Annotated in this window: 52 protein-coding genes (2 of these 52 only partly in view); 26 read left to right on the top strand and 26 right to left on the bottom strand. The window is 66.5% G+C overall.

Annotated features, from left to right (window positions below; translation table 11 throughout):
• Nucleotides 1-96: the start of an HD-GYP domain-containing protein gene (locus ACREB4_RS05235; protein ID WP_431587142.1), read on the bottom strand. Its footprint begins 1,164 nt before the window's first position; 96 of the gene's 1,260 nt are visible here — the first part of the coding sequence; the start codon lies at nucleotides 94-96; the stop codon falls past the left edge of the window.
• A gap of 110 nt (nucleotides 97-206) precedes the next feature.
• On the opposite strand from ACREB4_RS05235, the gene ACREB4_RS05230 reads away from it, so the two are divergent.
• Nucleotides 207-1,763 carry a methyl-accepting chemotaxis protein gene (locus ACREB4_RS05230; RefSeq protein WP_431587141.1) on the top strand — a complete coding sequence of 519 codons (1,557 nt, stop codon included), beginning with the start codon at nucleotides 207-209 and terminating at the stop codon, nucleotides 1,761-1,763.
• A gap of 9 nt (nucleotides 1,764-1,772) precedes the next feature.
• Here ACREB4_RS05230 and metK read toward each other — a convergent pair whose 3' ends face one another.
• A complete protein-coding gene (gene metK, locus ACREB4_RS05225; RefSeq protein ID WP_431587140.1) occupies nucleotides 1,773-2,957 on the bottom strand; it encodes a methionine adenosyltransferase in 1,185 nt (394 codons plus the stop codon).
• Between the two features lie 250 nt (nucleotides 2,958-3,207).
• Here metK and ACREB4_RS05220 point away from each other — a divergent pair, with 250 nt between their 5' ends.
• The 3 genes from ACREB4_RS05220 (at nucleotide 3,208) to otsB (ending at nucleotide 7,445) form a co-directional block, all read left to right on the top strand.
• Nucleotides 3,208-4,356 (top strand): mechanosensitive ion channel family protein, encoded by a 1,149-nt coding sequence (locus ACREB4_RS05220; protein ID WP_431587139.1) that lies wholly within the window; start codon nucleotides 3,208-3,210, stop codon nucleotides 4,354-4,356.
• A 79-nt stretch (nucleotides 4,357-4,435) separates the two neighbouring features.
• On the top strand, nucleotides 4,436-6,673 hold the full coding sequence (locus ACREB4_RS05215; protein WP_431587138.1) for an alpha,alpha-trehalose-phosphate synthase (UDP-forming): 2,238 nt from the start codon (nucleotides 4,436-4,438) through the stop codon (nucleotides 6,671-6,673).
• Nucleotide 6,674: 1 nt separating this feature from the next.
• A complete protein-coding gene (gene otsB / locus ACREB4_RS05210; RefSeq protein WP_431587137.1) occupies nucleotides 6,675-7,445 on the top strand; it encodes a trehalose-phosphatase in 771 nt (256 codons plus the stop codon).
• Between the two features lie 28 nt (nucleotides 7,446-7,473).
• Here otsB and glk read toward each other — a convergent pair whose 3' ends face one another.
• Nucleotides 7,474-8,496, bottom strand: a complete 1,023-nt coding sequence (glk, locus tag ACREB4_RS05205; protein ID WP_431587136.1) for a glucokinase — start codon at nucleotides 8,494-8,496, stop codon at nucleotides 7,474-7,476.
• Between the two features lie 65 nt (nucleotides 8,497-8,561).
• Between glk and ACREB4_RS05200 the strand changes: the two genes are divergently transcribed.
• From ACREB4_RS05200 to ACREB4_RS05170, 7 genes are all read left to right on the top strand, one after another.
• On the top strand, nucleotides 8,562-9,476 hold the full coding sequence (locus ACREB4_RS05200; RefSeq protein WP_431587135.1) for a lysophospholipid acyltransferase family protein: 915 nt from the start codon (nucleotides 8,562-8,564) through the stop codon (nucleotides 9,474-9,476).
• Nucleotides 9,473-10,369, top strand: a complete 897-nt coding sequence (locus ACREB4_RS05195) for a lysophospholipid acyltransferase family protein (RefSeq protein WP_431587134.1) — start codon at nucleotides 9,473-9,475, stop codon at nucleotides 10,367-10,369. The genes ACREB4_RS05200 and ACREB4_RS05195 overlap by 4 nt, the downstream gene beginning before the upstream one ends.
• 73 nt (nucleotides 10,370-10,442) lie before the next feature.
• A complete protein-coding gene (locus ACREB4_RS05190) occupies nucleotides 10,443-12,023 on the top strand; it encodes a methyl-accepting chemotaxis protein (protein WP_431587133.1) in 1,581 nt (526 codons plus the stop codon).
• A 38-nt stretch (nucleotides 12,024-12,061) separates the two neighbouring features.
• Complete coding sequence (gene dapF, locus ACREB4_RS05185; protein WP_431587132.1) at nucleotides 12,062-12,925, top strand: diaminopimelate epimerase; 864 nt, start codon at nucleotides 12,062-12,064, stop codon at nucleotides 12,923-12,925.
• Nucleotides 12,926-12,964: 39 nt separating this feature from the next.
• Nucleotides 12,965-13,651: a DUF484 family protein gene (locus ACREB4_RS05180; RefSeq protein ID WP_431587131.1), complete on the top strand. Its 687-nt coding sequence runs from the start codon at nucleotides 12,965-12,967 to the stop codon at nucleotides 13,649-13,651.
• A 5-nt stretch (nucleotides 13,652-13,656) separates the two neighbouring features.
• Nucleotides 13,657-14,250 (top strand): hypothetical protein, encoded by a 594-nt coding sequence (locus ACREB4_RS05175; protein ID WP_431587130.1) that lies wholly within the window; start codon nucleotides 13,657-13,659, stop codon nucleotides 14,248-14,250.
• A complete protein-coding gene (locus tag ACREB4_RS05170) occupies nucleotides 14,247-14,891 on the top strand; it encodes a carbonic anhydrase (RefSeq protein ID WP_431587129.1) in 645 nt (214 codons plus the stop codon). The genes ACREB4_RS05175 and ACREB4_RS05170 overlap by 4 nt, the downstream gene beginning before the upstream one ends.
• A gap of 30 nt (nucleotides 14,892-14,921) precedes the next feature.
• Here the strand turns inward: ACREB4_RS05170 and ACREB4_RS05165 are convergent, their stop codons facing one another.
• Complete coding sequence (locus tag ACREB4_RS05165) at nucleotides 14,922-16,466, bottom strand: methyl-accepting chemotaxis protein (protein WP_431587128.1); 1,545 nt, start codon at nucleotides 16,464-16,466, stop codon at nucleotides 14,922-14,924.
• Nucleotides 16,467-16,606: 140 nt separating this feature from the next.
• On the opposite strand from ACREB4_RS05165, the gene ACREB4_RS05160 reads away from it, so the two are divergent.
• The 4 genes from ACREB4_RS05160 (at nucleotide 16,607) to ACREB4_RS05145 (ending at nucleotide 21,598) form a co-directional block, all read left to right on the top strand.
• Complete coding sequence (locus tag ACREB4_RS05160; protein WP_431587127.1) at nucleotides 16,607-17,578, top strand: tyrosine recombinase XerC; 972 nt, start codon at nucleotides 16,607-16,609, stop codon at nucleotides 17,576-17,578.
• A gap of 104 nt (nucleotides 17,579-17,682) precedes the next feature.
• On the top strand, nucleotides 17,683-18,771 hold the full coding sequence (locus tag ACREB4_RS05155) for an AraC family transcriptional regulator (RefSeq protein WP_431587126.1): 1,089 nt from the start codon (nucleotides 17,683-17,685) through the stop codon (nucleotides 18,769-18,771).
• 68 nt (nucleotides 18,772-18,839) lie between these two features.
• On the top strand, nucleotides 18,840-19,670 hold the full coding sequence (locus tag ACREB4_RS05150; RefSeq protein ID WP_431587125.1) for an HDOD domain-containing protein: 831 nt from the start codon (nucleotides 18,840-18,842) through the stop codon (nucleotides 19,668-19,670).
• A gap of 53 nt (nucleotides 19,671-19,723) precedes the next feature.
• Nucleotides 19,724-21,598, top strand: a complete 1,875-nt coding sequence (locus ACREB4_RS05145) for an ATP-binding protein (protein ID WP_431587124.1) — start codon at nucleotides 19,724-19,726, stop codon at nucleotides 21,596-21,598.
• Here ACREB4_RS05145 and ACREB4_RS05140 read toward each other — a convergent pair.
• Genes ACREB4_RS05140 through ACREB4_RS05130 form a run of 3 tightly spaced genes read right to left on the bottom strand, consistent with a single transcriptional unit; the run spans nucleotide 21,588 to nucleotide 23,341 of the window.
• Nucleotides 21,588-22,163: a YceI family protein gene (locus ACREB4_RS05140; protein ID WP_431587123.1), complete on the bottom strand. Its 576-nt coding sequence runs from the start codon at nucleotides 22,161-22,163 to the stop codon at nucleotides 21,588-21,590. The genes ACREB4_RS05145 and ACREB4_RS05140 overlap by 11 nt on opposite strands.
• A 28-nt stretch (nucleotides 22,164-22,191) precedes the next feature.
• Nucleotides 22,192-22,755 (bottom strand): YceI family protein, encoded by a 564-nt coding sequence (locus ACREB4_RS05135; RefSeq protein ID WP_431587122.1) that lies wholly within the window; start codon nucleotides 22,753-22,755, stop codon nucleotides 22,192-22,194.
• A 37-nt stretch (nucleotides 22,756-22,792) separates the two neighbouring features.
• Nucleotides 22,793-23,341, bottom strand: coding sequence for a cytochrome b (locus ACREB4_RS05130; protein WP_431587121.1), 549 nt, complete (start codon nucleotides 23,339-23,341; stop codon nucleotides 22,793-22,795).
• Nucleotides 23,342-23,520: 179 nt separating this feature from the next.
• On the opposite strand from ACREB4_RS05130, the gene ACREB4_RS05125 reads away from it, so the two are divergent.
• The 3 genes from ACREB4_RS05125 to ACREB4_RS05115 all read left to right on the top strand — a co-directional run bounded on the left by ACREB4_RS05125 (nucleotide 23,521) and on the right by ACREB4_RS05115 (nucleotide 28,060).
• Nucleotides 23,521-24,705: a GGDEF domain-containing protein gene (locus ACREB4_RS05125; RefSeq protein WP_431587120.1), complete on the top strand. Its 1,185-nt coding sequence runs from the start codon at nucleotides 23,521-23,523 to the stop codon at nucleotides 24,703-24,705.
• A gap of 10 nt (nucleotides 24,706-24,715) precedes the next feature.
• Complete coding sequence (locus tag ACREB4_RS05120; RefSeq protein ID WP_431587119.1) at nucleotides 24,716-25,870, top strand: diguanylate cyclase domain-containing protein; 1,155 nt, start codon at nucleotides 24,716-24,718, stop codon at nucleotides 25,868-25,870.
• A gap of 81 nt (nucleotides 25,871-25,951) precedes the next feature.
• Nucleotides 25,952-28,060, top strand: coding sequence for an ATP-binding protein (locus ACREB4_RS05115; protein ID WP_431587118.1), 2,109 nt, complete (start codon nucleotides 25,952-25,954; stop codon nucleotides 28,058-28,060).
• An 18-nt stretch (nucleotides 28,061-28,078) separates the two neighbouring features.
• Here ACREB4_RS05115 and ACREB4_RS05110 read toward each other — a convergent pair whose 3' ends face one another.
• From ACREB4_RS05110 to ACREB4_RS05100, 3 genes are read right to left on the bottom strand one after another with little or no spacing between them, the layout of a single operon-like run.
• Entirely contained in the window at nucleotides 28,079-28,606 is a 528-nt protein-coding gene (locus tag ACREB4_RS05110; RefSeq protein WP_431587117.1) for a flavin reductase family protein, read from the bottom strand.
• Between the two features lie 53 nt (nucleotides 28,607-28,659).
• Nucleotides 28,660-29,406, bottom strand: coding sequence for a class I SAM-dependent methyltransferase (locus ACREB4_RS05105; RefSeq protein WP_431587116.1), 747 nt, complete (start codon nucleotides 29,404-29,406; stop codon nucleotides 28,660-28,662).
• Between the two features lie 22 nt (nucleotides 29,407-29,428).
• On the bottom strand, nucleotides 29,429-30,331 hold the full coding sequence (locus tag ACREB4_RS05100; protein WP_431587115.1) for a ParB/RepB/Spo0J family partition protein: 903 nt from the start codon (nucleotides 30,329-30,331) through the stop codon (nucleotides 29,429-29,431).
• 75 nt (nucleotides 30,332-30,406) lie between these two features.
• Here ACREB4_RS05100 and ACREB4_RS05095 point away from each other — a divergent pair, with 75 nt between their 5' ends.
• Nucleotides 30,407-31,618, top strand: a complete 1,212-nt coding sequence (locus ACREB4_RS05095) for a glycosyltransferase (protein WP_431587114.1) — start codon at nucleotides 30,407-30,409, stop codon at nucleotides 31,616-31,618.
• Nucleotides 31,619-31,653: 35 nt separating this feature from the next.
• Here the strand turns inward: ACREB4_RS05095 and ACREB4_RS05090 are convergent, their stop codons facing one another.
• The 5 genes from ACREB4_RS05090 to mnmG form a co-directional block, all read right to left on the bottom strand.
• On the bottom strand, nucleotides 31,654-32,787 hold the full coding sequence (locus tag ACREB4_RS05090; protein WP_431587113.1) for a PEP-CTERM sorting domain-containing protein: 1,134 nt from the start codon (nucleotides 32,785-32,787) through the stop codon (nucleotides 31,654-31,656).
• Between the two features lie 82 nt (nucleotides 32,788-32,869).
• Nucleotides 32,870-33,448 carry an RBBP9/YdeN family alpha/beta hydrolase gene (locus ACREB4_RS05085; RefSeq protein ID WP_431587112.1) on the bottom strand — a complete coding sequence of 193 codons (579 nt, stop codon included), beginning with the start codon at nucleotides 33,446-33,448 and terminating at the stop codon, nucleotides 32,870-32,872.
• A 10-nt stretch (nucleotides 33,449-33,458) separates the two neighbouring features.
• Nucleotides 33,459-34,238 carry a ParA family protein gene (locus ACREB4_RS05080; protein ID WP_431587111.1) on the bottom strand — a complete coding sequence of 260 codons (780 nt, stop codon included), beginning with the start codon at nucleotides 34,236-34,238 and terminating at the stop codon, nucleotides 33,459-33,461.
• A gap of 77 nt (nucleotides 34,239-34,315) precedes the next feature.
• Nucleotides 34,316-34,990: a 16S rRNA (guanine(527)-N(7))-methyltransferase RsmG gene (gene rsmG, locus ACREB4_RS05075; RefSeq protein WP_431587110.1), complete on the bottom strand. Its 675-nt coding sequence runs from the start codon at nucleotides 34,988-34,990 to the stop codon at nucleotides 34,316-34,318.
• Nucleotides 34,987-37,032: a tRNA uridine-5-carboxymethylaminomethyl(34) synthesis enzyme MnmG gene (mnmG, locus tag ACREB4_RS05070; RefSeq protein WP_431587109.1), complete on the bottom strand. Its 2,046-nt coding sequence runs from the start codon at nucleotides 37,030-37,032 to the stop codon at nucleotides 34,987-34,989. Before mnmG ends, rsmG begins: the two co-directional genes overlap by 4 nt.
• Before the next feature lie 265 nt (nucleotides 37,033-37,297).
• Here mnmG and ACREB4_RS05065 point away from each other — a divergent pair, with 265 nt between their 5' ends.
• Nucleotides 37,298-37,549 (top strand): YkgJ family cysteine cluster protein, encoded by a 252-nt coding sequence (locus ACREB4_RS05065; RefSeq protein WP_431587231.1) that lies wholly within the window; start codon nucleotides 37,298-37,300, stop codon nucleotides 37,547-37,549.
• 27 nt (nucleotides 37,550-37,576) lie between these two features.
• Here ACREB4_RS05065 and ACREB4_RS05060 read toward each other — a convergent pair whose 3' ends face one another.
• Both ACREB4_RS05060 and ACREB4_RS05055 read right to left on the bottom strand, forming a co-directional pair.
• Nucleotides 37,577-38,602 carry a sterol desaturase family protein gene (locus tag ACREB4_RS05060; protein ID WP_431587108.1) on the bottom strand — a complete coding sequence of 342 codons (1,026 nt, stop codon included), beginning with the start codon at nucleotides 38,600-38,602 and terminating at the stop codon, nucleotides 37,577-37,579.
• Between the two features lie 81 nt (nucleotides 38,603-38,683).
• The gene (locus ACREB4_RS05055) at nucleotides 38,684-39,088 is read right to left on the bottom strand and encodes a YchJ family protein (protein WP_431587107.1); all 405 of its coding nucleotides are present in this window, start codon (nucleotides 39,086-39,088) and stop codon (nucleotides 38,684-38,686) included.
• Between the two features lie 29 nt (nucleotides 39,089-39,117).
• Between ACREB4_RS05055 and ACREB4_RS05050 the strand changes: the two genes are divergently transcribed.
• Complete coding sequence (locus ACREB4_RS05050) at nucleotides 39,118-39,915, top strand: SDR family oxidoreductase (RefSeq protein ID WP_431587106.1); 798 nt, start codon at nucleotides 39,118-39,120, stop codon at nucleotides 39,913-39,915.
• Here the strand turns inward: ACREB4_RS05050 and ACREB4_RS05045 are convergent.
• The gene (locus ACREB4_RS05045; RefSeq protein WP_431587105.1) at nucleotides 39,847-40,884 is read right to left on the bottom strand and encodes a hypothetical protein; all 1,038 of its coding nucleotides are present in this window, start codon (nucleotides 40,882-40,884) and stop codon (nucleotides 39,847-39,849) included. The two genes, ACREB4_RS05050 and ACREB4_RS05045, sit on opposite strands and share 69 nt — an antisense overlap.
• Before the next feature lie 230 nt (nucleotides 40,885-41,114).
• On the opposite strand from ACREB4_RS05045, the gene ACREB4_RS05040 reads away from it, so the two are divergent.
• The gene (locus tag ACREB4_RS05040) at nucleotides 41,115-41,585 is read left to right on the top strand and encodes an RNA recognition motif domain-containing protein (RefSeq protein WP_431587104.1); all 471 of its coding nucleotides are present in this window, start codon (nucleotides 41,115-41,117) and stop codon (nucleotides 41,583-41,585) included.
• A gap of 107 nt (nucleotides 41,586-41,692) precedes the next feature.
• Here ACREB4_RS05040 and ACREB4_RS05035 read toward each other — a convergent pair whose 3' ends face one another.
• Genes ACREB4_RS05035 through ACREB4_RS05020 form a run of 4 tightly spaced genes read right to left on the bottom strand, consistent with a single transcriptional unit; the run spans nucleotide 41,693 to nucleotide 44,683 of the window.
• Nucleotides 41,693-42,472 carry an SDR family oxidoreductase gene (locus tag ACREB4_RS05035; protein ID WP_431587103.1) on the bottom strand — a complete coding sequence of 260 codons (780 nt, stop codon included), beginning with the start codon at nucleotides 42,470-42,472 and terminating at the stop codon, nucleotides 41,693-41,695.
• The gene (gene lptC / locus ACREB4_RS05030) at nucleotides 42,469-43,104 is read right to left on the bottom strand and encodes an LPS export ABC transporter periplasmic protein LptC (protein ID WP_431587102.1); all 636 of its coding nucleotides are present in this window, start codon (nucleotides 43,102-43,104) and stop codon (nucleotides 42,469-42,471) included. The genes ACREB4_RS05035 and lptC overlap by 4 nt, the downstream gene beginning before the upstream one ends.
• Complete coding sequence (locus ACREB4_RS05025) at nucleotides 43,101-43,688, bottom strand: KdsC family phosphatase (protein ID WP_431587101.1); 588 nt, start codon at nucleotides 43,686-43,688, stop codon at nucleotides 43,101-43,103. Before ACREB4_RS05025 ends, lptC begins: the two co-directional genes overlap by 4 nt.
• Before the next feature lie 2 nt (nucleotides 43,689-43,690).
• Complete coding sequence (locus tag ACREB4_RS05020) at nucleotides 43,691-44,683, bottom strand: KpsF/GutQ family sugar-phosphate isomerase (protein WP_431587100.1); 993 nt, start codon at nucleotides 44,681-44,683, stop codon at nucleotides 43,691-43,693.
• Nucleotides 44,684-44,721: 38 nt separating this feature from the next.
• On the opposite strand from ACREB4_RS05020, the gene ACREB4_RS05015 reads away from it, so the two are divergent.
• Nucleotides 44,722-46,740, top strand: a complete 2,019-nt coding sequence (locus ACREB4_RS05015; RefSeq protein WP_431587099.1) for a cation:proton antiporter — start codon at nucleotides 44,722-44,724, stop codon at nucleotides 46,738-46,740.
• Nucleotides 46,741-46,858: 118 nt separating this feature from the next.
• Complete coding sequence (locus ACREB4_RS05010; protein WP_431587098.1) at nucleotides 46,859-50,899, top strand: response regulator; 4,041 nt, start codon at nucleotides 46,859-46,861, stop codon at nucleotides 50,897-50,899.
• A gap of 22 nt (nucleotides 50,900-50,921) precedes the next feature.
• Here ACREB4_RS05010 and ACREB4_RS05005 read toward each other — a convergent pair whose 3' ends face one another.
• The 3 genes from ACREB4_RS05005 to mnmE form a co-directional block, all read right to left on the bottom strand.
• Complete coding sequence (locus ACREB4_RS05005; RefSeq protein ID WP_431587097.1) at nucleotides 50,922-51,980, bottom strand: HD domain-containing phosphohydrolase; 1,059 nt, start codon at nucleotides 51,978-51,980, stop codon at nucleotides 50,922-50,924.
• 32 nt (nucleotides 51,981-52,012) lie between these two features.
• Nucleotides 52,013-52,480, bottom strand: coding sequence for a cyclic nucleotide-binding domain-containing protein (locus tag ACREB4_RS05000; RefSeq protein ID WP_230179878.1), 468 nt, complete (start codon nucleotides 52,478-52,480; stop codon nucleotides 52,013-52,015).
• A 109-nt stretch (nucleotides 52,481-52,589) separates the two neighbouring features.
• The gene (gene mnmE / locus ACREB4_RS04995) at nucleotides 52,590-54,023 is read right to left on the bottom strand and encodes a tRNA uridine-5-carboxymethylaminomethyl(34) synthesis GTPase MnmE (protein WP_431587096.1); all 1,434 of its coding nucleotides are present in this window, start codon (nucleotides 54,021-54,023) and stop codon (nucleotides 52,590-52,592) included.
• Nucleotides 54,024-54,150: 127 nt separating this feature from the next.
• Between mnmE and ACREB4_RS04990 the strand changes: the two genes are divergently transcribed.
• Entirely contained in the window at nucleotides 54,151-55,149 is a 999-nt protein-coding gene (locus ACREB4_RS04990) for a sterol desaturase family protein (protein WP_431587095.1), read from the top strand.
• A gap of 106 nt (nucleotides 55,150-55,255) precedes the next feature.
• A complete protein-coding gene (locus ACREB4_RS04985; RefSeq protein WP_431587094.1) occupies nucleotides 55,256-55,384 on the top strand; it encodes a hypothetical protein in 129 nt (42 codons plus the stop codon).
• 95 nt (nucleotides 55,385-55,479) lie between these two features.
• Here the strand turns inward: ACREB4_RS04985 and yidC are convergent, their stop codons facing one another.
• A protein-coding gene (yidC, locus tag ACREB4_RS04980; RefSeq protein ID WP_431587093.1) for a membrane protein insertase YidC crosses the window boundary here: on the bottom strand, nucleotides 55,480-55,623 show its 3' end. It continues 1,554 nt past the right edge of the window; the window shows 144 of its 1,698 coding nt (coding positions 1,555-1,698); its start codon lies off the right edge, out of view; it ends in the stop codon at nucleotides 55,480-55,482.

Below are 55,623 nucleotides of genomic sequence, written 5' to 3'. Positions count from 1 at the left end.
GGCCGACTTCCAGAAAGGATTGTCCAGCCAGGAGCCGCTCACCTCGTCGATGAACATGCCCACCCGCAATTGGCCGACCGGTATTTTTTTGCGCATGATCGCGATGCCGATGCGCCCCGTCGGGCACCTGCCCCATGCTAACGGATTCAAGCCGAGCGGTGGCCCTGCCGATAAGCCAGATTGACCAGGCATCAATGAGGATCACCATGTTCAGGAATCTAGGTATCGCGGGCAAGCTGTGGCTGGCCGTGGGCGCGTTGGTCATGGCGATGGTGAGCATCGTGGGCCTGGCCGCCTGGCGGGCGGCCAACCAGCAGCAGCGGTCGGAAAGCGCACTCAAGGTCAGCGACCGCAAACTGGAAGTCGCCCACGAATGGGCGTCCATGAGCGAAGTGGCCATGGTGCGCAGCGTGGCCACCAACATCAGCGCGGACGAAAAGGTGGCCGCCAGCTTCAAGCAGCCGATCGCCGACGCCATCGCCAGGATCACCGAGTTGCAGAAGGAAGTGCAAGCCCTGCCGCTGGACGAGCAGGACCGCGCGCAACTGGACAAGATCGCCGACAAGCGCAAGCAGGTGCTGGCGCTGAGCACCGAGATCAAGAAGCTCAAGGCCGATGGCCAGCTGGACGCCGCCCGCGCGGCGGTCGATCAGCGCTTCCTACCCGCCTCGGCCGAGTACCTCGGTGCCCTGAAAGACTTCGCCAAGCTGCAAGCCCAGGCAGGTGTGAATGTCCGCGCGGAGATCGCGGCCGGCCGCCGATCCACCGTGCTCATCGCGGGCCTGATGGTGGTCGGCGTGCTGGTGGCGGCGGTGGCGGGCGCGGCTTTCCTGATCCGCTCGATCAAGCAACCCTTGAGCGAGGCCATCCACATCGCTTCGCGCATCGCCGAGGGCGACCTCAGCGTCGCCATCCAGACCCACCGCCAGGACGAGTTCGGGCAACTGGTGCGCTCCTTGCAAACCATGTCCGCCTCACTGGCCCGGCTGGTGAGCGAAGTTCGCCACACCACCGACGGCATCTCCACGGCGTCCACCGAGATCGCCATGGGCAACCAGGATCTGTCGAGCCGCACCGAGCAAACGGCCTCCAGCCTGCAGGAAACGGCGTCGTCGATGGAGCAGCTCACCGGCACCGTCAAGCACTCGGCGCAATCGGCCATGCAAGCCAACCAGCTGGCGACCTCGGCCAGCGATGCGGCGCAACGCGGTGGCCGCGTGGTCGGTCAGGTCGTCGAGACCATGCAGGACATCGCCAATTCGTCCAAGAAGATCGCCGACATCATCGGTGTGATCGATGGCATCGCGTTCCAGACCAACATCCTGGCGTTGAACGCGGCGGTGGAAGCCGCGCGGGCGGGCGAGCAGGGACGCGGCTTCGCCGTGGTGGCCAGCGAGGTGCGCTCACTGGCGCAACGCTCGGCCAATGCTGCGAAGGAAATCAAGGGGCTGATCGTGAGCTCCACCGAACGGGTGGACTCGGGCGCGCAACTGGTGGGCGAAGCCGGCCAGGCCATGAGCGATATCGTCTCGGCGATCCAGCGCGTGACCGACATGATGCAGGACATCAGTGCCTCGGCCTCGGAGCAGAGCGATGGGATCGTGCAGGTCAACCAGGCGGTCAACCAGCTGGACCAGATGACGCAGCAAAACGCCGCGCTGGTCGAGCAATCAGCCGCCGCGGCGGAAAGCCTGCGCGAGCAGGCCAGCCGCCTGGCGGGCGCCGTGAATGTGTTCCGGGTGGAGGAGCACGCTCACGGCTGAGGCTGAGGCTTACTTCAGACCGGCAGCGGCCTTCAAGATGGCCGCCTTGTCGGTGCGTTCCCAGGTGAACTCGGGCTCTTCGCGGCCGAAGTGGCCGTAAGCGGCGGTCTTCGAGTAGATCGGGCGCAGCAGGTCCAGCATCTGGATGATGCCCTTGGGACGCAGGTCGAAGTGCTCTTGCACCAGCGCGGCGATCTGGTCGTCAGGGATGACGCCCGTGCCTTCGGTGTAGACCGTCACGTTCATGGGGCGGGCCACGCCGATGGCGTACGCCACCTGGATCTGGCACTGCTTGGCGAGGCCGGCGGCCACGATGTTCTTGGCCACGTAACGGGCAGCATAGGCGGCCGAGCGGTCGACCTTGGAAGGGTCCTTGCCCGAGAAAGCGCCACCACCGTGGGGGCAGGCACCGCCGTAGGTGTCGACGATGATCTTGCGGCCGGTCAGGCCACAGTCGCCTTGCGGGCCGCCGATGACAAAGCGGCCGGTGGGGTTGATCAGGTACTTGGTGTCCTTCAACCATTCCTTGGGCAGCACGGGCTTGATGATCTCTTCGATGATGGCTTCGGTGAACGAGGCCTTCATCGAGTGTTGCGTTTCGCTTTGATCGGGGTCGTGCTGGGTGGACAGCACCACGGTGTCGATGCTGTGCGGCTTGCCATCGACATAGCGCATGGTGACCTGGCTCTTGGCATCAGGGCGCAGGAAAGGCAGGCGGCCATCCTTGCGCAGCTGGGCCTGGCGCTCGACCAGGCGGTGGGCGTAATAGATGGGCGCGGGCATCAGCTCGGGCGTCTCGTTGCAGGCGTAGCCGAACATCAGGCCCTGGTCGCCAGCGCCGATGTTCAGGTGGTCGTCGGACGCGTGGTCCACGCCCTGGGCGATGTCGTTGGATTGCTTGTCGTAAGCCACCAGCACGGCGCAACCCTTGTAGTCGATGCCGTAGTCGGTGTTGTCGTAGCCGATGCGCTTGATGGTGTCGCGGGCGACCTGGATGTAGTCGACGTGCGCGTTGGTGGTGATTTCACCGGCCAGCACCACCAGACCGGTGTTGCACAGCGTTTCAGCGGCCACGCGCGAGCGGGGGTCTTGCTGGAAGATGGCGTCGAGGATGGCGTCCGAGATCTGGTCGGCGACCTTGTCGGGGTGGCCTTCAGAGACGGATTCGGATGTGAAGAGGAAGTCGTTCGCCACGTTAAGTGCTCCAAAAAGATAAGTTCAAGACTGGCTGCGTCGCCGGGCTTGAAGATCTTTCGAACAAGCGGCGAACGCTTTAGCGGCATTTGTGAATCGCCCCGCAAGTTGTTCCTTTAACTCGGCGATGGGTCAGTGTAATGGATCGCACCCAGGGTTTCGGTCGGATAAAACCCCGAAACCGTTGGCAAATCGGGGCATGGGAGCCGCTGATCCGAGGGCTTCGGCACGCCGGTTGCTGACGGCGGGCATGGACTTGAACGACCTGAACCTTTCGCCCTGGGCCCTCACCATCCTGTCCGCCGCCCTGGCCATGTTCGTGGCCTGGCTGATCTTCCTGAGCGGCGCGGCGGTCCTCAAACGGAGCACGGCCCATTCCAAAGCAGCCTCCGCCGTGACGCAGTCGGCGCGCAAGCCAGCCAGCATCCTGCTGCCCCTGCTGGCCTTGCAGTTCGTGCTGCGCGGCGCGCCCGACGACCTGGACCACATCGCCTCGGTGCGGCAGGTCACCACCATCCTGCTGATCGCCTCCTTCACCTGGCTGCTGATGCGCATGGCGCGCGGCTTCGGCCAGGCCATCGTGCTGTCGCATTCGGTGAACGTGAGCGACAACCTGATGGCGCGCCGCATCCAGACGCAGACGCAGGTGGTCACGCGCCTGGCCGTGGGTGCAATCGGCCTGGTCGGCTTCAGCCTGGCCTTGATGACGATCCCCGATGTGCGGCAGATCGGCACCAGCCTGTTGGCGTCAGCGGGCGTGGTGGGCATCGCGGCCGGCCTGGCCGCGCGGCCCGTGCTCGGCAACCTGATGGCCGGCCTGCAGATCGCCTTCAGCCAGCCCTTCCGCCTGGACGATGTGGTGATCGTGGAGGGCGAATGGGGCCGCGTGGAAGAGATCAACAGCACCTACGTGGTCGTCAAGATCTGGGACGAGCGCCGCCTGATCGTGCCCCTGCAATGGTGGATCGAGAATCCCTTCCAGAACTGGACGCGGAGCAGCGCCAACATCCTGGGCACGGTGTTTTTGTGGGTGGACTACCGCATGCCCCTGCAACCCTTGCGCGACGCCATGCAGGCCTTGTGCGAGAAGTCGCCCTTGTGGGACCAGCGCGTGTGCCTCATCCAGGTGACCGACTTCAGCGAGAAGGCCATGCAGTTGCGTTGCCTGATCAGCAGCGCCGATTCGGGCAAGGCCTGGGACCTGCGCTGCCTGATCCGCGAAGAACTGATGCTGCTCATGCAGCGCGACTACCCCGACTTCCTGCCCCGCGTGCGCAACGAGATTGACCCGCCGCTGCCCGGCGGGACGCGCGCCGAAGCCAGCGACACGCAGGGCCAGCCGTCCGCGCCGCAGCAGCGCTCCCCCACGCCGGAACACGAGCAGCCGCACCGCGCCTGAAACAGAAAGCACCTGCCTGCCCGCCCGGGCACGGTGTTTGCCATGAAGGGGCCAACAACATTCTCCGGCTTCTTCATTGATGAACACACTGCGCCTCCAGCTCCGCTTTCTGGTCCCGCTGGTTTTGACGCTGATCGCCGCGGCCTACCTGGCCGTGCCCCTGATGGACCGCCTCACCCTGCGCTGGTTTTCGCGCGACCTCAATCTGCGGGGCTCGCTGGTCACCAAGACGCTGTCGGATTCGATCACCGAAGGGCTGGCGGAACCGGGCAGTTCACGCATGCAATCCCTGTTCAACCGCGTGGTGCAGGACGAGCGACTGGTGGCCATCGGCCTGTGCTCGATGGACGGCGAACTGCTGCGCCGCTCGCCCGGTTTCCCGCGCTCGCTGACTTGCGCCAAGGCCACCGTCATCGGTGAGCAGGACGAGCCGCAGATGCGCATCGAAGGCGGCCCCGTGCACGTGGGCATCTACCCCATCACCGACGAGAACGGCCCCATCGCGCAACTGATCCTGCTGCAGGACTTGAGCTTTGTCGAGCACCGCAGCCAGGACACCCAGAAGTACCTCATCATCCTGATCGCGGGGCTGGGCGTGATCATCGCGCTGATCACCGTCGTGGTGGCGCAATTGAGCTGGCGCGGCTGGGTCTCGGGTGCGCGCGCGTTGCTGCGCGGGGAAGGCCTCATCAGCCCGCTGATGTCGCCGGCCGCGCCCGAACTGGAGCCTTTCGCCGCCGACCTGCGCGCCCGACTGCGCGACCTGGAAGACGAGTACCGCCGATCGCTGGGGCCCGAGACCGAATGGAACCCCGAGCGCCTGCGCGCCCTGCTGCGCACGCAACTGCGCGGCGACGAGTTGATCGTGGTGGCCAACCGCGAGCCCTACATCCACGACAAGGTGGGCGATGGGGTCGTCGTCAAGCAACCGGCCAGCGGCCTGGTGACAGCGGTCGAGCCACTGCTGCGCGCCTGTTCGGGCACCTGGATCGCCCACGGCAGCGGCAGCGCCGACGCGGAGGTGGTCGATGCCCATGACCGCGTGCTGGTGCCGCCCGGCAAGGACGAGTACACCCTGCGCCGCGTGTGGATGAGCGAAGAAGAAGAAAAGGGTTACTACTACGGCTTCGCCAACGAAGGCCTGTGGCCGCTGTGCCACGTGGCCCACGTGCGGCCGGTCTTCCGCGAATCCGATTGGGAACACTACCGCGCCATCAACCAGCGCTTCGCCGACGCCGTGGTGGCCGAGGCCCGCAGCGAAGACCCGGTCGTGCTGGTGCAGGACTACCACTTCGCCCTGCTGCCGGCCATGATCCGCAAGAAGCTGCCGCGCGCCACCATCCTGACCTTCTGGCACATCCCCTGGCCCAACCCGGAGTCTTTCGGCATCTGTCCCTGGCGGCAGGAGATCCTGGAAGGCATGCTGGGCAGCACCATCCTGGGCTTCCACACGCGTTTCCACTGCAAGAACTTCATCGAGACGGTGGACCGCTACCTCGAAGCCCGCATCGAGCACGAGCACTCGACCATCTCCTTCCACGAAGACAGCACCTTCGTCGAAAGCTACCCCATCTCGATCGCTTGGCCCTCGGAACAGATGCAGGCCGCCTGGCTGCCGGTGGAAGAGTGCCGCGCCAATGTGCTGGCCTCGCTGGGCCTGCCGCCCGACCACCGCCTCGCCATCGGCGTGGACCGCTTCGACTACACCAAGGGCATCCTGGAGCGCATCCACGCGGTGGAGCGCCTGCTGGAGAAGCACCCCGAGTGGATCGGCAAGTTCGGCTTCGTGCAGATCGCGGCGCCTTCACGCGGTGAACTGGAAGAGTACAAGGCCTTCCAGGAGCGCATCCACGCCCTGACCGACCGCATCAACCAGCGCTTCGGCCGCGACGGCTACAAGCCCATCCACCTGCTGGCCGTGCACCACAACCAGGCCTCGCTCTACGAGCTGTACCGCGCCGCCGACGCCTGCATGGTCACCAGCCTGCACGATGGCATGAACCTGGTCTGCAAGGAGTTCGTGGCCGCGCGCGACGACGAACGCGGCGTGCTGATCCTGAGCCGCTTCGCCGGGGCCGCCCGTGAAATGGGACAGGCGCTCATCGTGAATCCGTATCATGTGGAAGAGACCGCCGATGCCCTGCACCGCGCGCTGACGATGCCCGAGGCCGAACAGCGCGAACGCATGGGCAGCCTGCGCATGACCGTGCGCGAGTTCAACGTCTACCGCTGGGCCGGCCGCATGCTGACCGACGCCGGCCGCTGGCGTCTGAGAGAAAGGATCGAGGCGCGCGTGCAGAGGCACCAGCCTGGCTGACATGAAGCACCACCTGTTCACCCCCCCGGGCCAGCAGGCCCTGGACGCCGTGATGAAGCGGCGCCCTTTGCTGGCCTTTGATTTCGACGGCACCTTGGCCCCCATCGTGACCCGTCCGGATGACGCCCGCGTGTCCATCGGGGTGGCGAAAAGCCTGGAACAATTGGCCAGCTACCTGCCCGTGGCCATCGTCACGGGCCGCCGCGTCGACGACGTGGCACCGCGCCTGGGCTTCGACCCCCACTACATCATCGGCAACCACGGCGCAGAAGACCCGGAGCGCCCTGAGTTGCCGCCCGAGGTTTACGTGGCGCTGACCGAGAAGCTCGACGTGCTGCGCCAGAAGATCAACCAGCACGAAGTCGACCTGGCCGCCTTGGGCATCCAGGTGGAGGACAAGCTGCATTCGCTGGCCCTGCACTACCGCCTGGCCCGAGACCGCGACGCGGCCCTGGTCACCATCGAGACGCTGCTGCGCAACCTGGACCCGGCCCTCACCAGCTTTGGCGGCAAGTGCGTCGTCAATGTGGTGGCCGCCAACGCGCCCGACAAGGGTGACGCCGTGGCCTCGCTGGTGCAACGCACGGGTGCCGGCGCGGCCGTGTTCACAGGCGACGACTTGAACGACGAGTCGGTGTTCGAGCGCGCCGAGCCGCACTGGCTCACGGTGCGCATCGGGCGCGATGACCCGCTGTCGCACGCCCGTTTTTACCTGGACACCCACGCCGAGGTCGCCACCATGCTGCAGATGATGGTGGCGACGCTGCGCTGAACGCGCCGGTAAATTTGACCGGCACCGGTCAAATGCGCGTCCCGATGACCGCTGCGCCGAGCAAGCCCAAATCCGGCGCCGTGACCACGTGGACAGGGATGGTCGCCATCAGATCGGCGTAGGGACCTTTCTGGTTGAAGCCGACCAGGAAACGTCCGTCCTGCATGACCGCACCCAGCTTCTGCGCGATCCCGCCGGCCAGGAAGACGCCGCCCCGCGCAAGCGTGGCCAGGGCGTAGTCGCCCGCCACGACACCATAGGACAGCAGGAAGTGGTGCAGCGCGTGCAGCGCGCGGGGCTCGCCGTCCTCCATGGCACGTCGGGCCACCTCTTCGCCCGTCAAACCCGTGGTGTCCATGGCGGTGGCCACCCTGTGCGGGGCTTTGTCGACCTGCTTGCCGCTGTCCTCGGTGTCCAGGAAGGTGTAGAAATTGGCCAGGCCGGGGCCGGACACGAAATGCTCGGCCACGGGGCGGGCCACGTGGGGCCGCAAGCGCATCAGGGCACGGTCTTGCTCGTCATTGGCCGGGGTGAAGCTGAAATGGCCCCCCTCGCCCGTGACCACGCCGTAATGCCCTGACTGGCCGTCGTCCGACGCTTGCCACACGCGGAAGGCCACCCCCAGGCCCGAGCCCGCGCCGATCACCAGTTGCGGCGCGCGCGCCGCTGCCTGGCCGGTTTGCAAGGACAGCAGTTGATCGGTGCGCAGCAGGTCGATCCCACTGGCCGCCGCCTCGAAATCGTTGGCCAGGCGCACGGGGATGCCACCCAGGCGCTGGCTCAATGCCGCGGCGTCGAGGTGCCAGGACAGGTTGGTCATCGTCACGGTGTGGTCCTTGACCGGGCCCGCCACGCCAAAACAGGCCGCGCGCAAAGGCACGGTCAGGTGGCTGGCGTGGTCGCGCAGGAAGCCGTCCAGCATGGCGTCGAACGAGCCGACTTCGGCGGCCACGTGGCGTTGCGAGGCCACGACCTCGATCCGGCCCGCGCCATTCATCCGAGCCAGGCCCAGCAGGGTTTTGGTGGCCCCGATATCCGCGCACAAGATCATGGGTGTCTCCTTTCGCGTGAACAGGTGCCCAGAATAGCCCGGCTCGCCAAGTAACATCGCGGCCCATGTCTCGCCTGTTTTTCATGCTGTCGCGCTGGCCCCTCGGCCTGCTGCACCCCATGGGTGCCGCCCTGGGGTGGCTGACCTACGGGCTGTCGCCAACCTACCGGCGGCGCTTGAAAGCCCACACCGACCAAGCGGGTTTGAGCGCCTGGCAACGCTGGTCGGCCGTGGCCCACGCCGGCCGAATGGTGGCGGAATTGCCGCGCCTTTGGGGCCGCCCGGCCAAGGTGCCCCTGGGCGACCGGGTGCGCTGGACCCACCCCGAGGTGGTGGAGCAAGCCCTCGCCCGACACAAGGGCGTGCTGGTGCTGTCCCCGCACCTGGGTTGCTTCGAGATCTGCGCGCAGGCCTACGCGGAGCGCTTTGGCGCGCAACAGCCCATCACGGTGCTGTACCGCCCGGCCAAGCAGCCGGCGTTGGCCCGCATCCTGGAACATGCCCGCGACCGAGAGCACCTGCAATCCGCCCCGGCCACGCTCAGCGGCGTGCGGCAATTGCTGCGCGCCCTGAAAAGCGGCCAGACCCTGGGCTTGCTGCCCGACCAGGTGCCGCCCGAGGGCATGGGGGTGTGGGCGCCCTTCTTCGGGCCGCAGGCCTACACCATGACCATGGCCACCAAGCTGGCCCACCAGACCGGCGCCAGCATGGTGTGGCTGCGGGGCGAAAGACTGGGCTTCTTTCAACGCTTGAAAGTGGGCGCTGACTTCGTCGTTCATGCCCAAGCGGCCGGGACGGACTTGGTCGACGCTGTGGCACAAGGGGACCCGGCACCATCGGCCGTGGCACTCAACCGCGAGGTGGAAAACCTGATCATGCAGTGCCCCCAGCAGTACCTTTGGGGATACAACCGCTACAAGCAACCCAAGGCGGACATCCTGACCACCCAGCGCACCACCACGGCCAAGGACGCGGCATGAAGGGACTTGGCATTCGACTGGCCTTGGGCCTGCTGTGGCTGCTCTCCTGGCTGCCCTTGCCGATGCTGGCCGGGCTGGGCTGGGGCCTGGGCGCGCTGTTGCACCCGCTGGCCGGCTCCCGCCGCCGCATCGCCCTGCGCAACCTGGCGCTTTGCTTTCCGCAGATGCCCGAGGCCGAGCGCCGCGCCCTGGTCAAGGAACACTTCCGCTGGCTGGGCCGCAGCGCCCTGGAACGCGCCCTGTTCTGGTACGCCCCGCCCGCGCGCATCAAGCGCCTGATCCAGGTCAGCGGCGACATCGATCTGGCGGAACGCGAGTTCCAGGCCACGGGCCGCGCCACCATGTGGCTGTGCCCGCATTTCGTGGGGCTGGACGTGGCTGGCGCGTCCATCCTGCTGCAGCAAAAGCGCCCAGGCGCGTCGATCTACCAGACGCAGAGCAACCCGATCATCGACGCCGCCATGAAGCGCGGCCGCCTGCGCCTGGGCGATGCCGAGATTTTCCCGCGCAGCGATTCGGTCAAGCCCTTGTTCCGCGCCATCAAGGCGGGACGGGGCTTCTTCAATCTGCCGGACATGGACTTCGGTGCCAAGGACGCGGCGTTCGTGCCGTTCTTTGGCGTCCCGGCGGCGACCTTGCTGGCGCCCTCGCGCATGGCCAGGATGCTGAACATGGTGGTGCAGCCGGTGATCGCCGAAACGCTGCCCGGCGGCCAGGGCTGGCGCATCCACTTCCTGCCGCCCATCGAGAACTTTCCCACGGACGACGCCGAGGCGGACACGGCCAGGCTGAACCGGCTCATCGAAGCCGAAATCCTGAAGTTGCCGGCGCAGTATTTGTGGGTGCACAAGCGCTTCAAGACGCGGCCGCCGGGCGAGCCCAGTCTGTATTGAGCCGGCGCTCAAGTCCACCCCATTTCGGCCGAAATGCAGAGACGGTACGTTTGCAATTTCGGAGACAAAAAAGATGGCAGCCTGGATCACCTTCTTGCGTGGTTTTTCGATCCGTGCACGACTCCTGTCCTGCATGGCCCTGGTGGTGGCGATCGGCCTGATCGTGGGCACCGGCTCAAGCTGGCAGCTGTCGCAACTGCGTGGTGAGTTCGACGCCTTCGCCACCCAGGAGTTCGCGGCCACCCAGCGCATGAGCACGCTGGCCCTGCAACTGGGGCAACTGCGCGGCTTCGAAAAGTCGGCCATCATCAACACGGGCGATTCGGTGTCGGCCGGCACCCACATCAAGGCCTGGCAAAACACCCTGAGCAGCACGGTCAAAGCCACGCAGGAGCTGGCCAAGGTCGCGCCCAACGCCACCATCGCGGCGCAGGTGAAGTCGGTCGAGGCCAAGCTGCAAAGTTATGGCAAGGGCCTGGCGCCCACCCTGGAACTCATCAACTCCTCGGCCATCAGTTCGCCCGGCGAAGCCTTCCAGTCGAGCGAGCCGCAACGCGCCGAAGGCGACGCCATCGATGCCATCGTCGCCAAGCTGAACGTGGACATCGAACAACTCGCCCAAGCCCGCCGCGCCAAGGTCAGCAGCGGCGTCAGCAACGCCATCATGTCGCTGTGGGCGCTGCTGCTGTCGCCGGGCATCGTCTTCCTGCCGCTGATGGGCCTGACCATCGCCTCGGTCACGGGGCCTTTGAAGCGTGCCGAAGCGCACACCCAGGCCATCGCGCAGGGCGACCTGACGCAAGAGATCAACCCCCGCGGTCAGGACGAAATTGCCCGCCTGATGCGGTGCATGAAGGAGATGCAGGTCTCGCTGCGCACCATGGTCGCCTCGGTGCGCGAATCGTCGCAGAACATGCTGGTGGCCAGCACCGAGATCGCCGCCGGCAACCAGGACCTGTCCGACCGCACCGAGCAGGCCGCCTCCAACCTGCAGCAGACGGCCTCGTCGATGGAGGAGCTCAGCACGACGGTGGCCCAATCGGCCCAGTCCGCCAACGTGGCCAACATCCTGGCCGACACCGCCTGCCAGCGCGCCGAGCAAGGCGGCCAGGTGGTCGAGAGCGTGGTGCAGCAGATGGCCGACATCAGCAAGGCCTCGCAGCAGATCAGCGACATCATCGGCGTGATCGATGGCATCGCTTTCCAGACGAACATCCTGGCGCTGAACGCCGCCGTGGAAGCGGCACGTGCTGGCGAACAGGGCCGCGGTTTCGCGGTCGTGGCCAGCGAAGTGCGCCTGCTGGCCAAGCGCAGCGCCGACGCCGCCAAGGAGATCAAAAGCCTGATCGGCCAGTCGGTCGAGCGCGTGGACATCGGCTCGCGCCGCGTGCAGGACGCGGGCGCCGTGATGGTCGAGATCGTGGACGCCATCCGGCGCGTCACCCAGGCCATGGGCGAGATCGCCGACGCCACGCAGCAGCAGTCGCAGGGCATCAGCCACGTGGGCGAATCCGTCAGCCAGCTCGACCAGATGACGCAGCAAAACGCCGCGCTGGTGGAACAATCGGCCGCCGCCGCCGACAGCCTGCGCCAGCAGGCCAAGGGCCTGACCGACGCCGTGGCGCGCTTCCAGGTGGACATTCAGCCCGCCTGACACACGCGGGGCCCCAGTCGGACGGATAATCTCCGTCCATGAAGCTGCGCTTTACCAAAATGCACGGCGCGGGCAACGATTTCATCGTGCTCGACGCCACCCAGGGGCCGCTGGCGTTGAGCCCGGCCCAATACCGCTTCCTGGCCGACCGGCGCTTCGGCATCGGCGCCGATCAGATCCTGATCGTCGAGCCCGGCTCCAGCGAGCGGAACACCGACTTCACCTACCGCATCATCAACGCCGATGGCGGCGAGGTCGAGCAATGCGGCAACGGCGCCCGCTGCTTTGCGCGTTACGTGCACGACCAGAAGCTCACCGGCAAGACCAGGCTGCGCGTGCAGACCATGCTGGGCGTGATCGAGCCCGAGTTGCAGGACGACGGCCGCGTCACGGTCGACATGGGCGAACCCATCCTGGCCCCTGAAAAGGTGCCGTTCAACGCCGCCGGCCTCACGCCCAAGCTGGTCAACGGCTGCGAGCTGTGGCCCTTGCCACTGGCCAACTACCCGGTCGACGTGGCGGTGGTGTCCATGGGCAACCCGCACGCGGTCACGCGCGTGGACGACGTCGACCAGGCCCCGGTCGGCGAGACCGGCCCGCAGATCGAAAGCCACGAACGCTTCCCCAAGCGCGTCAACGCCGGCTTCATGCAGCTGGTGGGCCGCTCGCACATCAAGCTGCGCGTGTTCGAGCGCGGCAGTGGCGAAACCCTGGCCTGTGGCTCGGGCGCCTGCGCGGCCGTGGTCGCCGGCATCCGCCTGGGCTGGCTGGACAGCATCGTCGATGTCGACACGCGCGGTGGCCGCCTGACCATCAGCTGGGCGGGCATCGGGCATCCTGTGATGATGACCGGCCCGGCCGCCACCGTCTTCGACGGCGAGATCGACGTGCCCGCCCTTTGACCCGTTCGAAGAACGCCTGAACGAACCAACACGCCCACCATGACGACACCCCTGCAAGGCATCACCGAAGACGACATCGCCAACTACCTGGTGCACACGCCCGGCTTCTTCGAGCGCCACGCCCAGCTGCTGTCCAGCGTGCAACTCACCAGCCCGCACGGCCAGCGCGCCGTCTCGCTGCAAGAGCGCCAGATGGAAATGCTGCGCGACAAGATCAAGGGCCTGGAGCGCCGCATCATGGAAATGATCCGCCACAGCCAGGAGAACGAGGCCATCGCCCAGCGCCTGCACCACTGGGTGCGCGCCGTGCTGATGACCCACGACGACGCCGCCCTGCCCGACGTGCTGCTGTCCGAACTGCAACGCGAGTTCCTGATCCCGCAGGCCGCCGTGCGCGTGTGGGACACCCCCGCGGTGCCCGTGCGCGAAGCCCTGCGCGAACTGCCCTCCGCGCAAGCCGTGAGCGACGACGTGCGCAGCTTCGCGGCCAGCCTGACCTTGCCCTACTGCGGTGTCAACGCCGGCTTCGAAGCCTCGAAATGGATGGCCGACCACAGCACCATCACCTCGCTGGCGATGATCCCGCTGCACCACGAGGGCCACACCTACGGTCTGCTGGTGCTCGGTTCGCCCGACCCCACGCGCTACACGGCCGACATGGGCGTGGACTTCCTGGCGCAGGTCGGCGAAACCGCCAGCGCGGCCTTGGCCCGCCTGCTGGGATGATGCGCATGGCCACCCTGCTGAAAAACCGCCTGATCCTGGCCGCCCTGCTGGCCCTGTCCTGCTCGGTCCAAGCCCAGGACGCCGCCTCCCCGGAACGCGCCTTCCTGGTCGACGACCAGGCCAGCTACCAGGACACCGGCAGCATCAGCGATGCCGCCAAGACCGAATGCCAGCTGGAACGCCTCATCCCCCAGGCGGTCGAGAAGTTCGGCCCCAAGTACAAGGTGCAGGTCGCGTTGGGCCAGGGCCAGGCCAGCACGGCCTCCGACCTGGCCAACCGCGTGTCCCTCCAGATCACCACCCTGGTGGGCGGACGGGCCAGCGTGGGCTTTGGCGGCCGGTGGGTCGAGTCCGAAGTCGGCATGAACGCCGCCGTGGCCCAGGGCGGCCGCGAGATCGCCAAGACCAACTTCTCGTGCAAGGCCGGCCTGGGCGCCAACCCCTTCGCCAACTTCAAGGCCTGCGACCGGCTGGAACGGTGCGCCGAACAGCTGGGGGCCAAGACCGCCCGCTGGCTCAAGACCGTGGCCCGCAAAGCCGACACCGCACCGGCCAGTCCCGAGGCCGCCGCCAACCCTGACAGCGCAGCATCCGAATGAGCAAGCCACCAGGCCTTCAAACCGCCCGCGAGGCCTTGGCACGCCTGCGCGAAGGCAACCGCCGTTTCGTCGCCAGCGTCCAGTCCGGCCAGAGCTTGTCGGGGCCCGCCAAGCCCATCGAACTGGGCCAGCCGCAGAACCCGTTCGCCATCATCCTGGGCTGCTCGGACGCCCGCGTGCCGGCCGAACTGGTGTTCGACCAAGGCCTGGGCGACCTTTTTGTGATCCGCGTCGCGGGCAATGTGGTGGCGCCCTCGCAGGTGGGCAGCGTCGAGTTCGCGGCCTCGCGCTTCGGCACACCGCTCGTGGTCGTGCTGGGGCACTCGAAATGCGGGGCCGTCCTGGCCACCATCGAGGCCTTGCAACAGCCGGCCGACAACCTTCAGTCGCGCAACATCCACTCCATCGTCAACCGCGTGCGGCCCTCGGTCGAAGGCCTGCTGGCCACCGAGTTGCGCCACGACATGGACCAACTCGTGCACCACGCGGTGCGGGCCAATGTGCGCGCGTCGGTCAACCAGTTGCGCCACGGCTCCGAGCTGCTGGAACAGCTGATCCAGCAAGGCAGCCTGGCCGTGGTCGGCGCCGAGTACTCGCTGGAGACGGGCGCCGTCGAGTTCCTGGACGAGCTGGGCACCTGAAGCGCCCCCCGCCCAGGGCCGATGATCCGGTCAAGCCGTCAGCTTGAACACCGACACCGTCTGCGCCAGGCTCGCGGCCTGGTGCCGCAGGCTTTCCGACGCGGCGGCCGACTCCTCCACCAGCGCCGCGTTCTGCTGCGTCACCTGATCGAGCTGGTTGACCGCGTCGCCAATCTGGCCGATGCCCGTGCTTTGCTCGATGCTGGCACTGGTGATCTCGCCGATCAGGTCGGTCACCCGCTTGACCTGCTGAACCACGTCGTCCATGGTCGCGCCCGCGGTGCCCACCAGGCGCGTGCCGGTCTCGACCTTCTCGACGCTTTCACCGATCAGGGTCTTGATCTCGCGGGCGGCCTGCGCACTGCGCTGCGCCAGTGAACGCACCTCGCCCGCCACCACGGCGAAGCCGCGGCCTTGCTCGCCGGCCCGGGCCGCTTCCACCGCCGCGTTCAGCGCCAGGATGTTGGTCTGGAAGGCGATGCCATCGATCACGCCGATGATGTCGGCCACCTTTTTCGAGCTGGCCGTGATGTCTTCCATCGTGGCCACGACCTTGCCCACCACCGTGCCGCCGTCCACGGCCACGGCCGAGGCGCTGCTGGCCAGTTGCGACGCCTGGCGCGCCGTGTCGGCGTTCTGCTTGATGGTGGCGGTCAGCTCTTCCATCGAGGCGGCCGTCTGCTGCAGGTTGCTGGCCTGCTCTTCGGTGCGTTGCGACAGGTCGGCGTTGCCCATGGCGATTTGTGCCGAACCCGTGGCGATCGAATCCGAGCTGGCCCGCACCGCGTTCACGATGCCACGCAGCGACAACACCATGCGCTGCATGGACTGCACCAACTGGCCGATCTCGTCGCCGCTGTCGGTCCGGATGTCGACGCTCAGGTCGCCATTGGCGATGGCCTCGGCCGCCTGCTGGGCCCGGCGCACGGGCACCACGATCGACCGGGTCAGCACCCAGGCCAGGCCGCCACCCACGATCAGTGCCAGCACCGTGCCGATGGCCAGGGCGGTCACGCCCTCGGTGGCGGCATGGTCGGCGGCCTCCTTCGTGGTCTGCATGAGCTTGACCTGGTGGTCGGCCAGGCGCTCGACGGACGCCAGGTAGTTCTGCGCCGCCGGGAAGACCTTGGCCAGCACTTCGCCGCCCACGTCCTCGCCCGCTTCCTTGCGTTTGAGCAGGGCATTGCGTTCGGCCTGGAAGGCGGTGCGCTGATCGGAGATGTCCTTGATCAACTGCTTTTGCTCATCGGACGTCGCCAGCTCGCCCATGCGCTTGATGCGGGCGGTGTTGGCCGTGACCGTGGCCTGCATTTCTTCCTTGACGCGGCTGATCACCGTGGGTTCGGCCGCGAAGAACACCACCCAGGTGCGGGCGGTGTTCGATTCGATGGAGCGCGTCCAGCGCTGCGTCAGGGTCAACAGTTCAGCGTCTTCGGTGCCCAGCCGCTCGGCGATGGCGCGCACGGCCCGGATGCGTTCGATGCCCACGCCAGCGGCGATCAGGCTGAGCAAGATCAAGGCGGAAAAGCCCAGCGCGAGGCGCTTGCCGAGTTTCAGATTGGAGAGGAAGTTCATGGCTCGCTTTCGTTCCCTGCGGTTTGATGACGGGGCCTCAGCGCAGACGACCCGTTCAGCGGTATCGGCAAAGCGGCCCTCAACTTGAAGGCTTGGCATGGATGGCCCCGACTGGAACCCATCGGAGCGACAATGCAGACATGGCCATTGAAGACCGCCCGCCGCCGCCCAGCTTGATCGCCAGCCACCTCGAGCACCTGCGCGTGCAGCGCCGCCTCGCCGACCGCACGCTGGCCATGTACCTCGACGCCTTCAAGCGGCTGGAAGCCTTTTGTGCCCGGGAAAGCCTGTCGCTGGACGCCGTCAAGCCCCACCACGTGCGCGGCTGGGCGGCGCGGCTGCATGCTGGCGGGCTGGGCCCACGCAGCATCGCGATCACCCTGTCGGCCTGGCGCGGCCTGTTCCGCTGGATGGGCCGAGAAGGCCTGGCCAGCATCAACCCGGTCGAAGGCGTGCGCGCGCCCAAGGGCGCCAAGCCCCTGCCCAAGGCCTTGTCGGTGGAGCAGGCCGTGGCCCTGTCCACCGAAGCGCCGCCCAAGCCCGCGCCCCCGCGCAGCCGCGACGCGCGCGAAGCACCCTGGCTGGCCGCGCGTGACCACTGCATGGTCGAGTTGCTTTATGGCAGCGGCCTGCGCAGCGCCGAGTTGCTGGGCCTGGACGTGACCGCCAGCCCACAGGCCCAGGGTTGGCTGGACCGCGGCGGCGCCGAAGCCCATGTGCTGGGCAAAGGTGGCAAACGCCGCACCGTGCCCGTGGGCAAGGCGGCTTTGCAGGCGCTGGACGCCTGGCTAGACATGCGCGCCGCCCTGGCCGCACCCGGTGAAACCGCCCTGTTCGTCAGCCGCCTGGGCCGGCGCCTGACCCCCGTGCAACTGCGCAACCGCCTCAAGCAGATGGCCATCGACGCCGGCCTGCCCACACACGTGCACCCGCACATGCTGCGCCACAGTTTCGCCAGCCACCTGCTGCAGTCCAGCGGCGACCTCCGCGCCGTGCAAGAACTGCTGGGCCATGCCCACATCACCACCACCCAGGTCTACACCAAGCTGGACTTCCAGCACTTGGCCAAGGTGTATGACGCGGCCCACCCACGGGCCAAACGCAAAGACTGAGCAATAACCACGTTTTTTCCTAGGGCATACAGAAGAGCGGACATGTGGATTGGTGTTGGCGGACATAATTTGTAACGTCATTGAACAACACCTGGAAGTACCGCATGAGTTCCAAGCCCACGATCTGGGATTTCCGCCGAGGCATCGCCACCGCCCGCGTCCTCACGCAACTCGGCTACGAACGGGGTGTCAGCGTCGACGCCATGCTGCGCCACACGGGCATCACCCGCGCCCAGCTGGACGACCCCAAAGCCGAGATCGAAGCCCTGCAGGAAGTTCAACTGATCCGCAACCTGAGCACGGAGCTCAACCACGCGCCCGAACTCGGCATCCACGCCGGCTGCCGCTACCACGTCACCACCTATGGCCTGTGGGGCTACGCCGTCATGAGCAGCCCGACCCTGGGCAACGCGGTATCCATGGCCTCGCGCATGCTGAACCTGACCTTCTCGCTGACCACCAACGTGGTCGAGCGCCACGGCGACCTCATCACCTCGACCTTCCAGACCGACCACCTGCCGCCAGACGTGCGCCAGTTCATCATCGACCGCGACCGCGCGGCCGTGGTCACCCTGCAGCGCGAGATCCTGGGCGCCCCGCTGCCCTACCGCGAAGTGCAGATGAAGTGCCCCGAGCCCTCGCCCGAGATGGTGGCCGCCTACACCGCCCTGTTCGGCGTGCGCCCCACGTTCAACTCGCCGCACGAGCGCAACATCTTCGATGCCAGCATCATGGACCTGCCCTTGCCGCAGGCCGACCCGCACACCGCCCAGATGTGCGAGCAGATGTGCCGCAACCTGATGGAAAGCCGGCATGCCCGCACCGGGGTGGCCGCCAATGTGCGCGACCGCCTGCTGCGCACCCCCGGCCACATCCCCGACATGGAAAAAGTGGCCGAAGAGATGAGCATGACCTCGCGCACCCTGCGCCGCCACCTGACGGCCGAAGGCGCCACCTTCCGTGGCCTGCTCGAAGAGGTGCGCCGCACCCTGACCGAAGAGCTGATGGCCACCGCCAGCCTGACGCACAGCGAGATCGCCGAGCGCCTGGGCTACGCGGATGTCACCACCTTCATCGAGGCCTTCCGCCGCTGGAAGGGCATGGCGCCCAGCGAATACCGCCGCAACCAGGGCCTGACCCCACCCACCACACGATTGGCCCGTGCGCGATTGAGCATCAAGAATACGGCCTGAAGAAGGGGCAATTCCCCTTTCACGATGTGGCGCGCAGGCATAGACTGCGTCGTGAAAGGTGCCCCACCATGACCATCGAATCGCCGCTGCGCAATCTGAACATCGACCTGCCGGCCTGCCCGAGCACGCTGGTCAAGCTGTCCCTGCTGATGGCCGAGGAGGACTGCACCACCGAGCAGCTGGCCGAGGTCATCGAGAACGACATGGCCTTGTCATCCGCCGTGGTGCGCACCGTCAACTCGGCGCTGTTCGGCCTGCTCAAGCGGGTCGAGACCGTGCACGAAGGCATCCGCTACCTGGGCATGGCACAGGTCGCCGGCCTCACGTATGAGATCGGTTTGCGCGGTGCCTTCCCGCCAGGGCCTCTGCTGCAAGCCATTTGGGACCGCGCCGGCATCCGTGGCCTGGCCATGGGCAGCATTGCCCGCCAGCTCGACGTCGACCAATGGCTGGCCCACACGATCGGCCTGTTCGCCGAGAGCGGCCGCGCCGTGCTGATCGCCTACGACCACCAGCGCTACACCGCCCTGGACAGCAAGAGCCCCGACGAAAACCAACTGGCCGAGGCCGAGATCGCCGCCTTTGGCGTGAGCCATGCCGCGCTGGGCGCCGCCCTGTGCCAATCCTGGGGGCTGTCGCGCGAAGTGGCCGATGGCGTGCGTTGCCGCCCGCAAGGCCCGGCGTCCTGGGCCAACGAGCGCCCGCAGGTGCAGCGCCTGCTGACCATCGGCGCCGCCGTCGATGGCCTGCTGCTCGACCCGGTCACGTCGGCCGACCCGGCGGGCATGTGGCAAAAGCTCGAACCGATCACCCACCAGATCGGCCTGAACTTCCAGGCTTTCCAGCTGGCCACTACCCGGGTGTGTGAACGACTCAACACCGCGCGTCAAAAAGCGTAAAGCGACCGGCCGCACGCTCAAGTCGTCTGCATGGCGGACGATAAACAGAGACGATGCTGCTTTTGAAAGACCCCTTGCGGGTCACCCCCGACGACCCCCAGCTCAAGCGCCTGATCGAAGCCGAACGGGTGCGGATGCTGTTCGGTGCCGCGCTGCCTGTCGAACTGGTCAGCAGCGTGTTCGCGATCGCCCTGGCCGCCCTGATCGGCGCCCAGGTGGGTTGGTTGCGGGCGGTGGCCTGGGCCATTTTCTGTCTGGTCGTCACGGGCGTGCGCCTGGGCGTGTACCGCGCCTATGTGCGGTCCCAAAAGCGCGACCATCCCCGTTGGCTGACGTCGATGGTGGTCATGTCGGGCATGCTGGGGGGCACCTGGGGCCTGGGCAGCGCCTGGCTGTTGCCAGTCAATGACCTCAACGTGTCGGCCGTCATCGTCGGCTCGCTGATTGGCGCCAGCGCCATCTGCACTTTCGCGCTGCAGGCCGATCCGCGCCCCAACCGCGTGCTCAACATCAGCATGCTGCTGCCTTGCGCGGTGATGCTGTTCACCCGACAGGACGCCTATGGTGTCTTCGGCGGCTGCGGCCTGCTCACGCTGATGGGCATCATGCTGCTCGAAGGCGAACGCTCGGCCAGGCGCATCACCGAACTGCTGTGGCTGCGCTTCACCACCGACCGCATCGCGCAGGAACGCGCCGAGGCGCTCAAGCTGGCGCAGCGCCACAGCGCGGTCAAAGACCAGTTCCTGGCCACCATGAGCCACGAGATGCGAACGCCGCTGCACGGCATCCTGGGCCTCGCGCGGCTGGTGGGCCAGAAATTGCCGCCGCGCCCCGGCGTGCTGAACGAATCGCGCGAACACCTGGCCTTGATCGAACGCTCGGGCGAACACCTGCTGGGCATCATCAGCGACGTGCTGGATTTCTCGCGCATCGAGGCCGGCAAGCTGCAGATCGACCAGGCGCCCTTCGACCTGCACGCGGTGGTCGACGACGTGCTGTCGCTGCTGGCCGTGACCGCCGCCGAAAAGGGCTTGCCCCTGCGGCGCGACATCCAGCTGAACTCGCCGTGCATGGTGTTCGGTGACGCGGCACGCCTGCGCCAGGTGCTGCACAACCTGGTGGGCAACGCCATCAAGTTCACCGACATGGGCCACGTGAAAGTGACCGTGCAACGCCACCATTGCGACGACGAAGGCCCCGACAGCCCCTGCGCCAAACGCGTGGTCTTCCGCATCGAGGACACCGGCATCGGCATCCCGCCCGACCAGCAGGCCATGGTGTTCGACGCCTTCCACCAGGCCGATGGCAGCTTCGTGCGCAAGCACCGCGGCACCGGCCTGGGCCTGACCATCTCGCGCGAGATCGCGCGGGCCATGCAGGGCGACATCCTGTGTGAAAGCACGGCCGGCCAGGGCTCGGTGTTCACCTTGAACGTGCCGCTGCCGCGCATCACCAACAGCGAACCCACGCGCTTCCTGGCCACCCGGCCTTCATCGCTGATGGACCAGCTGGACGACGGCGGCTTCAGCGGCCACGTGCTGCTGGCCGAGGACAACCCCGTCAACGCCCTCGTGGCCCAGGCCATCCTGAGCAAGCTGGGCCTGCAGGTCACGCACGTGGAAGACGGCCAGCAGGCCTTGGCGCTGCTGAGCCAGCCTCATGGCATCGACCTGGTCTTGATGGATTGCCAGATGCCCGTGCTGGACGGCATCGAGGCCACGCGGCGCCTGCGCTGCATCGAGCAGGAGCAGGGCCGCCCCGGCGTGCCCGTGATCGCGTTGACGGCCAACGTGATGAGCCAGGACCGCGACCGCTGCCGGGCTGCCGGCATGGACGACCACCTGGCCAAGCCCTTCACGCAGGAAGACCTGAGCGCCATGCTCAAGGCCCACCTGCATGCGGAGCGTCAGGCCTCGTTCACTGCTTGACGGCTTCGATCTGGATGATCAGGTGGATGTCGTTGGGGATGCCGGGCAGGCCATAGGTCATGCCGAAATCGCCGCGCTGGATGGTGGTGTCGAAATCGCCACCGCACACTTCGCGCTTGAGCATCGGGTTCTGGTAACAGTTGAAGTTGTGGGCCTTGAAGGTCACGGTCTGGGGCTTGCCCAGCAGCGTCAAGGTGCCCACCACGGCCGTCACCTTCTCACCCTCGAACACCAGCTTGTCGCTGACGAAGGTGGCCTTGGGGAAGGCTTCCACGTTGAAGAAATCCTTGCTCTTGAGGTGATTGTCGAACGGTGCCGTGCCGGTGTTGATCGACGCCGTTTCCAGGGTCACGTCCACCTTGCCGGTCTTGGCGGCCTTGTCCAGCGTGATGCTGCCAGCTTTCTTGTCGAAGCGGCCGCGGTTGGTCGAGGTGCCGAAGTGCTGGGCCTCGAAGGTCACGAAGGTGTGCGTGGGGTCGATGGCGTAGGTGGCGGGCTCGGCGTGCGCGATCGACGCGGCCAGGGCGGCGGTGGCGGCCAGCAGGGTCAAAGAAGTCTTGGTCATGGTCGGATCCTCAGGGTTTGGAAAAAAATCAAAGCGCCGGAACGCCTTGCAGAACGAGTTTGAATTTGACCTGCACGTCGTTGGCCACGACGGAGGTGTCGGCCCAGTCGCCATCACCCACCTTGAAGTCCAGGCGCTTGATGCCGAAGGTGCCGGTGGCGGTGGTCAAGGCGCCGGCTTGCGTCAGTTGCACAGGCACGACCAGGTCCCGGGCGTTGCCCTTGATGGCCAGCTTGCCGGCCACTTCGAACCGCCCCCCGCCCAGGGCCTTGATGGCGCTGGACTGGAACGTGGCTTTGGGAAACTTGGCGGTGTTGAACCACTCGGGCTTGACCAGCTCGGCGTCCGAATCGGCATTGACGGCCACGCTGCCCAGTTCGATCTGGAAAGCGATCTTGCTGGCGGGCAGGGCCTTGGGATCGAAAGCCACCTGCGCGGCAAAACGCTTGAAGCGGCCATCCAGTGGCACGCCCAGTTGCTTGGCGGTGAACGTGATCTCGCTCTGCGCGGGCACCAGGGCCTGGTCGGCCTGGGCCATTTGCGGCAGGAAGGTGGCGAACGCCAAAGCAGTGGTGGCAAACAGTCGTTTCATGAAAAGCTCCTCGGGGTTTGTTTTGAGCCGGGACTCATCAACGGCCAGGGCGCATGCGCAGCAGCAGGCCGTCGCGGTCGACGAAGTGGTGTTTGAGCGCGGCGGCCACGTGCAGGCCCACCAGGCCGATCAAGGCGAATGCCGAGATCTGGTGCCACGGCTTGATGGCTTCGGCCAGGTCCTTGTCCACCGGCACGAAGTCGGGCAAGGGCAGCACGCCAAACCAGACGATGGGGTAGCCGTGCGCCGAGCTGTAGGCCCAGCCGATCAGGGGCACCGCGAAAAACAGGGCGTACATCAACCAGTGGGTGCCGTGGTGCGCCAACTTCTGCCAACCCGGCATGGCGCGCTCGATGCTGGCCGGCAGCGCGGGCGGGCGGTGCGTCAGGCGCCACAAAAGCCGAACGGCCGACAGGAAGAGGATGGCCACCCCTGCCCACTTGTGCCAGTTGATCAGCTTCAGCTTGGTGGGCGACATGCCCAGGCCCACCATGTACAGGCCCACGCCGAACGCCGTGAGGATGGCCACCGCCAGCAACCAGTGCAAGGCGATGGCAAAGCCGGTGTAGCGTCCCGTGGCGTTCATGTTTTGGCCTTTTTTGCGGAAGGGGTGCGAAATCTGGAGCAGGTGGCACAGCTTAGCCTCCGCTCAATCAGCAGGGTTGAACCAACTTAACACCCTATTTCAATAAATTTGAACTTGCAAGCTTCCCTTAAGCTGACCCGGTTGGTGCCGAAATCCCATACACACAACACACAAACCCCATGAGATCACCTGCACTCAAGTGGCTCTTCATCGCGGCGTTCGGCGCAGATCCCAAGCAACGCCTGCGCATCAAGCGTTCGCTCATGGCCGCGACGGTTTACCTGTTGTGCATCGGGCTGCAGGTCTACGCTTATTACGCAGGCTACATGCACCTGGACGACGCCAAGGTGCTGTCGACCGCCTGCGTGGGCAACATCGTCTTCTGGTACGCCGTGCTGCGCTCGGGCATCAACCTGCGGTTCCAGGAACCCTCGCTCACCCTGCCGCAGATCCTGTCCTCCCTGACCATCATCGTCGGCGCGTATTCGCTGACCGGGCCGGTGCACGGCTCCACCCTGATGCTGCTGGCCCTGGTGCTGGTGTTCGGCATTTTCAACCTCAAGGCCCGGGGCGCGACCATTGCCGGGGCGTACACCGTGGTGATCATCGGCATCGCCATGGGCATCAAGGTCACGACCGATCCGGTCCACTACCCCTTCAAACTGGAGTTCGCCCACTTCTGGATGACCGTGGCCATCGTGCCCACCATCTCGTCGCTGGCGGTGCAACTCAGCAACATGCGCGAGAAGCTCAAGGCGCAGAAAAACGAGCTGGCCGAGGCCCTCACGCGCATCCAGGTGCTGGCCACCCGCGATGAACTGACCGGCCTGGTCAACCGCCGCCACATGCTCGACGTGCTGGGCCAGCACCAGAAACGCCTGGAACGTTCCGGCCACCACCGCTTCTGCCTGGCCATTTTGGACATCGACCATTTCAAGCGCGTCAACGACACCTACGGCCACGGCGTGGGCGACGAGGTGCTTCGCCATTTCGCCGAAGGCGCGCAGGCCGTGATGCGAGACACCGACGTGCTGGCACGCTGGGGTGGCGAAGAATTCCTGCTGCTGCTGAACGACACCTCGCCGGCCTTGGCCAACATCGGCCTGGAGCGCATCCGCACCCACCTGACCACCATCCAGTTCTCGGCGGAGCACCCCGAGCTCAAGCCGACCTTCTCGGCGGGACTCACCGGCTACTGCGACAACGAGCGCCTGGACGTGTGCATCGAGCGCGCCGACAAGGCGCTCTACAAGGCGAAGCGCGACGGCCGCAACCGCACCATCATCCAGGCCAGCCCTGCCGATGTTGCCGACCAAGCCGTCAGGGACGAAGCCCCGCAGAGCGCCACCAACACGATGGCCTGACCTCCGGCGCATGCACCCGCTCATCACCCGCATCGGCGATGCGGTCCTTGGCACGGACCGCAAGGTCCGCCTGCGCGTGACGCTGGCGATGATCGCGTTCTATGGCTACAGCATCAGCTCGATGCTGCTGCTGTTCGCCATCGACATCGGCCTGGTCAAACGCGGCCCCGGCCTCTGGTTGCTGGTCTACATGTGGGCCGGCATGATCACCTTCTACACGCTGGTGCGCACGGACTGGTCGTCCCGGCTGGGCAACCCGGGCATGGACCTGCCGCAGTGCCTGTACGCCACCGTGGCCATCCTGTGGGCCTACCTGATCAGCGGCGAGGTGCGCAGTTCGGTGCTCATGCTGGTGGCGCTGGTGCTGGTGTTCGGCATGTTCTCGCTCAAGGCGCGCGAGGTGCTCACGCTGGGCATCTTCACCGTGGCCAGCCTGGGCGTCATCATGACCGGCATGGTGCTGAGCGATCCACAGATGGACCCGCGCATGGAATTCATCCGCTTCGTGCTGGCCGCTGGCACGCTGCCCGCCGTGTCCGGCGTGGCCTACTACGTCAGCAAGATGCGCAACCGCCTGCAGGAGCAGAAAAGCGAGCTGGCCCATGCCCTTGACCTGCTGCAGGAGATCGCCTCTCGGGATGAACTCACCCGCCTGGTGAACCGCCGCCACATGCAGCAACGCATCGAGCAGGAAGCCTCGATGCAGTTGCGCAGCGGCGAGCCTTTCTGCCTGGCCCTGATCGACCTGGACCATTTCAAGCGCGTCAACGACCAGCATGGCCACGCCGTGGGCGACCAGGTGCTCAAGGAGTTCGCCGATGCCGCGCTGCAGGCCTTGCGCAAGACCGACATCCTGGCGCGGTGGGGGGGCGAAGAGTTCCTGCTGCTGCTGCCCAACGAACAACCCGGCAGCGCCCAGGCGGCCCTGGCCCGCATCGCCGACTGCCTGCGGGCCCACCAGCACACGCCCGGCGCCAGCGGGCTGCCGGTGACCTTCTCCGCCGGCCTGACCGACCACCCGGCTGGCGAACCCCTGCACGAGACCCTGGAGCGGGCCGACCAGGCGCTGTACTGCGCCAAGGACCAGGGCCGCAACCGCACCGTGATGCGCACCGCCGCGCACACGCCCGAGCCAAACACCCTGGCCGATGCCCGCCAAGTGTGAGACAGTTGGGCCTGGGTCGCGGGGCACACCACCCCCCGTGGCTCGACTGTCAAGCTCGGGTGGTGTCTGTCCTACAGATCCATGCACAGCCCTTCAGCGTCCATCACTGGCGACACCATCGCCCACTTGCTCAACCGACTGTCCACCATCGACGGCCGGGGCATCTCCGGCTGGGAACTGGTCCAGGGCCAGCTGACCGAACTGATGGCCGCCACCGGCAGCCCTTGCGGCTTCATCGGTGACATCACGGACGCGGTGTCGGGCACCCTGCAGGTCCACAGCGCGGGCCCGCTGATCTGGCCGAACGATCCCCGCCAGGCCCCCTCCACCTTGTGGGCCGGTGTGCTGGAAACCGGCGGCCCCGTGGTGAACAACCAGGTGTCCGTGCTGGGTGGCGTGCAACGCTTCATGGCCATGCCGCTGCTGCGCGGCGGCCAGCTGATCGGCGTGCTGGGCCTGGCCAACCGGCCCGAAGGCTACAGCGATGCATTCGCTGGCCAGCTGGCACCAGCCCTGGCCCTGATCGCCAGCAGCGTCGCGGCCTGGCAGGCCGAGTCGCGACACCGCGAGGCCCTGGGGGCCCTGGGCGTGGCACGCGACAACCTGCGCAGCACCGAAGAGCAGTACCGCCAGTTGTTCGACGCGGCCGGTGTCGGCATCACCCGCATGTCGCTGAGCGGCCGCTTCCTGGACGTCAACCACCGCTTCACCGAGATCACCCAACGCACCCGCGAGCAGTTGCTGCAACTGAGCCGCAACGACATCACCCACCCCGACGACCACGCGACCGACGAAGCCTTGGGGATTTCCGTGCTGGAAGGGCAACGCCCGCGCTACAGCCTCGAAAAGCGCTATGTGCGGCCCGATGGCCAGGTCGTCTGGGTGATGCTGTCGGCCGCCCTGGTGCGCGATGCCCAAGGCCAGCCTTTGCACTTCGTTGCCGTGAGCGAGGACATCACCGAACGCCGGCAGTTTGAAGAAGCCATGAACTCGGCCAAGGCCGCTGAAAAAGCCAACAAGGCCAAGACCGACTTCCTCTCGCGCATGAGCCACGAGCTGCGCACGCCGCTCAACGCCATGCTGGGTTTCGCGCAATTGCTGCGCGTCGACCCCACCAACCCCATCAACGACATCCAGCGCAAGAAGGTCAGCCACATCGAAAGGGCCGGCGCCCACCTGCTGGCCATGCTGACCGACGTGCTCGACCTGTCGCGCATCGAGGCTGGCGGCCTGCCGCTCAACCTGGAGCCGCAACGCCTGGCGGCCGTGCTGGAAGAAGCCCACGCCCTGGTCAGCAACCAGGTCACGCAAAGCGATGTGCAACTGCTGCTCACGCCGCCGGCCGAAGACCTCTTCGTCAAGGCCGACCAGGTGCGGCTGCGCCAGATCCTGGTCAACCTGATGACCAACGCCGTCAAGTACAACAAGCCCGGTGGGCGGGTGATGGTCGAAGCGCAAGGCGTGCGCTCCTTCGTCGTCATCACCGTGAGCGATACCGGCCGCGGCCTCAGCGAAGAGCAGCAGGCCCACCTGTTCGAGCCCTTCAACCGCCTGGGCGCCGAACGCACGGCCGTTGAAGGCACGGGCATTGGCCTGGTCATCGTCAAGCGCCTGGTCGACCTGATGCGCGGGCGCATCGAGATCAGCAGCCAGGTTGGCGTCGGCTCCAGTTTCCGGGTGTGGCTGCCAGCCGCGCTCGACCCGCACACCGCGGCGGCCGACTCGACCCTCGGCCGCCTGGGCGCCCGCTCGGGCTGGGGCGCCTTCGACGCGCTCAACCCCGGCACCCTGACCCTGCTCTACGCCGAGGACAACGTCGTGAACGTGGAACTGGTGCGCCAGGTCATGCACATGCGGCCCAAGTGGCACATGGAGGTGGCGCGCAACGGTGCCGAAGCCATCCAGATGGCCCGTTCCGCCCCCCCCGACTTGCTGCTGCTGGACATGCACCTGGGCGACATGAGCGGCCTGGATGTTTCGGACGTGCTGGCCCGCCGGGCCGAGACCGCCGGCATCCCGCGCGTGGCCTTGTCGGCCGATGCCATGCCCGACCAGATCGGCGCGGCCCGTGAACGCGGCTTCCTGGATTACCTGACCAAGCCCCTGGACGTGGCGCGTCTGCTGTCTTTGCTGGACCGCTACGCCGAACAATTGATCGCCGAGGGCAAGGCCGAAGAAACCGAAGGCTGACGCTTCAGCCCGGGCGGCTCACCAGTTCAGGTCGCTGAAGAAGCGGCCGCCGTGGAAAACCAGCGGCGCGGCGCCGATGCGGCGGTTGCAATGCGCCACCTGGCTGACGAAGATGACGTGGTCGCCCGCATCGTGGTGGCTGCGGTGCGCGCACTCGAACACCGCCACGGCCCCGGGAATCACGGGGGCGCCCGTCAAGCCTTCACGCCACTTCACGCCCTCGAAACGGTCGATGCCCTTGCGCGCGAAGCGCTCGGCCAGCTGGCGCTGGTCCGCCGCCAGCACATTGATGGCGTAATGCGTGGCCGACAGAAAGGCCGGCAGAGAAGACGACTGGCGCGCCAGGCTCCACAAGACCAGCGGCGGCGACAGGGACACCGAGTTGAAGGAGTTGGCCGTGAGCCCCACCAGCACGCCTTCGGGCGTGCGCGCCGTGACGATGGTCACCCCGGTGGTGAACTGCCCCAGGGCCGCGCGAAACTCTTCGGGCGTGAAGGGTGAGCCGGCGGGCTCGGGAACGGTTGCAGGGTCGGAAGGCAAGGACATTCGAAGGCATTTTCCTGGGCAAGGTCACAGTGTAGACCCCCGCCCACGAGGCCTCACGAGGCCGGCCGGTACACCCACACTGGCCGCCCCCCTTCCAACGTCAGCCGCGCCTGGGGTTTCAGCGGCACACCGTGCACATCCACCGCCTCGAACTCCAGGCTCACCAGCCAGGCGCCAGGCTTGAGCTCGCGCCGGGCCTTGTCCACCGCGCGCGGCATGGACTCGGGCCGCTGGAACAGGTAAACCAGGTCGTAGCCCGACCAATCGGCCACCCACATGTCGGCGCGGCGCACGGTGGCCCAGGGGCAGCGCAGGCCGCAGACGATGCGCCAGGGCCAGCCCCATTCGATGCCGTGGACCTCGGCCATGGGATAGGCGCGGTGCAGCTCGGCCAGGCCGTCGCCCATGCCGCAACCGGCGTCGAGGATGCGGGCATTCGCGGGCAAAGGCGCGTGCTGGGGCAGCTTGGTCAAAGCACCGCGCGGGGTGGGGAACACCGGGGCATCGCGCCAGGCATTGACCGGATAGGCCAGCAGCAGCAAGCCCAGCGGCGCCAGCCAGACCCAGGCCGGCAGGCCACCGCCCTGCCCCAGCGCCAAGGCCGACAGCGGAAAACCCCCTGCCACGAACACCCGCCGCCAGGGCGTCGTAGCCACCGGGGGCAGCAAGGCCACCAGGGCGCCCAAGGCGGTGGGCAAGGCCAGCGCCGCCCACAGTGGCGCATTGCTGAAACGCAGGGCAAAGCACAGGCCCCAGGCCAGGGCCCAGCTCAGCAAGGCGGGCAGTGGCCAGGGCCCCATGCCGGTCTTCGTCGCCCGCGCGTCAGGCGGGCGGGCCGCCGCGCAGCTTGTCGATCAAGCCGTTGAGTTCTTCCAGGCTGCCGAACTGGATGGCCAGTTCGCCCTGCTCGCCACGCTTGGTGCGCTTCTTGACGCGGATCTCCAACTGCGCGGTCAGCAGGTCGGACAGCTCTTCTTCCAGACGGAGCACGTCGCGCGACTTGTCGCCCTTGAGGCGCATCAGCGGTGTCTGCCGCCCGGCCCCGATCTGCTTGTTGACGAGCTTTTCGGCGTCGCGCACGCTCAGCTTCTTGCTGGCGATCTCGTGCGCCGTGGTGACCTGCTGGGCCTTGTCGAGCGACAGCAAGGCACGCGCATGGCCCATGTCGATGTCGCCGGCCATCAGCATGCCCTGCACCGCTTCGGCCAGGTTCAGCAGGCGCAGCAGGTTGCTGGCGGCGCTGCGCGAGCGGCCCACCGATTGCGCGGCCTGCTCGTGCGTGAGGCCGAACTCTTGCGTCAGGCGCTGCAGGCCTTGGGCCTCTTCCAGCGGGTTCAGGTCTTCGCGCTGGATGTTCTCGATCAGCGCCATCACGGCGGCCGATTCGTCGGGCACGTCTTTGACCAGCACCGGCACTTCGGTGAGGCCGGCCAGCTTGGCGGCGCGCGAACGGCGTTCACCCGCGATGATTTCGTAGCGCCCCCCACCAATCGGCCGCACCAGGATCGGCTGCATGATGCCCTGGGTGCGGATGCTCTCGGCGAGCTCGTACAGCGAGCCCTCGTCCATGCGCGTGCGCGGCTGGTACTTGCCGGCCTGCATCAGCGACAGCTTCAAGGTCGTGGGGGGGCCTTCGGCCGCCGGGGACGCGGGGGTGTCGCTGACTTTGGGGCCGAGCAGGGCCTCCAGGCCCAGACCCAGGCCTTTGGATTTTTTGGTCGCCATAGGCTGGGATTGTCCTTCAGTTTCTACAATGGCCGCTTCTCAGCCCGGCCCCGCTTTGCACGGAGCACCTTGATCATGGCGCGTTTTCTATTGTCCTGGGAACTGGGTGGCGGGCTGGGGCACGCTGGCCGCCTCAAGCCCCTGACGCAAGAGCTGATGCGGCGCGGTCACCACGTCGACCTGGTGCTGCGCGAACTGGTCCACACGCACACCTTGCTGAAGGACCTGAAGGTGCGCACCCTGCAAGCCCCCGTGTGGATGCACCGGGTGGTCGGCCTGCCCGACCCGCAGGCCACGCTGGCCGAGATCCTGCTGGCCAATGGCTACTTCGGGGTCGATGCCTTGAACGCGCTGGTGCAAGGCTGGAAGGCGGCGCTGGAGCTGACCCGGCCCGACGTGCTGGTGGCCGACTATTCGCCCACCGCCTTCCTGGCCGCGCGCATCCTGGGCATCCCCACGGCCACGGTGGGCATCGGCTTCTACCTGCCGCCCGACCGCGCGCCCATGCCGCTGTTCCGCGATTGGGAGCCCATTGCCAAGGGGCGCGTCGAGCACTCTGAAGGCGAGGTGCTGCGCACCGTCAACGCCGTGCTGCAGATGAATGGCGCACGGCCTGTGGAACAGCTGTCCACCATCCTGCGGGGCGAACGGCCACTGCTGTGCACCTGGCCGGAGCTGGACCACTACCGCCGCGGCGCCCTGCCCGAGGGGCAGCGCTACCACGGCCCCACCTTCCTGCCCAGCGGAGGCCAGACGCCCACCTGGCCGCCGGGCGAAGGCCCGCGCGTGTTCGCCTATGTGCGCAGCGCCCACCCTGATCACGCGGCCGTGCTGAAGGCGCTGGACGACCTGGGTTGCCGCACCCTGTGCTACTTGCCGGAAGTGGCCGGGGGCATGACGCCGCCCGTCGTCAGCGCGAACATCCACTACGCCAGCGGCCCGGTCCACCTGGGCCAGACCTTCCCCGACTGCCAGCTGGTGATTTGCCATGCTGGCGAAGCCACCCTGGCCCAGTCGCTGCTGGCGGGCGTGCCGGTGCTGCTGCTGCCGACCCAGGCCGAGCAGTTCATGATGGCGCGTTGTGTGGAGGAAACCGGGGCCGGTGTGAATGCGGCGCAGCGCAAGCGGCCCACGGATTTCAAGGCCTTGATCCAGCAGATGCTGAACACGCCAGGCCACGCGCAAGCCGCGCGGGCCGTGGCCGACCGCTACAAAAACTTCACCCACGAAGGCCAGACCCTGGCCCTGGTGGATGAATTCGAGTCCCTGGCCAGCGGGGCGGCTTGAACGCCAGGCCCCGCGCTTGAACCCTGGCCGTCAGCTCAGGCTTGCTGGCGGCGGCGGCGGGCCATCAAGCCCAGCACGGTGAAACCAGCCAGGGCCATGGCGTAGCCTTCGGGCTCTGGCACGGCCGAGAAGGTGACGGCATTGCCCAGGTGTCCGGCTTGCAGGTAGCTGTAGTAGTAAGGGCTGCCATCGCCATTGATGGTGAAGGGATCGCCACTGCTGGCGTGCGAACCGCTGCTCTCGTCCACATAGGTCTGGCCGCCCACGGTGTAGGTGTAGCCGGGGATCAGCTCGTTGTGCTCGGGCACGACCACTTCGTGCGAAGCGCCGTAGCCACCGTAGCCGCCATACCCACCATAGCCATAGCCGCTACCGTTGTCGTACACGGTGTAGCGCTGTTCGGGCACGAAGATGACCTGGTCGGGCACGGTCACCGTTTGCTCGGGCACCGTGAAGCTGCCGTTGCCCGTGGCATTGCCCTTGGCGTAGGTTTGCAGGTCGTACTGCAGGGAGATGGTTTCACCCGCGGCGATCACGCCCAGGTCGACCTGGAACAGGCCGCCAGCGATGGTGTAGGTCGTGGGGTTGCCGCCAGCCGAAGGCACGGCCGGGGTGTACAGGTTGGCGCCCGACAGGTTCAGCACGGTGCCCGAAGCCGTCGTGCTCAGGTCGGCTTGGCTGCCCCACACCGAGGTGCCATTGGTCTTGACATCGAACTTGATGCCCGAGGACACGTGCTGCGAACCGCTGATGTTCGAGCGGATGTCGTTCTGCAGCAGGCCGGGGATGATGAAGAAGTTGAAGGTTGCGCGCTGAGCGGTCGCCGTGTTGTTGGTGATGCTCTGCACGATGGAGAACGCACCGGTCACGTCGTACACGCCATAGCCCGACGAGCGGCTGCCGAAACCTTCGGTGGGGCCGCCATAGGTGTGCAGGCCCGACTGGTTGCTGCCGCTGTATTGGAAGTCCAGCACGTCGACATAACGGACATCGGGGGCGATCGAGCTGTCGCTCAAAGGCACCGAAGCGCTGCCGCCCACGCTGTAGGACGCGGTGGCGCTGACCGATTGGGTTTCGACGACCTGGGCTTGGGCCGCAGCGGCGTACAGGGCGAAACCGATGGCAGCGGCCAAAGGACGAAGGGCCAGACGGCAGAACGTGGCTTGCATGGAGGTGAATTCCTGAGCAGTTATATGTTTCAGAGCGTAACCGATGCACCAAAACAAAACACTCCCCGGTTCGTGGGGACTTTCACCAGCTGATCGTGCTCTGGTTCAGGGCCTGCCAGCCTTCGGGCCAATCGCCATGCCCCGAGGCTTCATTGACATGGCCTGCGTCGCCCAGGTCCTGAAGGGCGGCGCCCCAACCCTGGGCCAAAGCCTGGCTGCGCCCGAAGACCGAGTACGGGTCGGTGCGCGAGGCAAGCACCACAGCGGGGAATGGCAACACTTGGCGAACCACACGGCGCCAGCCCTGCAGTTGCGGGGCGGTGGTGGCGGGTGTGGCCTGCGGCCCGTCCAGGTCGGGGGGCGCCACCAGCCAGGCACCCTTGACACGGTGGGTGTGCTGCGAATGGGCCGCCCACGCGGCCACCAGGTGACAACCCAGGCTGTGCGCCAGCAGGATGGCGGGCTCGGTGCCGAAGGCCGGATCGGCCAACAGGGCCTGGTCCAGGTTCATCATCCAATCGCCCCGCTTGGGCCAGGCCCAGTCGTCCTGGTCAACCTTGCGAAACACGGCTTGGTCGCCATGCAACAACGGCCAGCGGCTCTGCCAATGGCCCGGCCCGGAATCGTGCCAGCCGGGCAACAGAAGGAATCGCTGAGTCATTGGCAGGAAATCATGCCAACGAGCGTTTGGCCACCCGGTCGACGACTTCCTGGGCAAAGGCGACGAAAGCCTGTGCGCCCTTGGATGCCGGGTCGAACACCACGCCTGGCACGCCATAGCTGGGCGCCTCGGCCAAGCGCACATTGCGCGGGATCACCGTGTCGAACACTTTGTCGCCGAAGTGTGCCTTGAGCTGATCGCTCACCTGCTGCTGCAGGGTGATGCGCGGGTCGTACATCACGCGCAAAAGGCCGATCAATTGCAAGTCGCGGTTGAGGTTGGCGTGCACCTGCTTGACGGTGTTGACCAGGTCGGTCAGGCCCTCCAGTGCGAAATATTCGCACTGCATGGGCACGATCACACCGTGGGCGCAAGTCAGGCCGTTCAGCGTGAGCAGGCTCAATGACGGCGGACAGTCGATCAAGATGAAATCGTAGTCGGCGGCGCAAGCTTCCAGCGCGGTCTTGAGGCGGCGGTCGCGGCGCTCCAGGGGCACCAGTTCGATTTCGGCGCCGGCCAGATCTCGGTTGGCGCCCAGCACGTCGTAGCCGCCCTTGGGGCTGCGTTGTTTTGACTCGGCGATGCTGGCATCTTCCAGCAACACGTCGTACACCGTGTGCGCCAGGGTGCGCTTGTCCACCCCCGAGCCCATGGTGGCATTGCCCTGAGGGTCCAGGTCGACGATCAATACGCGCTGGCCGATCTGGGCCAGGCCGGCCGCCAGGTTGACAGTGGTGGTGGTCTTGCCGACCCCGCCCTTTTGGTTGGCAATGCAGAAGATGTGCGGCATGCCGACATTATCCCTGTTACCGAGGGCACCTCCGCCGGGGGCACGAGACTCGCCATGGAATTCATTTTGGATGACCGTCACCGAAGCCAGACCAGGCAGCGTTCGGCATCCAGACCAGGCACCTGCAGTTGTTCCACGTGGAACACCTCCACACCTGCGGGCAATTCAGCCACTTCGTCTTGCGGATTCTTGCCCTTCATCGCCATCCACACGCCGCTTTGGGCGCGCAAGCCGGAAGTCAAGTTGACGAAGTCGCTCAAGGAAGCGAAGGCGCGGGAGGTGATCACCTGCCAGGGCTTGGCTGTGAGGTTCTCAACCCGTGCATGCTCTGCTTTCAGATTGGGCAGGCGCAATTCCGCTGCCACCTGCCGAACGAAGGCGGCCTTCTTGGCCACGGCGTCCACGCAGGTCACCTGCAGTTGCGGCATGGTGATGGCCAAGACGACACCGGGCAAACCACCGCCGCTGCCCACGTCCAGCACCGCAGCCGCGGCACCTTGAAGATGCCGCCACAAGGGCGCGCGCACAGACAAGCTGTCCAGCAGGTGCAGGGTCAGCATCTCTGCCGGATTACGCACCGCCGTCAGGTTGTAGGTCTTGCCCCACTGGCTGAGCATGCCGACGTAGGCGAGCAATTGCTCAATCTGTGGATCGGTCAGGGCGGGCGCGGGACCATTGTCCAGCGTGGCCAAAGCCCGGCGCAACTCAGGCGCCAGGTCTGGCCCGATGGGCGCGTTGGAGATGTAGCTCATGCTGATGCAGTCTCGGGCAGCCGGTCAAATCCTTTGAACCGTCCCTTTTTAAGATGGATGAGCAGCAGCGAAATCGCCGCTGGCGTCACCCCAGAAATGCGCGAGGCTTGACCCAAGGTCTCTGGCCGGTGCTTGCTGAGCTTCTGGCGAACCTCGAAACTCAAGGCCGGCACCTGCAAGTAATCCAGATCAACGGGTAGCTGCAGATTTTCAAAATGGGCAGAGCGCTCCACTTCGTCGTTCTGCTTGCTGATGTAGCCCGCATATTTGATGCTGATCTCCACCTGCTCGATCACGGCATCGGCCAAGGTCTTGCCCAGTTCTGATTCCAGCGCGGCCCGAGACACCGGGGTTGTTGTTCCACGTGAAACAAGCCCCTGCCCCGCAGCGGCCTTGCCCGCGTCCAAATCTGATTGGATGTGGTGTGCAATGGCACTGACTTCGGCCACCACATTGAAATCCACCGCGGGCCGGCGCAGCAAATCTGCCAGGCTGTATTCGCGCTCCAGGGCTTTGCCCACCAAGCGCTCAGCCGCCTCAGTGGGCAAGGTGGCCGGGCGCACCCACATGGCATTCAAGCGCCCTGTTTCACGTGAAACAGCATCGCGTTTGCGGTTGAATGCGTCCCAACGGGCATCGTCCACCAGGCCCAACCCCCGGCCAGCTTCGGTCAGGCGCATGTCGGCATTGTCTTCGCGCAGTTGAAGGCGGAACTCTGCCCGGCTGGTGAACATGCGGTAAGGCTCGGTCACGCCCTTGGTGATGAGGTCATCGACCAGCACACCCAGGTAGGCCTGATCGCGGCGGGGCAGCCAGGCATCTTGGTCTTTGGCCTGCAAAGCCGCATTCAAACCAGCGAACAGCCCTTGCGCCGCCGCCTCTTCATAGCCGGTCGTGCCATTGATTTGCCCGGCAAAGAACAAGCCCTGGATGGCCTTCGTCTCGAAGCTGGACTTCAACTCGCGCGGGTCGAAGTAGTCGTACTCGATGGCGTAGCCGGGACGCAGGATGTGCGCGTTCTCCAAACCGGGCATGGAGTGCAGCGCGGCCAGTTGAACGTCGAACGGCAGCGAGGTGCTGATGCCGTTCGGGTAGAACTCGTGCGTGGTCAGGCCCTCGGGCTCCAGGAAAATCTGGTGCGTGTCCTTGTCGGCGAAACGGTTGATCTTGTCTTCGATGCTGGGGCAATAACGCGGGCCCACCCCTTCGATCACGCCAGTGAACATGGGGCTGCGGTCGAATCCCGACCGGATGATGTCGTGCGTCCGCTGGTTGGTGTGCGTGATCCAGCACGGCCGTTGCGCCGGGTGCTGCTCGGCCGAGCCCAGGAAGCTGAACACCGGCACAGGGTGGACGCCATCCATGCCGTCGCCGGGTTGCTCGGTCAACTGATCGAAATCGATGCTGCGGCCATCGATGCGCGGTGGCGTGCCGGTCTTCAAGCGCCCTTGCGGCAACTTCAACTCCTTCAGGCGCGACGACAGCGACACGGCCGGCGGATCACCCGCGCGGCCGGCACTGTAGTTCTGCAGCCCCACGTGGATCTTGCCGTCCAGGAAGGTGCCCGCGGTCAGCACCACCGTGCGCGCCCGGAAACGGATGCCCACCTGGGTGACGGCGCCGACCACGCGCTCATTCACCCCATCACCCTCCACCATCAGGTCGTCCACCGCCTGCTGGAACAGCCAAAGATTGGGCTGATTCTCCAAGCGGGCGCGGATGGCGGCCTTGTAGAGGATGCGGTCCGCCTGGGCACGGGTGGCACGCACGGCCGGCCCCTTGGAAGAATTCAGGATGCGAAACTGGATGCCCGATTCGTCGGTGGCCGCGGCCATCGCCCCACCCAGGGCATCGATCTCCTTGACCAGGTGGCCCTTGCCAATGCCGCCGATCGACGGGTTGCAGCTCATTTGCCCCAGCGTCTCGATGTTGTGGGTCAGGAGCAAGGTGGCGCAGCCCATGCGGGCCGCGGCCAAGGCAGCCTCGGTGCCAGCATGGCCACCACCCACCACGATGACGTCGAATTCTTTGGGGTACAGCATGGAGCCACCTCGCGCTTGTCTACAGGGGTACTACAGGGGTACTGCCTCATTTTTGGGCAACCCGGGATTGTACTGAAATACCCTTGGCAAGGGGAAATCAATGCACCCTGGGTGCCCTGCCTGGACAGGGTCATCCTGGTCTGCTGAGACCGGGATTTGCAAAGAGCCCACGCTCTCGCTACGATCAACGACTGATAGACGCTGTCATCGCGACCATGATTAAAACAGGGCCCTTTTTTAAAATTCCGCGATGACCCTCCAGGCCATGAACTGCCGCCCGGGCTGCGCCGCGTGCTGCATTGCCCCTTCCATCTCATCGCCCATGCCCGGTTTGCCGCAAGGCAAGCCTGCCGGTGTTCCCTGCCCGCACCTCGCGGTGGATTGGCGCTGCCGCTTGTTTGGCCTGCCCGAACGGCCCGCCGTCTGCGGATCGCTTCAACCCGCGCCGGACATGTGCGGCACCGACCGGCAGCACGCCATGCAATGGCTTACACGGCTCGAAGCCGACACCTGCTAGGAACCGCCAAGCCTTCGAGGGTGGATTTCAGCGGACCGCCTTGAGGGCCAACTCGCCGTCGTCGGCACCCGTGGCAGAGGCACTCATCGAAGCACCCGGCCGGCGGTCCAGCAACTCCTCCGGCGGCACACCCGTGGGTGAGCCCGTCAGGGCCTTCATCTCACGGCGCAGGTCTTCAGTCGTCAGACCCCGGCCATCGGGCGCCCAGCCGGGCGGCATGAACATGTAGCCCAAGGCATCGCGCAGGCGGCGCGCGCGGAACACGTCCTTGAAGATGCCGATCCATTCGTTGAACAAAATCTTGATCGCGCTGTTGGTCGTCACCTGCTTGACCAGGCCATAGCGGATCGGCACGCCTTCCTTCTCGGGCACGTAGGTGCCGAACAGGCGGTCGAAAATCATGATGGTGCCGCCATAGTTGGCGTCCAGGTACTCGACGTTGGCGGCATGGTGCACGCGGTGGGCCGACGGCGTGTTCAGCCAGCCTTCCATCCAGCCCATCTTGTCGATCAGGTCGGTGTGGATCCAGAACTGGTATGCCAGGTTCACGCCATAAGAGATCAACACGGCATCGGGCGAGAAGCCGAAAAAGCACTGCGGCGCGAAGAACACGAAGCCGCCCGAGATCTTGCCCGTGACCGACTGCCGGAAAGCCGCCGACAGGTTGTACTGGTTGCCCGAATGGTGGATGGAGTGCGAAGCCCAGTACCAGCGAACGCGGTGGCCGGTGCGGTGCAACCAGTAATAGAAGAACTCGGTGCAGAAGAACATGGCCACCCAACCCCACCAGGTGTCCATCGGCACGGTGAACAAGCGGTGCTCGTAGACCCAGGCGCCGAAAGGCAAGGCCACGCCAATCACGGCGCCCATGGGAATGGCTTCCACGAGCGCACGCCACAGGTTGATGCGGATCGTCGTCCAGAACGCTTTCCAGTCGTAGGCCTGGGGCCCACGGGTGCGCGCGATCAGGACGCCTTCCAGGGCGGTGATCGCCACGGCCGATCCGCCGAGGATCACCATCATGGTCTTGACGGGGTCGAGTGAGGGCAACATGTGATGCGCTTCGTCTAATGCGTTGACTACAACCCCCAACCATACGGACTTGCCCGCGATTTGTCTTCCGGGGAAGCCCTTTCAGCTTGGCACATCCCCCCTCGTTTGGGGGGCATCCACGTAATACCAGCGCCCGCCTTCTCGGACAAAAGCGCTGATTTCGTGCAAACGGTGCGCGCGGCCACCCCATTTGCTGCGCGCCACGAATTCCACCGTGCCTTCATCGGCACCCGTCATCTCGGCCCGCCGCACCGAAAGACCCAGCCATTTCAGGCCCGGTTCAGGCGCCTCGATGAAGGGCGGGCGCGTCGAGGGATGCCAGGTGTCCAGCAGGTACTCGCGCAAGTCCTTGACGAAAGCGCTGTACCGGGAACGCATCAAGGCCTCGGGTGTCGGGGCCTGGCCAGCCAGGGCGCCAAGGTGGTACCGGCCGCAGCACGACAGGTAGGCGGCGGGCCATCCGCATGGGCAGGGTTCGGGCGTCATGATGGTGAAAAAGCCCTATCGTATCGGCCATGAACCCCGCTCACGCCTGCCCGCCCCACCCCTTTCGACTCGATGGCCGCCTGGCCCTGGTCACCGGCTCGGCCCGAGGCCTGGGGTTGAACATGGCCTGCGCCCTGGCCCAGGCCGGCGCCCAGGTCCTGGTGAACGGGCGCCAGGCCGAAGCCGTGCACGGCGCCGTCGCGCACATCCGCGCGCTGGGCGGCCAGGCCCACCCAGCCGTCTTCGACATCGCGCACGCCGACGAGGCGGGGACCGCTCTGAAGGCGCTGCACCAAGGCCATGGCCCTTTGCACATCCTGGTGAACAACGTGGGCCAGCGCGACCGACGCCCCCTGGACGACTTCGAACTCGACGACATCCGCCGCCTGCTGGACGTGAACCTGGTGGCGCCGCTGGAATTGGCCCGGCAGGCCGCGCGCCTCATGCCGCCCAGCGAGCCAGGCGGCCTGGGCGGCCGGATCATCAACATCACCTCGATCGCCGGGCCGATTTCGCGCGCGGGCGACGTGGCCTACACCACGGCCAAAGGCGGGCTGGACGCGCTGACCCGTGCCTTGGCCGCCGAGCTGGGGCCCCGGGGCATCACCGTCAACGCCGTGGCACCGGGTTATTTCGCCACCGAAGCCAACCACGAGATGGTGGCCGACACGTCGGTGGCCGAGTGGTTGGGCAAGCGCACTTCTTTGGGCCGCTGGGGGCGTCCGGACGAAATCGCCGGCGCCGTGGTGTTCCTGGCCTCAGCGGCCGCCAGCTACATCACCGGCCAGACCCTGGCGGTCGATGGCGGCTACCTGGCCCATTTCTAGATGCGCGCGCTGCGCATCGGTCTCGGCCATGCGCTCGCGCAAAGTCACGTAGATCTCGCAGACACCGCGCAGGTAGACCAGGGTGGGCAACAGCAAGCCCAGCGCGAACACCACGCCACCGCCCACCGAAGCGGCCGAGATGTAGGGCACGGCATCCGCCGGCACATTGGCCACCGGGATGCCACGCAAGCTGTGGCCGAACAACCCGGCCATGAACAGTTCGGGCGCCACGTCCACGTCCAGCAGCCACACCGACAACAAGGCCATGACCCGGCCGCCGACGATGACCACGAAGCTGGCCGCCGCACCGACCAGGGCCGTGACCACGCTCAAAGAGGCCATCAGCACGGCAGCCTGCAGCAACTGCTCGCGGATCAAACGCCACAGGATGCGGGGACTGTCGAGCGATGAAGCCCCAGCCCACACCGAGGGCCCGGCCAGCGGCCCGACGATGGCCGCCCCCGCGATCAAGGCCAGGCCCAGCACCACCACCGTCAAGGGCACGACCACCACGAACAACCAGGGCCCGACCTTGGGCAGGGAGCACAGCCAGAACAGGCCCAGCACCGCGCCGGCCAGGGCCGACGCCGCCAGGAGGATCACCACCAGGGACACCAACAGGCGGTGGGCGATGCCCAAGGCATCTTCCAGGGCTTGCACCACGTCGCGGCCAGGCCGGCCCATGGCGCGGTCCATCAGCATCAGCCCGGCGGTGTTGCTGCCGTAAAAGGCGATGAACAGGGCCGCGGCACCCTGCCCGATGGCCCAGGACGTCTGCCCGCGCGCGATCGACGACTGCGCGCAAGCCACCGCCAGCCCCGCCGCCGCGAAGCTGGACAGCAGCACGTACATGGCACGGCCGTCGCGGATGGCCTCCACGCTGGCCAGCACCCGCACCAAGGCGCGCCACCAGTCAAAACGTTGGGCAAAGGAGGAACCTTGTGGATGGGGAAAAGGGGACATCGACATGGGCAGAATCATAGGGGCAAGCCCTTAGCCGAACTTGAGGGGGAGGCGCAACAGCCGGGTCAGTGGGTTGACATATGCGCACAAATAAGGGTTGAAATGACTTGAAAGTGTTGGTCAGACCGGAAACTCTCACCCATAATGTACGAGTCTGTGTCTGGAAGCGGCACCTTCGATGGAATGGGTCCTGATGGGTTGAAGCTCCACATGGTTACTTTGAAAGGAGCTCTCTCGTGGGCAACAAACTTTACGTGGGCAATCTCGCCTACAGCGTGCGCGATCAGGATCTGCAAGATGCTTTCTCGCAATTTGGAGCAGTCAGCTCCGCCAAGGTCATGATGGACCGCGACACCGGTCGCTCCAAGGGCTTCGGTTTCGTTGAAATGGGTTCCGATCCGGAAGCCCAAGCAGCCATCAACGGCATGAATGGCCAGTCCCTGTCGGGTCGCGCCATCGTCGTGAACGAGGCCCGTCCTCGTGAAGAGCGTCCCTCCGGTTTCCGCAGCCCCTACGGTGGTGGCGGTAACGGCGGCGGCGCCGGTGGTGGCGGCGGCTTCGGCGGCGGTCGTCGCGAAGGCGGCGGCGGTGGTGGTGGCGGCTACGGTGGTGGCGGCGGCGGCGGTGGCCGTCGTGAAGGCGGTGGCGGCGGCTACGGCGGCGGTGGCCGCAGTGGTGGCGGCGGCTACGGCGGCGGCGGTTACTAAAACCCCCTGCTGAGTCCTTCCCGTGACACCATCAGCTCACGGAGTCGGACACCACAGCAAAAAGGCGGTGCCTCACGGCGTCGCCTTTTTTCATGTCCGCTCAAAATTCAGCGGCGGCGTTTCTTGCGGTGCTTTTGGGCGCCCACCACGGCGTCGAACAGCCCGCGCGGCATGAAGCGCAACACGGTGGCCACGATGCCCATGGGCCAGGGGATGACGCGGAAGCGGACCCCTGCGCCAATCGCCTCGAAAGCCCGATCGGCGAAAGCCTCGGGCGCCATCAGAAAGGGCATGGGGTAGTCATTGCCCTGGGTCAGGGGCGTGTCGATGTAGCCCGGCGTGAGGGTGACCACCTTGACGCCGAAAGGCCGGAGTTCGCCACGCAGGGTTTCACACAACTGCACCACGGCGGCCTTGGCGCCGCAATAACCGGCATGGCCTGGCAAACCCCGCATGGCCGCCACGCTGGCGACCCCCACCAGGGTGCCCGAGCCACGTTCGCGCATGGGCGCGATGAAAGGCTGGAACGTCGACGCCACGCCCATCACATTGGTCTCGAACAGGTCGCGCAACACGGGCAGGTCTTCGGCCAGCGACAGGTCCACGCCCACGCTGATGCCGGCGTTGGCAATGACCACCTCGGGGAGGCCCTGCCGGGCCAGGCATGCGCTGGCGGCGGAGAGCATCTGGGCATCGTTGCGCACATCGGCGCCGTAGACGGCCCACCGATCTTGCGGCCAACCTTGCCGGGTGGCCCAGGCGGTCATCTGGTCGGTGCGCCGGGCCACCAGCGCCACGCGCCAACCGGCCCGCAGGTAGCGGGCCGCCAAAGCCTGGCCCAGGCCACTGGAGGCCCCGGTGATGTAAGCCAGCGGGGCCGCGTTCACCGCCGCGCAGGCGCTTCGTACCGCCCGTGAACGCGCTGGCCCAACTGCACCGTCCGCGTGTTGTCGTCGTAGCGCAGGTTGCCACCTTGCACCTGCGCCTGGGCATGGGTGATCTTGACCGGCAGCTCTGAACTCACCACACGGCCTCGGGTGTCAAAGCGCAGCACCTCGCCTTCGAACACCACCGGCGACTGGTCCACGCGCGAGCCGTTGACGACCGCGCCCGAGGCCGGCGTGGCCACCACGCGGGCGCCGCCGCGCAGCACCACCGTCTCTTGCGTGCCGTTGGCTTCACCCAGCCGGGCCACGCCTTGGACGAGTTGCCCCTTGGGGTCGCGGGCCGACAACTGCACGGCATCGACCTCGATGCGGTCACCGTCGGCGTAGTGGCGCATGGTTTCGCCGTCCAGGATGGCGATCAGGCGGCCTTCGGGGTTGTAGCGCTCGATGCGGGCTTTGCGCAGTTCGTAGTCGGGGCTGGACGAGGCCTTGGCCGCGGGCCGCGCGCCATCCAGCGAGGGTGCCGATTGCACCAGCCACCAGGTGAAGCCGGCCAGGCCGGACAGCATCAGCACGGGCACCGCGGACCGGGCATGGTCGAGCAGCGTCAACCAGCGCTCGTGCTTGTTCATGACGTGGCGCCGCTGGACGTGGTGTCCAGGGTTTCGAGGTGGCCGCGCAACAAGGCTTCGTAGCGGCCGGTGGCCCACAACAGCAGGTCGCAGCACTCGCGCGCGGCGCCGTGGCCGCCATGCAAAGCGGTGACGTGGTGGGCGATGGCGCGCACTTCGGCGTGGGCATTGGGCGGGGCGCAAGCGAAGCCCGCGCGCAGCATCAGGGGCAGGTCGGGCCAGTCGTCGCCCATCACGGCCAGCTCGGGCCAGTCCAAGCCCAACGAGGCCAGCAAGGGCTCGGCCGCGGCCAGCTTGTCGTGGGCCCCAAAGACGGCGTGGACCAGGCCCAGGTCTTTCAGGCGGCGGCGCACCGCGGGCGAATCGCGGCCGGTGATGACGATGGGCGTGATCCCGCCTTTGGCCAGGAGCTTGAGGCCATGGCCATCGAGCGCGTTGAAGGCCTTGAGCGTTTCACCAGCTTCGCTGATGAACAGGCCGCCATCGGTCAGCACGCCATCGACGTCGAAGATGGCGGCGCGGATGCCCCGCGCGGTGGGCCTCAGCTCGGCCGAGAACGACAGGGTGGCTTGAAGCGCTCGCATCGTCAGATCACCTTCGCGCGCATCAGGTCGTTGGTGGTGACCGCCCCGGTCAGCACGCCCTGCGCATCGACCACCAGCAAGGTGTTGATGCGGTGGGTTTCCATCAGGGCCACGGCCTCGGCGGCCAGCACGTCATCGCGGATGGTGCGCGGGCCCGGGGTCATGAGTTGCTCGGCGGTGGCGCTGCGCAATTCCACCCCCGCTTCGATCTTGCGGCGCAGGTCGCCATCGGTGAAGACGCCCAGCAGCCGGCCAGCAGCATCGACGACGATGGCGGCGCCCAGGCCCTTGGCGCTCATCTCGCGCATGAGGTCGCCAAAGGGTGCTTGCGGCGAAACGCGCGGCAAGGCATCGCCCGAACGCATGACATCGCGCAAGTGCGTCAGCAGCTTGCGGCCCAGTGCGCCGCCGGGGTGCGAACGGGCGAAGTCTTCGGCCTTGAAGCCACGGGCTTCGAGCAGGGTCACGGCCAGGGCATCGCCCAGGGCCATTTGCGCGGTGGTGCTGGCGGTGGGCGCCAGGTTCAGCGGGCAGGCCTCGACGGCCACGGCGCAGTCCAGCACGATGTCGGCATGGCGGGCCAAAGACGATTGCGGCCGGCCGGTCATGGCCAGCAGGCGCACGCCCTGGCGTTTCAACAAGGGCAGCAGCGCGGTCAGTTCCTCGCTTTCGCCGGAGTTGGAAATGGCCAGCACCACATCACCGGGCGTGACCATGCCCAGGTCGCCGTGGTGGGCCTCGGCCGGGTGCACGAACATGGCCGGTGTGCCGGTGGAGGCCAGGGTGGCCACGATCTTGCGGCCCACGTGGCCGCTCTTGCCCATGCCCATGACGACCACGCGGCCCTGGCAATCGAGGACGGCCTGCACGGCGCGCGCGAAGGCTTCGCCCGACTCGCCATTCAGGCGGTCACGCAGGCCCTGCAAGGCCTGCGACTCGATGTCGAGCGCCTGGCGGGCCATGGCGACGAAGGAAGATGGGGACAATTGGGTCATGAACGCACCGGTTAGGATCAGAGGATTCTAGGGACAAGATGGCCAGCACGCTCGACCTCGCGCTTTTGTACTTGTTTGCCGCCGTGGTCGGCGTGGTCTTGTTCCGCCTGTTGAAGTTGCCGCCGATGCTGGGTTACCTGGCCGTGGGCGTGGTGATCGGGCCGAATGCACTGGCCCTGGCCAAGGACTCGGCTGGCGTGCGCAACCTGGCCGAGTTCGGCGTGGTCTTCCTCATGTTCGTGATCGGGCTGGAGTTCAACCTGCCCAAGCTCAAGAGCATGCGCTCGCTGGTGTTCGGCCTGGGCTTCAGCCAGGTGGGCTTCACCATGCTGGCCACCTTGGCAGGCTACTTCGCGGTCAACGCCGTGCTGCCTTATTTCAACATCGAACATGGCCTGCTGGGTTGGTCGGTGAACTGGCAAAGCGCGGTGGCGCTGGGTGGCGCGCTGGCCATGAGCAGCACGGCCATCGTCGTCAAGCTGATGGCCGAGCGGCTGGAGCTCGACAGCCAGCATGGCCGCCGCGTCATGGGCATCCTGCTGTTTCAGGATCTGGCCGTGGTGCCGCTGCTGGTGCTGATCCCCGCCCTGGGCGACAGCGGTGGCGACCTGCTCAAGACCCTGGCCATCGCTGGCGCCAAGGCCGCCGTGGTGCTGACCCTGCTGCTGGTGGGCGGCCAGAAGGTGATGCACTGGTGGCTGACCTTGGTGGCGCGCCGCAAGAGCGAAGAGCTGTTCATGCTCAACCTGTTGCTGGTCACGCTGGGCCTGTCGTGGTTGACGGAGCACGCCGGTCTGTCGATGGCGCTGGGCGCCTTCCTGGCCGGCATGCTGATCGCCGAGACCGAATTCAAGCACCAGGTGGAAACCGACATCCGTCCCTTCCACGACGTGCTGCTGGGCTTGTTCTTCATCACCATCGGCATGAAGCTCGACTGGCACAGCGTGGTCGACAGCTGGGGCCTGGTCATCGTGCTGACCACCTTGCCCGTGCTGTTCAAGTTCGGCCTGATCGCCGCGCTGGCACGCCAGGTGTTCGGGGCCGACACGGGTGTGGCCTTGCGCACGGGCCTCTACCTGGCGCAGGCCGGCGAGTTCGGCTTCGTGCTGCTGTCACTGGCCACCGACAACCACCTGTTGCCCGAACGCGCGCAGAGCCCCGTGCTGGCCTCGATGGTGTTGTCCATGCTCGCCACGCCCTTCATCATCCTGGGCAGCAACCGCGTGGTGATGAAGCTGTCGTCCAGCGACTGGCTGATGCAATCGCTGGCCATGACCAAGATCGCGTCCAAGGCCATCAACACGGAGAAACACGTCGTCATTTGCGGCTACGGGCGCAGTGGCCAGAACCTGGCGCGCCTGCTCGACCTGGAAAAGATCCCCTACATGGCGCTGGACCTGGACCCCGACCGCGTGCAGCAGGCCGCCGCGGCGGGCCAAAGCGTGGTCTTCGGCGATGCCACCCGCCCGCAAAGCATGATGGCCGCGGGCCTGGCGCGGGCCAGCGCCGTGGTCATCACCTACCCCAACACCCCTTCGGCCAAGAAGATCCTGCACCTGGTCAACGAGCACGCGCCCGAAGTCCCCGTGTTGGTCCGCACCATCGACGACAGTGCCCTGGACGAGCTGCAGGCCGCCGGTGCCACGGTGGTGGTGCCCGAGGCCATCGAAGGGTCACTGATGCTGGCATCGCAAGCGCTGGCCCTGGTGGGCGTGCCCATGCGCCGCGTGATCCGCCTGGTGCAGACGCAACGGCAAGCCCGCTACGGCCTCATGCGCGACTACTTCCACGGCGGCGACGACGACACCGTCGACGAGATGGAACTGCAGCGCCTGCAGTCGGTCACCCTGGGCGCCAACGCGGCCTGCGTGGGGCACACCCTGGCCCAGTCCCTGGCCGCGCAGGAAATGAAGGTGGCCGTGGTCTCGGTGCGGCGCGCGCATGGCGCCGTGGTCCAGCCCGACCACGCCCTGGTTTTGGAGGCGGGCGACACCTTGGTGTTGTCCGGCCGGCCGCAAAACCTGGCCCGCGCCGAAAGTGTGTTGCTCAAAGGCTGAAAGACCGGGCCAATTCCCTACCTTGTCCGCATCAAGACCGGGCACACTGGCCCGCTGAGGACAAGCCGGCAACGCTCCGGCGAGGCCTGGGACCGACCCAAACCCGGAGAGCATGGCCATGGAGGCTTCGGCAACATCCCCGCAGCAGGGGCGACCCACCGTCGCAGGCAAGCGTTGGCTCTGGCTGGCGATGGTCTGGACGGCCGTGGTGGCCGGCGGGGCGATCTGGCTGACCCAGCAGGACATCGACGACCACCGCACCGAGCAATTGCAGAGCTCGCAACACCGGCTCGACAGCCTGAGCGACTCCCTGGCCTTCACCTTCCAGCAACTGCAAGCCCTGCCCCGCGCCCTGGGCCGGCAGGTCGCCGTCCACCAGTTCCTGCAGTACTCGGTGGTGGCCAATTCCGCCACCCTGACAGAAGCCGACCGCCGCCCCCTGCAAGCCGAATTGTCCAAGCGCGCCGACGTGCGCGACCTGTCCCTGCTGCTGCGCCAGACCGCCGACGACTTCAACATCCACGACATCTACCTGATCGACCGGTTCGGCACCGTGGTGGCCAATGCCCGCCTCAACGAAGCCCTGAACGTGCTCGGCGCCAACTTCAGAACCCGCCGCTATTTCAACGACGCGATCGAGAGCGGCAGCGGCACGCAGTTCGCGGTGGGCCGCATCACCCGCATCCCGGGCTTTTACTTCGCCAGCGCGGTGGCGCAAAGCGCAGACACCACCGGCGTCATCGTGGTCAAGCAGAACACCGATGCCCTGAAACGCCTGTTCGACGACCCGCACCGCCTGCTCTTCCTGACCGATGCGCAAGGCGTGGTGCTGGTCGGCGGGGCGGGCATCGAAACGCTCAAGCGCGCGCCATTGCACGGCCCCATGTCCATGGATGCCATGCAAGCCGAGCGCCTGTACATGCGCAAGCTGGAGGACCTGCCCTGGACGGTGACGCCCCTGCGGGTGCGCGGCCAGAGCGTCTCGCAGATCACCATCCAGGGCCAGCGCTACCTGGCTCAGCAGAAAGCCCTGAGCTATGGCGGCCTGACCGCCTGGACACTGACCCCCCTGGGCAACGAGAACACCACCGTGCTGAGCTGGGCCATCGGGGCCGCGCTGGTGCTGGTCTCGGGCTACTGGGCCATGGCCTACCTGCGCCAGCGCTCGCACCGCCTGCGCGAACTGACCCAGGCCCAGACCGACCTCAGCAACATGGCGCACGCCTTGCCCCTGGTCGTGTTCCGCTACGAACAACCCGCCCTGGGCGCCGGCCATTTCACCTTCATCGGACAAGGCTTGAAGGCCGTGCTCGGCGTCGATGCCGTGGCCCTGAAAGAAGACCCCGAGCTGCCCTGGCGCCTGGCCGGCCTGTCGCCCCTGCTGCCGCCCAACGATTGCATCGAGTTCGCCATCACCATCGGTGGCAAGAACCGCTGGGTGCGCTGCGAAGGCACGCCCACTCACCACGAGAACGGCGACATCACCTACAACGGCTACTGGCAGGATGCGACCGACCAGCGACAGGCCCAGGCCCGCTCGGAGGCGGTGTTCAACCATGCCCCGCTGGGCTTCCTGTTCTTCGACGACCAGAACCACATCACCCGCGCCAACGCCGCGGCGGTGGCCATGTTCGGCGCCAGCACCGAGCAGGCCTTGCTGGGCCTCAAACCCACCGACCCACCCCTGAGCCAAGCCATCCCCAAGGACGACCTGGCCTTGCGGCAAAGCAGCGCCGAGATCCTGAGCAAGATCGCGCAGCGCGAGATCTTCCGCTTCGAATGGAAGCACACGCGCCTGGACGGTGAACTCTTCGACGCCGAGATGGTCGTCATCCCTTTCGAAGACCGGGGCCAGCGCCAGCTCTGCACCATCATGCAGGACATCACCCCACGCAAGCAGGCCGAGGCCGCCATGCGCGAAGCCAAGCAGGCCGCCGAAGCCGCCATGCACGCCAAGTCGCGCTTCCTGGCCAACATGTCGCACGAGATCCGCACCCCCATGAACGCCGTGATGGGCATGACCCACCTGGCCTTGATGGAAGACCTGTCCGGCCGCGCGCGCAACTACGTCGAGAAGGCGCACCGCGCGGCCGGCAACCTGCTGCAGGTCATCAACGACATCCTCGACGTGTCCAAGATCGAATCGGGCAAGCTCGAACTGGAGTCGGCCGATTTCCAGCTGGAGCAGGTCGTCAACAACATGTCCGATGTGCTGGGCGTGAAGGCCGAAGAGAAAGGCCTGGAGCTGCTCTTCACCGCCGACCCCGACATCCCCACCGCCCTGGTCGGCGACCCGATGCGCCTGGGCCAGGTGCTCATCAACCTGGGCACCAACGCCATCAAGTTCACGCATGGCGGCGACGTGCTCATCGGCGTCGAAGTGCGCCGCCTCGAGGCCGACCGGGTCGAGCTGCACTTCTGGGTGCGCGACTCCGGCATCGGCATGTCGCCCGAGTTGCTCGAGCGCCTGTTCCAGCCCTTCACCCAAGGCGACAGCTCGACCACACGCCAATACGGCGGCACCGGCCTGGGCCTGACCATCTCGCGCCAGCTGGTTGAGATGATGGGCGGCAAGATCTGGGTCGACAGCCAGGTGGGCAAGGGCTCCACCTTCCACTTCACCGCGCGCTTCGGCCTGCAATCGCAAGCCCTGCCACGGCGCGCCCTGCTGGCCAGCGAGCTGCAAGGCCGCCGCGTGCTGCTGGTCGACGACAACCCCACCGCGCGCGAAGTGCTGGGCGACATGATGCGCCGCCTGGGCCTGAACGTCGAAGTCGCCACCGGTGGCGAGCAGGCCCTGCAAAGCATGCGCGAGGCCCAGCAGGCTGGCCAGGCCCACCACCTGCTGCTGACCGACTGGAAGATGCCCGGCATGGACGGCATCACCTTTGCCCGCGAGGCCCTGAGCATGCCCCCCGAGCACCGGCCCTGCGTGCTGCTGGTGACCGCCTTCGCGCGCGATGAAGCCCTGCGCGCTTCACAGGGCGTGGGCCTGGCCGGCGTGCTCAACAAGCCCGTCACCCCCTCGACCCTGCACGACGGCATCTCGCGCGCCTTGGGCCAGAGCACCGAAGTGCCCACCACCGCCCACCACACCAGCAAGATTTTGGAAGTGGCCCAGCGCCAACTGGCTGGCGCCCGCCTGCTGCTGGTGGAAGACCAGCCCCTGAACCAGGAGCTGGCTTGCGACCTGCTGGAACGTGCTGGCATCCAGGTCGTCACCGCCGTCAATGGCCGCGAGGCGCTCGACAAGCTGGAAGCCGGCGCCCAGTTCGACGGCATCCTGATGGACTGCCAGATGCCCGTGATGGACGGCTACACCGCCACCGAACGCATCCGCGCCCGGCCCGAATGGCAGAACCTGCCCATCATCGCCATGACCGCCAGCGCCATGGCCTCGGACCGCGACCGCGTGCTGCAAAGCGGCATGAACGACCACATCACCAAGCCGCTCGACTTGACCCAGATGTTCAACATCATGGCCCGCTGGATCGTGCCGGCGCACCCCGCGTCCAACCCCAAGGCCAGCCACCAGCTGCACCTTGAAAAGGCCCACGGCCTGAACCCCGAGGCCGCCCTCACCACGCTGGACACCACCGACGGCATCGCCCGCTGCTTGGGCAACCTCGACCTGTACCGGCGATTGCTCAAAGGCTTCGACAAGACCCAGCAGGACTTCGGCACGCAGTTTTCACACGCGCTGCGCGACCAGGACCCGGAGGCCGCCTTGCGCCTGGCGCACACCCTCAAGGGCCTGGCCGGCAACATCGGGGCCATGGCTTTGCAGCACGCGTCCGCCGAGCTGGAAACCGCCTGCCAGGCCGGCACCGACGCCAGCCTCGAAACGGCCCTGGCCCAAACCTTGTCGGCCCTGAACGCCGTGCGCAGCGACATCCGCGCCCTGGTGCAACCCGCCCAGACCGAGGCGGCCGACGCCACCCCCCTGCTGCGCGACCCCGTCATCCAGGGCCAATGGCTCAAGCTGGCCCAGTTGATCGACGACAACGACGCACAGGCCCAAGACCTGATCCAGGACCTGGTGGAGGGTTGGCCGGGCTTGTCGCAACTGTCCAGCGTCCGCGACCTGAGCGACGCCCTCAGCCGCTACGACTTCGACGCCGCCGGCTCGGTGCTCAAGGGGATCCGGCAAGAAGCCTGATGGCGCGCGGCTTGGCGCGGCCTCACTGGTCGGTCATCGCGCCCCGGTCATCCGAGTACAGCTCCATGACCCTGAGGATCTCGAACTGCTGCTGGAAGAAGCAGTCCAGCAGCATCGGGTCGAAGTGCTTGCCCTTTTGCTCAGCCATGATGGCCAGCGACTCGGCGGCGGGCAGCGGCCCCTTGTAGGGCCGCCGCGTCATCAAGGCGTCGAACACATCGGCGATGGCCACGATGCGCCCGTACAGCGGGATCTGCTCGCCCTTCAGGCCCTGCGGGTAGCCGGTGCCGTCCCACTTCTCGTGGTGCGTGAGCGCGATGGCGCGGGCCGTGGCCAGCAACTCGTTGTCGTGCCGGCCGATGATGTCGGCGCCGATCTGCGCGTGCTGGCGCATGATCACCCACTCGTCCTCGGTCAGTGGGCCGGGCTTGAGCAGGATGCGGTCGGGCACGCCGATCTTGCCCAGGTCGTGCATGGCCGCGGTCTGGAACACCAGTTGCACGGCCTCGGGCCCCAGGCCCGCCTGCTGCGCCACCAGGCGCGCGATGTGGCTCATGCGGACCACGTGGTTGCCCGTCTCGTTGTCCTTGAACTCGGCGGCGCGGCCCAGGCGGCGGATGATCTGCTGGCGCGTGGCCACCAGCTCGGCGGTGCGCTGCGCCACCATGCGCTCCAGCTCTCGGGCCTGGTCGTGCAATGCCAGGTGCGTGCGCACGCGCGCCTGCACCAGGGGCGGGCTGATGGGCTTGGAGATGTAGTCGACCGCGCCCATGGCCAGGCCCAGGCTCTCGTCCTCGACCGTGGTCATGGCGGTCACGAAGATGATGGGGATGCGGCGCCGGTCCGGGTTGGCCTTGATGCGCTGGCACACCTGCAAACCGCTCAGGTCGGGCATCATGATGTCGAGCAGAATCAAATCCGGCGGCTCGTCGGAGTACGCGATCTTCAGGGCCTTTTCGCCCGAGGTCGCGACCTTGATTCGATACTCTTGTCCCAGCACCCTCGACAGCAACTCGATGTTCTGGGGTGAATCGTCAGCCACCAGAATCGTCGGGCGGCGCAACTCTTGGCTGATCAACATCCTGACCCAACTCCCTCATTTTTTGGAGCGCTTCAGGCCGACGGCACCTGGCGCTGCAGATTGGCGCGCATCCGGGTGGCCATGACGCCCCCGGCCGCGCGCATCACTTCAACGGCCACGCCCGGCACGCGGGCGATCAACTCTTCAAACCGCTGCAGGCGCAAGGCGAAAATCACGCAGGCCGTCATGGCCTCGATGTTGGCCATGCGCGGGGTGTCGGCGAACAGCCCGGGCTCGCCGCACATCGATCCTGGCCTCAAGATGGCGATGCGCGCGGCACCTGGCACGCCACCGGTCACGAACACCTGCAAGGAACCCTGTCCCAGAAAATAGACCGTGCGGTCGTGGTCACCTTGCTTGACCAGCAGGTCGCCAGAACGCAATTCGTGCCGGGTCAGGTACTGGCAAAACGTCCGCCATTGCTGGGCATCCAGACGGGGCCGAAACACATCTTCGGTGTTCAGAGTCTGGATGGCCTGAACCAGTTCAGTGACTTCCATCGTTTCCTCAAAGGTTGCGCTGCAGCGCACAATCGCCCAAATTTATACGATCCAGACGGGCTCGTGGTGGCTATTTCGCAGCAACCCCTGCTTGCTGGCCAGTGGGCCGTCACTTGCCGATGCAAAACCGGGTAAAGATCTCACCCAGCAGGTCATCCGGGGTGAAAGCACCCGTGATCGCGCCCAGGGCGTTGTGGGCCAGTCGCAGCTCTTCGGCCAGCAAATCCAGCGCGCCGTCCGCCATCGCCGCATGCGCTCGAGCCTGTTCCAGGTGTTCGCGCGCCAGGCGCAAGGCTTGCACGTGCCGCTGCCGGGCGATGAACACGCCCTCCGGCGCGGCCTGCCAGCCGGCCTGCTCCAGCAGCAGGCGGCGCAAGGCCTCCAGGCCATCGCCGGTCTTGGCCGACAAGGCCAGCACCGGGCCCTCGGGCTCATGCGCCAAAGTTTGCAAGTTGCCCACCGCCACGCTGTCCGCCTTGTTGAACACGTGGATCACCGGCACGCTTCCCGGCAACTTGCCCGCGATGTCGACGTCGGCTTGCGCATAGGCCGCCTCCTGGCTGCGCGTCAGGTCGTGCAGGAACAGCACCGCGTCGGCCTGGGCAATGGCCTCCCAACTGCGCGCCATGCCGATGCGCTCCACCTCGTCACTGGCCTCGTGTTCGGCGCGCAAGCCGGCCGTGTCGATCAAGTGCAAGGGCACGCCTTCGATCTGGATGGTCTGGCTCACCTTGTCCCGCGTGGTGCCGGCGATCGGCGTGACGATGGCCAGTTCGGCCCCGGCCAGCGCATTGAGCAGTGAACTCTTGCCCGCGTTGGGCTGGCCGGCCAGCACCACCTGCAGGCCCTCGCGCAGCAGGGCGCCCTGCTTCGCCTGCTGCAAGACCCTGTCCAAGGTGGCGGCCACCCGGTTCAAGCGACCACGCGCATCGGCCTTTTCCAGGAAATCAATTTCTTCTTCCGGAAAATCCAGGGTGGCCTCGACCAGCATGCGCAGGTTGATGAGCTGGTCGCGCAGGGCTTCGATCTCTTTCGAAAACGCCCCGCCCAGCGAACGCGTGGCCGAACGCGCCGCGGCCTCGGTGCTGGCGTCGATCAGGTCGGCGATGGCCTCGGCCTGGGCCAGGTCGATCTTGTCGTTCAGGAAAGCCCGTTGCGTGAACTCGCCGGGTTCGGCCACGCGCAGGCCGGGCAGGCGCTGCGGGCCGTCTTCGCCCACCACCGGTTCGCGCGCCGCTTCCAGGCAGCGCGCCAGCAACAGCTGCAGCACCACCGGGCCCCCGTGAGCCTGCAATTCCAGGACGTCCTCGCCCGTGAAGCTGTTCGGTCCGGGGAAGAAAATCGCCAGCCCATGGTCGATGGCCTCGCCTTTCGCGTCGCGAATCGGGCCGTAGGTGGCCTGCCGAGGGGCCAGCTCGCGGCCGCACAAGGCCCGCGCCAAAGGCGCCAGGCCCCGGCCCGACACCCGCACGATGCCCACCGCGCCCCGGCCTGGTGCGGTGGCCACGGCCACGATGGGACTGCTGCGATCCGTCCACGACATGCTGCTGTTCACTTTCTCACACACGGGAAAAGACCGATTGTCCCTCCTGGGGAAGCCCCTCTGCCCATGAAACGCTCCCCGTCATAAACTCGCCCGGTCTATCACGCGCAGTTCATGGGGTCTCGTCGTGTTCAAAATCCTGGCCAGTTGGGGCTTTCTGTTCGGTGCCGTCGCGGGCGGCATCATCTCGGTGCTCGCCTTCGATTTCGACGCCGGCAAGGTCGCGACTTATTACCTGATCCCCTATTACCTGCTCTGCACGGCCTTGCAGTATGTCTGGCCAGAGCAGGCCAACCAATTCGAAAAGAACGAGGTCTTCACCGACGCGCTCAACAACGGCGCCATGTTCGCCGTGTCCGGTCTGCAGAACGTGCTCACCCACGCGCTGATCGCGGCCACGGGGTCGGGCCTGCTCTTCCACTACGGCATCCTAGGCGAACACCTGGCCGCGCGCCACCTGCCTTTCGCTGCCCAGGTCGCCATTTCCTACCTCGTGTTCGACTTCATGTTCTACGTCACGCACCGCATGGCGCACGAGGTCGATTTTTTCTGGCGCATGCACAGCGTGCACCACAGCGCCCACCGCCTCAGCGTGGTCAACGCCAGCCGCACCCACCCGGTCGACCTGATCTGGCGCCGCATCGTGCCCGCCTTCGTCGTCTTCCAGACCGGTGTCAGCCAGGAGGCCTTCATCATGAGCGGCGTGATCGGCAGCATCCTGGCCACGATCACCCACATGAACGTCGACTTCAAGTTCGGCGTGCTGAACTACGTCATCGGCACGAACGAAGTGCACCGCTGGCACCACTCCGACAAGATCGACGAGGCCAAGAACTTCAGCGTCTTCATGCTGTGGGACCACCTTTTCGGCACCTTCGTGTACAAGCCGCGCGGCCAGAAGCGCCCCGCCAAAATGGGCCTGTTCAACGAGAACCACTACCCCGTCCACCACTTCTTCGGCCAGCTCTTCGTGCCTTTGACCTGGAAGCGCATGAAGGCCCGGCAACTGGCCGACGACCCCCTGGCGCACATCCCGCCCACGTCCACCAACCCACGGCCGACGGCCACGGTGGCCACGCCGGTCACCCCCGCGCAGGACAACGCCGGGGACAGCGTCACGGCCTGACAAAGGCCCCACCCGCGGACCAAGCCCCGCGTCATCGTGCTGTCACGGTGCTCTCTGACCATGGCGACTCAGGCCACAGCGTGGTCGCCAAAACGGGAGTCGGGTCATGATGCACATCCTCAACGAATGGCTGATGTTCAGCAGCAGCACGGTGCGTGAGCCATCCTTGTGGCCATTGGCCCTGGCCGCCATCTTCGCCTCGGCCATGATCCTCAACCGCCACACGGGCGACTGAGCCCGCACAGCCAGCAGGCAGTCAGCCAAGTAAACGCCCACAAAAAAGCCGCCTTGGTGTCGTGACCAGGCGGCTTTTTCAAGCAAGGGCCGTTTCTACTTCCCGGCCGCGGCTTCGATCTTCCGGTTGATCATCCACTGCTGGGCGATCGACAGGATGTTGTTGGTCAGCCAGTACAGCACCAAGCCTGAGGGGAAGAAGAAGAACATCACCGAGAACAGCATCGGCATGATCCACAT

The sequence above is a fragment of the Aquabacterium sp. genome, from assembly GCF_050725395.1.
Lineage (GTDB): Bacteria > Pseudomonadota > Gammaproteobacteria > Burkholderiales > Burkholderiaceae_C > Aquabacterium.
The sequence above is the reverse complement of the archived record's forward strand: the minus strand, read 5'-3'. Positions and strand labels throughout refer to the sequence as shown.

Bases quoted from the DNA above. Each gene is read 5' to 3' on its own strand.
- ACREB4_RS05230 (WP_431587141.1), top strand. From the start codon at position 207: ATGTTCAGGAATCTAGGTATCGCGGGCAAGCTGTGGCTGGCCGTGGGC.
- ACREB4_RS05220 (WP_431587139.1), top strand. From the start codon at position 3,208: ATGGACTTGAACGACCTGAACCTTTCGCCCTGGGCCCTCACCATCCTG.
- ACREB4_RS05215 (WP_431587138.1), top strand. From the start codon at position 4,436: ATGAACACACTGCGCCTCCAGCTCCGCTTTCTGGTCCCGCTGGTTTTG.
- otsB (WP_431587137.1), top strand. From the start codon at position 6,675: ATGAAGCACCACCTGTTCACCCCCCCGGGCCAGCAGGCCCTGGACGCC.
- glk (WP_431587136.1), bottom strand. From the start codon at position 8,496: ATGATCTTGTGCGCGGATATCGGGGCCACCAAAACCCTGCTGGGCCTG.
- ACREB4_RS05200 (WP_431587135.1), top strand. From the start codon at position 8,562: ATGTCTCGCCTGTTTTTCATGCTGTCGCGCTGGCCCCTCGGCCTGCTG.
- ACREB4_RS05195 (WP_431587134.1), top strand. From the start codon at position 9,473: ATGAAGGGACTTGGCATTCGACTGGCCTTGGGCCTGCTGTGGCTGCTC.
- ACREB4_RS05190 (WP_431587133.1), top strand. From the start codon at position 10,443: ATGGCAGCCTGGATCACCTTCTTGCGTGGTTTTTCGATCCGTGCACGA.
- dapF (WP_431587132.1), top strand. From the start codon at position 12,062: ATGAAGCTGCGCTTTACCAAAATGCACGGCGCGGGCAACGATTTCATC.
- ACREB4_RS05180 (WP_431587131.1), top strand. From the start codon at position 12,965: ATGACGACACCCCTGCAAGGCATCACCGAAGACGACATCGCCAACTAC.
- ACREB4_RS05175 (WP_431587130.1), top strand. From the start codon at position 13,657: ATGGCCACCCTGCTGAAAAACCGCCTGATCCTGGCCGCCCTGCTGGCC.
- ACREB4_RS05170 (WP_431587129.1), top strand. From the start codon at position 14,247: ATGAGCAAGCCACCAGGCCTTCAAACCGCCCGCGAGGCCTTGGCACGC.
- ACREB4_RS05165 (WP_431587128.1), bottom strand. From the start codon at position 16,466: ATGAACTTCCTCTCCAATCTGAAACTCGGCAAGCGCCTCGCGCTGGGC.
- ACREB4_RS05160 (WP_431587127.1), top strand. From the start codon at position 16,607: ATGGCCATTGAAGACCGCCCGCCGCCGCCCAGCTTGATCGCCAGCCAC.
- ACREB4_RS05155 (WP_431587126.1), top strand. From the start codon at position 17,683: ATGAGTTCCAAGCCCACGATCTGGGATTTCCGCCGAGGCATCGCCACC.
- ACREB4_RS05150 (WP_431587125.1), top strand. From the start codon at position 18,840: ATGACCATCGAATCGCCGCTGCGCAATCTGAACATCGACCTGCCGGCC.
- ACREB4_RS05145 (WP_431587124.1), top strand. From the start codon at position 19,724: ATGCTGCTTTTGAAAGACCCCTTGCGGGTCACCCCCGACGACCCCCAG.
- ACREB4_RS05140 (WP_431587123.1), bottom strand. From the start codon at position 22,163: ATGACCAAGACTTCTTTGACCCTGCTGGCCGCCACCGCCGCCCTGGCC.
- ACREB4_RS05135 (WP_431587122.1), bottom strand. From the start codon at position 22,755: ATGAAACGACTGTTTGCCACCACTGCTTTGGCGTTCGCCACCTTCCTG.
- ACREB4_RS05130 (WP_431587121.1), bottom strand. From the start codon at position 23,341: ATGAACGCCACGGGACGCTACACCGGCTTTGCCATCGCCTTGCACTGG.
- ACREB4_RS05125 (WP_431587120.1), top strand. From the start codon at position 23,521: ATGAGATCACCTGCACTCAAGTGGCTCTTCATCGCGGCGTTCGGCGCA.
- ACREB4_RS05120 (WP_431587119.1), top strand. From the start codon at position 24,716: ATGCACCCGCTCATCACCCGCATCGGCGATGCGGTCCTTGGCACGGAC.
- ACREB4_RS05115 (WP_431587118.1), top strand. From the start codon at position 25,952: ATGCACAGCCCTTCAGCGTCCATCACTGGCGACACCATCGCCCACTTG.
- ACREB4_RS05110 (WP_431587117.1), bottom strand. From the start codon at position 28,606: ATGTCCTTGCCTTCCGACCCTGCAACCGTTCCCGAGCCCGCCGGCTCA.
- ACREB4_RS05105 (WP_431587116.1), bottom strand. From the start codon at position 29,406: ATGGGGCCCTGGCCACTGCCCGCCTTGCTGAGCTGGGCCCTGGCCTGG.
- ACREB4_RS05100 (WP_431587115.1), bottom strand. From the start codon at position 30,331: ATGGCGACCAAAAAATCCAAAGGCCTGGGTCTGGGCCTGGAGGCCCTG.
- ACREB4_RS05095 (WP_431587114.1), top strand. From the start codon at position 30,407: ATGGCGCGTTTTCTATTGTCCTGGGAACTGGGTGGCGGGCTGGGGCAC.
- ACREB4_RS05090 (WP_431587113.1), bottom strand. From the start codon at position 32,787: ATGCAAGCCACGTTCTGCCGTCTGGCCCTTCGTCCTTTGGCCGCTGCC.
- ACREB4_RS05085 (WP_431587112.1), bottom strand. From the start codon at position 33,448: ATGACTCAGCGATTCCTTCTGTTGCCCGGCTGGCACGATTCCGGGCCG.
- ACREB4_RS05080 (WP_431587111.1), bottom strand. From the start codon at position 34,238: ATGCCGCACATCTTCTGCATTGCCAACCAAAAGGGCGGGGTCGGCAAG.
- rsmG (WP_431587110.1), bottom strand. From the start codon at position 34,990: ATGAGCTACATCTCCAACGCGCCCATCGGGCCAGACCTGGCGCCTGAG.
- mnmG (WP_431587109.1), bottom strand. From the start codon at position 37,032: ATGCTGTACCCCAAAGAATTCGACGTCATCGTGGTGGGTGGTGGCCAT.
- ACREB4_RS05065 (WP_431587231.1), top strand. From the start codon at position 37,298: ATGAACTGCCGCCCGGGCTGCGCCGCGTGCTGCATTGCCCCTTCCATC.
- ACREB4_RS05060 (WP_431587108.1), bottom strand. From the start codon at position 38,602: ATGTTGCCCTCACTCGACCCCGTCAAGACCATGATGGTGATCCTCGGC.
- ACREB4_RS05055 (WP_431587107.1), bottom strand. From the start codon at position 39,088: ATGACGCCCGAACCCTGCCCATGCGGATGGCCCGCCGCCTACCTGTCG.
- ACREB4_RS05050 (WP_431587106.1), top strand. From the start codon at position 39,118: ATGAACCCCGCTCACGCCTGCCCGCCCCACCCCTTTCGACTCGATGGC.
- ACREB4_RS05045 (WP_431587105.1), bottom strand. From the start codon at position 40,884: ATGTCGATGTCCCCTTTTCCCCATCCACAAGGTTCCTCCTTTGCCCAA.
- lptC (WP_431587102.1), bottom strand. From the start codon at position 43,104: ATGAACAAGCACGAGCGCTGGTTGACGCTGCTCGACCATGCCCGGTCC.
- ACREB4_RS05025 (WP_431587101.1), bottom strand. From the start codon at position 43,688: ATGCGAGCGCTTCAAGCCACCCTGTCGTTCTCGGCCGAGCTGAGGCCC.
- ACREB4_RS05020 (WP_431587100.1), bottom strand. From the start codon at position 44,683: ATGACCCAATTGTCCCCATCTTCCTTCGTCGCCATGGCCCGCCAGGCG.
- ACREB4_RS05015 (WP_431587099.1), top strand. From the start codon at position 44,722: ATGGCCAGCACGCTCGACCTCGCGCTTTTGTACTTGTTTGCCGCCGTG.
- ACREB4_RS05010 (WP_431587098.1), top strand. From the start codon at position 46,859: ATGGAGGCTTCGGCAACATCCCCGCAGCAGGGGCGACCCACCGTCGCA.
- ACREB4_RS05005 (WP_431587097.1), bottom strand. From the start codon at position 51,980: ATGTTGATCAGCCAAGAGTTGCGCCGCCCGACGATTCTGGTGGCTGAC.
- ACREB4_RS05000 (WP_230179878.1), bottom strand. From the start codon at position 52,480: ATGGAAGTCACTGAACTGGTTCAGGCCATCCAGACTCTGAACACCGAA.
- mnmE (WP_431587096.1), bottom strand. From the start codon at position 54,023: ATGTCGTGGACGGATCGCAGCAGTCCCATCGTGGCCGTGGCCACCGCA.
- ACREB4_RS04985 (WP_431587094.1), top strand. From the start codon at position 55,256: ATGATGCACATCCTCAACGAATGGCTGATGTTCAGCAGCAGCACGGTG.